58 protein-coding genes (2 of these 58 only partly in view) are annotated in these 55,712 nt (G+C 66.1%); 29 read left to right on the forward strand and 29 right to left on the reverse strand.

Annotation, left to right across the window (positions count from 1 at the left end):
- Positions 1–96, reverse strand: partial view of a hypothetical protein gene (locus MSG_RS24800; protein WP_142404458.1) — the 5' end (the start) only. Its footprint begins 153 nt before the window's first position; 96 of the gene's 249 nt are visible here — the first part of the coding sequence; its start codon is at positions 94–96; its stop codon lies beyond the left edge, outside the window.
- 740 nt (positions 97–836) lie between these two features.
- Here MSG_RS24800 and MSG_RS07120 point away from each other — a divergent pair.
- Entirely contained in the window at positions 837–1,922 is a 1,086-nt protein-coding gene (locus MSG_RS07120) for a methyltransferase (protein WP_096438297.1), read from the forward strand.
- A 7-nt stretch (positions 1,923–1,929) separates the two neighbouring features.
- On the opposite strand, the gene MSG_RS07125 is transcribed toward MSG_RS07120, so the two are convergent.
- On the reverse strand, positions 1,930–2,544 hold the full coding sequence (locus MSG_RS07125; RefSeq protein WP_096438299.1) for a TetR/AcrR family transcriptional regulator: 615 nt from the start codon (positions 2,542–2,544) through the stop codon (positions 1,930–1,932).
- Positions 2,545–2,702: 158 nt separating this feature from the next.
- On the opposite strand from MSG_RS07125, the gene MSG_RS07130 reads away from it, so the two are divergent.
- Positions 2,703–3,920, forward strand: a complete 1,218-nt coding sequence (locus MSG_RS07130; protein ID WP_096438301.1) for a PPE family protein — start codon at positions 2,703–2,705, stop codon at positions 3,918–3,920.
- Between the two features lie 108 nt (positions 3,921–4,028).
- Positions 4,029–4,229 carry a hypothetical protein gene (locus MSG_RS07135; protein WP_096438303.1) on the forward strand — a complete coding sequence of 67 codons (201 nt, stop codon included), beginning with the start codon at positions 4,029–4,031 and terminating at the stop codon, positions 4,227–4,229.
- 8 nt (positions 4,230–4,237) lie between these two features.
- Here the strand turns inward: MSG_RS07135 and MSG_RS07140 are convergent, their stop codons facing one another.
- From MSG_RS07140 to MSG_RS07160, 5 genes are all read right to left on the reverse strand, one after another.
- Positions 4,238–5,761, reverse strand: coding sequence for a molybdopterin-dependent oxidoreductase (locus MSG_RS07140; protein WP_096438305.1), 1,524 nt, complete (start codon positions 5,759–5,761; stop codon positions 4,238–4,240).
- A gap of 19 nt (positions 5,762–5,780) precedes the next feature.
- Positions 5,781–6,635, reverse strand: coding sequence for a PNPOx family protein (locus MSG_RS07145; protein ID WP_232011187.1), 855 nt, complete (start codon positions 6,633–6,635; stop codon positions 5,781–5,783).
- Between the two features lie 34 nt (positions 6,636–6,669).
- Complete coding sequence (locus MSG_RS07150) at positions 6,670–9,444, reverse strand: MMPL/RND family transporter (RefSeq protein ID WP_096444180.1); 2,775 nt, start codon at positions 9,442–9,444, stop codon at positions 6,670–6,672.
- A 47-nt stretch (positions 9,445–9,491) separates the two neighbouring features.
- Positions 9,492–9,890 (reverse strand): MmpS family transport accessory protein, encoded by a 399-nt coding sequence (locus MSG_RS07155; protein WP_181159160.1) that lies wholly within the window; start codon positions 9,888–9,890, stop codon positions 9,492–9,494.
- 175 nt (positions 9,891–10,065) lie between these two features.
- Positions 10,066–10,491: a hypothetical protein gene (locus tag MSG_RS07160; RefSeq protein ID WP_096438309.1), complete on the reverse strand. Its 426-nt coding sequence runs from the start codon at positions 10,489–10,491 to the stop codon at positions 10,066–10,068.
- A 154-nt stretch (positions 10,492–10,645) separates the two neighbouring features.
- Here MSG_RS07160 and MSG_RS07165 point away from each other — a divergent pair, with 154 nt between their 5' ends.
- The 3 genes from MSG_RS07165 to MSG_RS07175 all read left to right on the forward strand — a co-directional run bounded on the left by MSG_RS07165 (position 10,646) and on the right by MSG_RS07175 (position 12,620).
- Positions 10,646–11,020: a limonene-1,2-epoxide hydrolase family protein gene (locus MSG_RS07165; protein WP_096438311.1), complete on the forward strand. Its 375-nt coding sequence runs from the start codon at positions 10,646–10,648 to the stop codon at positions 11,018–11,020.
- Between the two features lie 408 nt (positions 11,021–11,428).
- Positions 11,429–12,190, forward strand: coding sequence for an SDR family NAD(P)-dependent oxidoreductase (locus MSG_RS07170; RefSeq protein ID WP_096438313.1), 762 nt, complete (start codon positions 11,429–11,431; stop codon positions 12,188–12,190).
- Positions 12,191–12,266: 76 nt separating this feature from the next.
- Complete coding sequence (locus tag MSG_RS07175) at positions 12,267–12,620, forward strand: VOC family protein (RefSeq protein ID WP_096438315.1); 354 nt, start codon at positions 12,267–12,269, stop codon at positions 12,618–12,620.
- Between the two features lie 7 nt (positions 12,621–12,627).
- On the opposite strand, the gene MSG_RS07180 is transcribed toward MSG_RS07175, so the two are convergent.
- Complete coding sequence (locus MSG_RS07180) at positions 12,628–13,230, reverse strand: hypothetical protein (RefSeq protein ID WP_142404459.1); 603 nt, start codon at positions 13,228–13,230, stop codon at positions 12,628–12,630.
- 122 nt (positions 13,231–13,352) lie between these two features.
- Between MSG_RS07180 and MSG_RS07185 the strand changes: the two genes are divergently transcribed.
- Entirely contained in the window at positions 13,353–14,159 is an 807-nt protein-coding gene (locus MSG_RS07185; RefSeq protein WP_096438319.1) for an SDR family oxidoreductase, read from the forward strand.
- Between the two features lie 136 nt (positions 14,160–14,295).
- On the forward strand, positions 14,296–14,502 hold the full coding sequence (locus MSG_RS07190) for a long chain fatty acid-CoA synthetase Faa4p (protein WP_096438321.1): 207 nt from the start codon (positions 14,296–14,298) through the stop codon (positions 14,500–14,502).
- 28 nt (positions 14,503–14,530) lie between these two features.
- Here MSG_RS07190 and MSG_RS07195 read toward each other — a convergent pair whose 3' ends face one another.
- The 4 genes from MSG_RS07195 to MSG_RS07210 form a co-directional block, all read right to left on the reverse strand.
- Positions 14,531–16,966, reverse strand: coding sequence for a glycogen/starch/alpha-glucan phosphorylase (locus tag MSG_RS07195; RefSeq protein WP_232011250.1), 2,436 nt, complete (start codon positions 16,964–16,966; stop codon positions 14,531–14,533).
- Between the two features lie 384 nt (positions 16,967–17,350).
- Positions 17,351–18,046, reverse strand: a complete 696-nt coding sequence (locus tag MSG_RS07200; RefSeq protein ID WP_373421139.1) for a cysteine peptidase family C39 domain-containing protein — start codon at positions 18,044–18,046, stop codon at positions 17,351–17,353.
- Positions 18,047–18,229: 183 nt separating this feature from the next.
- The gene (locus tag MSG_RS07205) at positions 18,230–18,553 is read right to left on the reverse strand and encodes a DMT family transporter (RefSeq protein WP_096444182.1); all 324 of its coding nucleotides are present in this window, start codon (positions 18,551–18,553) and stop codon (positions 18,230–18,232) included.
- 52 nt (positions 18,554–18,605) lie between these two features.
- Entirely contained in the window at positions 18,606–18,929 is a 324-nt protein-coding gene (locus tag MSG_RS07210; RefSeq protein WP_142404460.1) for a hypothetical protein, read from the reverse strand.
- A 27-nt stretch (positions 18,930–18,956) separates the two neighbouring features.
- Between MSG_RS07210 and MSG_RS26100 the strand changes: the two genes are divergently transcribed.
- A complete protein-coding gene (locus tag MSG_RS26100) occupies positions 18,957–19,565 on the forward strand; it encodes a protein kinase family protein (RefSeq protein WP_232011188.1) in 609 nt (202 codons plus the stop codon).
- Positions 19,566–19,577: 12 nt separating this feature from the next.
- Here MSG_RS26100 and MSG_RS07220 read toward each other — a convergent pair whose 3' ends face one another.
- A complete protein-coding gene (locus tag MSG_RS07220; protein ID WP_096438329.1) occupies positions 19,578–19,835 on the reverse strand; it encodes a hypothetical protein in 258 nt (85 codons plus the stop codon).
- A 222-nt stretch (positions 19,836–20,057) separates the two neighbouring features.
- On the opposite strand from MSG_RS07220, the gene MSG_RS07225 reads away from it, so the two are divergent.
- A complete protein-coding gene (locus tag MSG_RS07225; RefSeq protein ID WP_373421140.1) occupies positions 20,058–20,702 on the forward strand; it encodes an MspA family porin in 645 nt (214 codons plus the stop codon).
- A 47-nt stretch (positions 20,703–20,749) separates the two neighbouring features.
- Here the strand turns inward: MSG_RS07225 and MSG_RS07230 are convergent, their stop codons facing one another.
- Together MSG_RS07230 and MSG_RS07235 are read right to left on the reverse strand one after the other, a co-directional pair.
- Entirely contained in the window at positions 20,750–21,577 is an 828-nt protein-coding gene (locus tag MSG_RS07230) for an oxidoreductase (RefSeq protein ID WP_096438331.1), read from the reverse strand.
- A gap of 32 nt (positions 21,578–21,609) precedes the next feature.
- Entirely contained in the window at positions 21,610–23,130 is a 1,521-nt protein-coding gene (locus MSG_RS07235; RefSeq protein WP_096438333.1) for an Hsp70 family protein, read from the reverse strand.
- Between the two features lie 188 nt (positions 23,131–23,318).
- Between MSG_RS07235 and MSG_RS07240 the strand changes: the two genes are divergently transcribed.
- Positions 23,319–23,705 (forward strand): SpoIIAA family protein, encoded by a 387-nt coding sequence (locus tag MSG_RS07240; RefSeq protein ID WP_232011251.1) that lies wholly within the window; start codon positions 23,319–23,321, stop codon positions 23,703–23,705.
- Between the two features lie 17 nt (positions 23,706–23,722).
- On the opposite strand, the gene MSG_RS07245 is transcribed toward MSG_RS07240, so the two are convergent.
- Entirely contained in the window at positions 23,723–25,993 is a 2,271-nt protein-coding gene (locus tag MSG_RS07245; RefSeq protein WP_096438337.1) for a carbon starvation CstA family protein, read from the reverse strand.
- Between the two features lie 36 nt (positions 25,994–26,029).
- Positions 26,030–27,568, reverse strand: coding sequence for an ATP-dependent DNA ligase (locus MSG_RS07250; RefSeq protein ID WP_096444186.1), 1,539 nt, complete (start codon positions 27,566–27,568; stop codon positions 26,030–26,032).
- 102 nt (positions 27,569–27,670) lie between these two features.
- Between MSG_RS07250 and MSG_RS07255 the strand changes: the two genes are divergently transcribed.
- Both MSG_RS07255 and MSG_RS07260 read left to right on the forward strand, forming a co-directional pair.
- Entirely contained in the window at positions 27,671–28,438 is a 768-nt protein-coding gene (locus MSG_RS07255) for an SDR family NAD(P)-dependent oxidoreductase (protein WP_096438339.1), read from the forward strand.
- Positions 28,439–28,575: 137 nt separating this feature from the next.
- On the forward strand, positions 28,576–30,753 hold the full coding sequence (locus MSG_RS07260; protein WP_096438341.1) for an acyl-CoA dehydrogenase: 2,178 nt from the start codon (positions 28,576–28,578) through the stop codon (positions 30,751–30,753).
- A gap of 106 nt (positions 30,754–30,859) precedes the next feature.
- Here the strand turns inward: MSG_RS07260 and MSG_RS07265 are convergent, their stop codons facing one another.
- The gene (locus tag MSG_RS07265; protein WP_232011189.1) at positions 30,860–31,207 is read right to left on the reverse strand and encodes a Zn-ribbon domain-containing OB-fold protein; all 348 of its coding nucleotides are present in this window, start codon (positions 31,205–31,207) and stop codon (positions 30,860–30,862) included.
- 64 nt (positions 31,208–31,271) lie between these two features.
- On the opposite strand from MSG_RS07265, the gene MSG_RS07270 reads away from it, so the two are divergent.
- The 3 genes from MSG_RS07270 to MSG_RS07280 all read left to right on the forward strand — a co-directional run bounded on the left by MSG_RS07270 (position 31,272) and on the right by MSG_RS07280 (position 35,085).
- Positions 31,272–32,465, forward strand: a complete 1,194-nt coding sequence (locus MSG_RS07270; RefSeq protein ID WP_096438345.1) for a thiolase family protein — start codon at positions 31,272–31,274, stop codon at positions 32,463–32,465.
- 24 nt (positions 32,466–32,489) lie between these two features.
- Positions 32,490–33,941, forward strand: coding sequence for a FadR/GntR family transcriptional regulator (locus MSG_RS07275; protein WP_096438347.1), 1,452 nt, complete (start codon positions 32,490–32,492; stop codon positions 33,939–33,941).
- Between the two features lie 172 nt (positions 33,942–34,113).
- Positions 34,114–35,085 carry a sensor histidine kinase gene (locus MSG_RS07280; protein ID WP_096438349.1) on the forward strand — a complete coding sequence of 324 codons (972 nt, stop codon included), beginning with the start codon at positions 34,114–34,116 and terminating at the stop codon, positions 35,083–35,085.
- Between the two features lie 43 nt (positions 35,086–35,128).
- On the opposite strand, the gene MSG_RS07285 is transcribed toward MSG_RS07280, so the two are convergent.
- Positions 35,129–35,320: a hypothetical protein gene (locus tag MSG_RS07285; protein WP_096438351.1), complete on the reverse strand. Its 192-nt coding sequence runs from the start codon at positions 35,318–35,320 to the stop codon at positions 35,129–35,131.
- 476 nt (positions 35,321–35,796) lie between these two features.
- On the opposite strand from MSG_RS07285, the gene MSG_RS07290 reads away from it, so the two are divergent.
- Positions 35,797–36,561, forward strand: coding sequence for a prolipoprotein diacylglyceryl transferase family protein (locus tag MSG_RS07290; protein ID WP_096438353.1), 765 nt, complete (start codon positions 35,797–35,799; stop codon positions 36,559–36,561).
- Between the two features lie 59 nt (positions 36,562–36,620).
- On the opposite strand, the gene MSG_RS25115 is transcribed toward MSG_RS07290, so the two are convergent.
- On the reverse strand, positions 36,621–36,869 hold the full coding sequence (locus tag MSG_RS25115; RefSeq protein WP_096438355.1) for a hypothetical protein: 249 nt from the start codon (positions 36,867–36,869) through the stop codon (positions 36,621–36,623).
- A 597-nt stretch (positions 36,870–37,466) separates the two neighbouring features.
- Entirely contained in the window at positions 37,467–37,649 is a 183-nt protein-coding gene (locus MSG_RS07300; RefSeq protein WP_096438357.1) for a hypothetical protein, read from the reverse strand.
- A gap of 320 nt (positions 37,650–37,969) precedes the next feature.
- Between MSG_RS07300 and MSG_RS07305 the strand changes: the two genes are divergently transcribed.
- Positions 37,970–38,518: a 2-isopropylmalate synthase gene (locus tag MSG_RS07305; RefSeq protein ID WP_096438359.1), complete on the forward strand. Its 549-nt coding sequence runs from the start codon at positions 37,970–37,972 to the stop codon at positions 38,516–38,518.
- Between the two features lie 6 nt (positions 38,519–38,524).
- On the opposite strand, the gene MSG_RS07310 is transcribed toward MSG_RS07305, so the two are convergent.
- The gene (locus MSG_RS07310; protein WP_096438361.1) at positions 38,525–40,006 is read right to left on the reverse strand and encodes a cytochrome P450; all 1,482 of its coding nucleotides are present in this window, start codon (positions 40,004–40,006) and stop codon (positions 38,525–38,527) included.
- Between the two features lie 118 nt (positions 40,007–40,124).
- Between MSG_RS07310 and MSG_RS07315 the strand changes: the two genes are divergently transcribed.
- A complete protein-coding gene (locus MSG_RS07315) occupies positions 40,125–40,775 on the forward strand; it encodes a TetR/AcrR family transcriptional regulator (RefSeq protein WP_096438363.1) in 651 nt (216 codons plus the stop codon).
- Positions 40,776–40,816: 41 nt separating this feature from the next.
- Complete coding sequence (locus MSG_RS07320) at positions 40,817–41,722, forward strand: SDR family oxidoreductase (RefSeq protein WP_096438365.1); 906 nt, start codon at positions 40,817–40,819, stop codon at positions 41,720–41,722.
- On the opposite strand, the gene MSG_RS07325 is transcribed toward MSG_RS07320, so the two are convergent.
- On the reverse strand, positions 41,684–42,718 hold the full coding sequence (locus MSG_RS07325; protein WP_096438367.1) for a DNA polymerase IV: 1,035 nt from the start codon (positions 42,716–42,718) through the stop codon (positions 41,684–41,686). The two genes, MSG_RS07320 and MSG_RS07325, sit on opposite strands and share 39 nt — an antisense overlap.
- Positions 42,715–43,326: a TetR/AcrR family transcriptional regulator gene (locus tag MSG_RS07330; RefSeq protein WP_096438368.1), complete on the reverse strand. Its 612-nt coding sequence runs from the start codon at positions 43,324–43,326 to the stop codon at positions 42,715–42,717. Before MSG_RS07330 ends, MSG_RS07325 begins: the two co-directional genes overlap by 4 nt.
- Positions 43,327–43,417: 91 nt before the next feature.
- Here MSG_RS07330 and MSG_RS07335 point away from each other — a divergent pair, with 91 nt between their 5' ends.
- From MSG_RS07335 to nrdE, 4 genes are all read left to right on the forward strand, one after another.
- The gene (locus tag MSG_RS07335; protein ID WP_096438370.1) at positions 43,418–43,975 is read left to right on the forward strand and encodes an NAD(P)H-dependent oxidoreductase; all 558 of its coding nucleotides are present in this window, start codon (positions 43,418–43,420) and stop codon (positions 43,973–43,975) included.
- A gap of 504 nt (positions 43,976–44,479) precedes the next feature.
- The gene (locus MSG_RS07340; RefSeq protein WP_096438372.1) at positions 44,480–44,719 is read left to right on the forward strand and encodes a redoxin NrdH; all 240 of its coding nucleotides are present in this window, start codon (positions 44,480–44,482) and stop codon (positions 44,717–44,719) included.
- 28 nt (positions 44,720–44,747) lie between these two features.
- Positions 44,748–45,197 (forward strand): class Ib ribonucleoside-diphosphate reductase assembly flavoprotein NrdI, encoded by a 450-nt coding sequence (gene nrdI, locus MSG_RS07345; protein WP_096438374.1) that lies wholly within the window; start codon positions 44,748–44,750, stop codon positions 45,195–45,197.
- Positions 45,164–47,332 (forward strand): class 1b ribonucleoside-diphosphate reductase subunit alpha, encoded by a 2,169-nt coding sequence (nrdE, locus tag MSG_RS07350; RefSeq protein WP_096438376.1) that lies wholly within the window; start codon positions 45,164–45,166, stop codon positions 47,330–47,332. Before nrdI ends, nrdE begins: the two co-directional genes overlap by 34 nt.
- Positions 47,333–47,350: 18 nt before the next feature.
- Here nrdE and MSG_RS07355 read toward each other — a convergent pair whose 3' ends face one another.
- Entirely contained in the window at positions 47,351–47,740 is a 390-nt protein-coding gene (locus MSG_RS07355) for a MerR family transcriptional regulator (protein WP_096438378.1), read from the reverse strand.
- Between the two features lie 54 nt (positions 47,741–47,794).
- On the opposite strand from MSG_RS07355, the gene MSG_RS07360 reads away from it, so the two are divergent.
- The 4 genes from MSG_RS07360 to MSG_RS07375 all read left to right on the forward strand — a co-directional run bounded on the left by MSG_RS07360 (position 47,795) and on the right by MSG_RS07375 (position 51,925).
- The gene (locus tag MSG_RS07360) at positions 47,795–48,850 is read left to right on the forward strand and encodes an NAD-dependent epimerase/dehydratase family protein (protein ID WP_197705016.1); all 1,056 of its coding nucleotides are present in this window, start codon (positions 47,795–47,797) and stop codon (positions 48,848–48,850) included.
- Positions 48,851–48,963: 113 nt separating this feature from the next.
- Positions 48,964–49,713, forward strand: coding sequence for a TetR/AcrR family transcriptional regulator (locus MSG_RS07365; protein ID WP_096444189.1), 750 nt, complete (start codon positions 48,964–48,966; stop codon positions 49,711–49,713).
- Positions 49,714–49,871: 158 nt separating this feature from the next.
- Positions 49,872–51,437, forward strand: a complete 1,566-nt coding sequence (locus MSG_RS07370; RefSeq protein ID WP_096438380.1) for a flavin-containing monooxygenase — start codon at positions 49,872–49,874, stop codon at positions 51,435–51,437.
- Positions 51,438–51,466: 29 nt separating this feature from the next.
- Complete coding sequence (locus MSG_RS07375) at positions 51,467–51,925, forward strand: universal stress protein (protein WP_096438382.1); 459 nt, start codon at positions 51,467–51,469, stop codon at positions 51,923–51,925.
- Between the two features lie 2 nt (positions 51,926–51,927).
- Here MSG_RS07375 and MSG_RS07380 read toward each other — a convergent pair whose 3' ends face one another.
- On the reverse strand, positions 51,928–52,857 hold the full coding sequence (locus MSG_RS07380) for an SDR family NAD(P)-dependent oxidoreductase (RefSeq protein ID WP_096438384.1): 930 nt from the start codon (positions 52,855–52,857) through the stop codon (positions 51,928–51,930).
- 103 nt (positions 52,858–52,960) lie between these two features.
- Here MSG_RS07380 and MSG_RS07385 point away from each other — a divergent pair, with 103 nt between their 5' ends.
- Positions 52,961–53,530 carry a TetR/AcrR family transcriptional regulator gene (locus tag MSG_RS07385; RefSeq protein ID WP_096438386.1) on the forward strand — a complete coding sequence of 190 codons (570 nt, stop codon included), beginning with the start codon at positions 52,961–52,963 and terminating at the stop codon, positions 53,528–53,530.
- On the opposite strand, the gene MSG_RS07390 is transcribed toward MSG_RS07385, so the two are convergent.
- The 3 genes in view from MSG_RS07390 to MSG_RS07400 are tightly spaced (at most 40 nt apart) and all read right to left on the reverse strand, a layout consistent with a single transcriptional unit that may run on beyond the window.
- Complete coding sequence (locus MSG_RS07390) at positions 53,505–54,050, reverse strand: TetR/AcrR family transcriptional regulator (protein WP_096438388.1); 546 nt, start codon at positions 54,048–54,050, stop codon at positions 53,505–53,507. The two genes, MSG_RS07385 and MSG_RS07390, sit on opposite strands and share 26 nt — an antisense overlap.
- On the reverse strand, positions 54,034–54,480 hold the full coding sequence (locus MSG_RS07395) for an SRPBCC family protein (RefSeq protein WP_096438390.1): 447 nt from the start codon (positions 54,478–54,480) through the stop codon (positions 54,034–54,036). Before MSG_RS07395 ends, MSG_RS07390 begins: the two co-directional genes overlap by 17 nt.
- 40 nt (positions 54,481–54,520) lie before the next feature.
- Positions 54,521–55,712, reverse strand: the 3' portion of a protein-coding gene (locus MSG_RS07400; RefSeq protein WP_170063144.1) for a phytoene desaturase family protein. 386 nt of this gene lie beyond the right edge of the window; 1,192 of the gene's 1,578 nt are visible here — the last part of the coding sequence; the start codon falls outside the window, past its right edge — the gene reads right to left on this strand; the stop codon is at positions 54,521–54,523.

The raw sequence follows: 55,712 nt of genomic DNA on the forward strand, positions 1-55,712 counted from the left end.
GCTGACGGTGGCTGCCTCGCCGATGGCGGTTAGTTCCGCGTCGAACCCTTGTTGGCCGAACTTCTCGACTGCGGTGTCGCAGATGCGCACCGTCATCGTTGGCTCGTGCTCTGCGACGAGGGATCTGAAGTGTGTATGGCCATCGTGTCCTCCTCAAAATGACAGCGATTTGGCTTATACAGTTTCGAGACTGCCAAACCTAGCGGGCGGCGAGTGCAACCGGCCAGGGCCTTTGGGGATGGAATCCTGGTGACGAAAGGCCCTTTGATCAGGTCCGTGATCGCCTGCTGGCTTGACTTACGTTCACCGACGTTGTGGCTGCGAACATTTCGACGATGATCGTCGCGACCAGGGTGGTCTACAGCATCGTGCGCTTGGTCGCGTCGCGGTTCTTCGACGCAATAACTATCGTTCGCATCCCATGAAATGGGAGACGTTGACCTCCAATGGTTTTCGTTCTTCCATTGACACAAGGTCTGGCGCCACCGCGGATCAGTCACGCCGGACGCGACGCGGTGTTACCCCGCCGCAACCCCGAGGGGTGGATCCACCGAGACCGTCGCCGGACCGCATGCCGTGGCTGTTACGGCGGCAAACGCGAGGACCGTCGCGACGACGACCTTCGTGGCTAGACGTGACATGACAACTCCCTTCATCAGGCTTCTGTCTGGACTGTAGAAGCCGAGGGCAAATAATTCAATGAGTATTGAAATATTGCCTATCGGTAGGCATAGTTCTGATGCGGACGACGCGATCGGTCGCGGGGCGGGAGCGCCTGAGAGGATGCAGGTCGCGGACACGTCCACCAGGGCAAGCATGATCAAGGAGGAAGTCTCTTGGCATCGAAGGTTCCGCCGGCCAAGGTTGCGCGAGCCGTTGAGCGGGCCCGCTACCACCTGTCGCGCCTGCGCCAACGCTCTGCTCCGCCCGCGGCGGTGGTGATGGAATTGATCCTCAACGCATGGGTCGCTCAGGCGATCACGACCGCGGCCGATCTCCGCCTGGCGGAAGCCCTGGCGGACGGTCCGTTGTCCGGCGAGGATCTCGCACGCCGGGTCGGGGCCGACGCCGACGCCCTGAGGCGACTCCTGCGCGCGCTGATCGGCATCGGCATATTCCGCCAGCGCCGTGACGGCCGTTACGCTCTGACCCCACTCGCGGAAACGTTGCGCACCGATGCACCCGTGTCGATGGCCGGGATGGCGCGGTGGGTCGGGTCGCAGCAGCATCGCGAGCACTGGAGCCACCTGACCGATGCGATCCGGACCGGGCATCCGGTGGTCCCCGGTCTGCGCGGCAAACCGATTTTCGAATACCTGGCCGACGAGGGCGAGCTAGGGGAGACCTTCAACTCCGCCATGACCAATCTGTCCGAGTTCGCGATCGTGCCCTTGACCGCGGCCTACGACTTCAGTGCCTTCGGCACGATCGTCGATGTCGGCGGCGGACACGGTCGGCTGTTGGCGGCAATCCTCGAGGCGGCTCCGAATTCGCGCGGCGTGCTGTTCGATCTTCCCGAGGTCGTGGCAGGGGCGCCCGAGTTATTTCGCAAATACGGAGTCGACGACCGCATCCGAATCGAAGAGGGGTCGTTCTTCGATTCCGTGCCGGAGGGCGGCGACGCTTACGTGCTCAAGAGCGTCATCCATGACTGGCCCGGGGAAGACGCGGTTCGCATCCTGACGAACGTACGCACCGCGGCTCGGGCTGGCGCGCGACTGTTGTTGTGCGAGTTCGTCATTCCCGAGCACGACCGCGACTTCCACGGCAAATGGGTGGACCTCGAGATGCTGGTCGTCGCCGGCGCGCGCGAACGCACCTCCGACGAGTACGGCCGTCTGTTCGAACAGGCCGGTTTCCGGTTGACCCGCGTCGTCGACACCGTGTCACCCCTCAGCATCGTCGAGGCGACCGCGGTTTAGCCGAGAGTTAACGCGACGGCGCGTCCAGCGCCAGCTCGTCGGCGGGGGCGGTCAAAAACCGATGCACTGCCGGCCCCAGCAGCCTGACCACGTCATCGACCCCGAGTGACGACAGGGGCGGCACGCGCATGATGTAGCGCAGCATCGCGGTGCCGACGAGGTTGGTGGCGGCCAGCGTCGCGCGCAGTCGCGCTTCCTCGCCACCGCCCAAGGCGTCGGATACCGCGGTGAGGAGGTAGTCGTGCAGGAAACTGCGAAACGCTTCATTGGCGTCGCTGTTCGACGTCGCCGACTGCACCATCGAGGCCATGCTCGCCGCCGTGTCGGGCTGCTCCCAGATAGCGAGGTAGGCCTGCACGACCAGGAACCCTAAGTCGTCGTTCTTCTCGGTGAGCACGGTGGTCAGCAGGTCGGACGGCAGCACCAACTTCATGGACTCGCGAAACAGTGCCGCCTTCGAGCCGAAGAGATAGAGGATCATCGACGGATCCACGCGCGCGTCGTCAGCAATCGCGCGCAGCGTGGTCTTGTCGTAGCCGTGCTTGGCGAACTGCTGCTTCGCCGCGCGGAGGACCGCGTCGCGCGATACCGGCTCGCCTTGGCGCCTGCCCCGGCGCTTCATCGTTTTGCCAGGTGAAGACACGTGCGAACGATAGCATTTCAATGACAGTTGAAAAGCCCAGGCGGCGACTGTACGCTTCGCATTGGGATTTATTCCATAGCTGTTGAAAAAATCTCGGCTCTGGAGCTGGCCACCGCCGACCGCGGAAAGGGCTGACGATGGACTTTGCGTTGCTGCCCCCGGAGGTCAACTCCGGCCTGATGTATGCCGGCCCCGGCTCAGGGCCGATGCTGTCGGCCGCCGCGGGCTGGGACGATCTGGCCGTCCAGCTGGAGTCGACCGCTTGCGGCTACGCAGCCGAACTGACCGGGCTGTGCGCCCAGGCGTGGTCCGGCCCGTCGTCGCTGCTGATGAGGGCCGCGGCGACGCCCTATGTGGCGTGGTTGTCCAGTGCCGCGGGCCAAGCCGCGCAGACGGCAGTGCAGGCGTACGCGGCGGCCGCGGCGTATGAGGCGGCGTTCGCGATGACCGTGCCTCCGCCCGTGATTGCCGCCAACCGCGCGCAGTTGATGGTCTTGATCGCCACCAATTTCTTCGGGCAGAACACCGCCGCGATCGCAGCCTGTGAGGCTCAATATCTGGAGATGTGGGCCCAAGACGCCACCGCCATGTACGGCTATGCCACCGCGAGTGAGGCCGCCGGCACCTTGACCCCGTTCGAGGAGCCGCCCCGGACGACCAGCCCGGGAGCGCAGAATGCTCAGGCCCAGACGGTGGCGCAAGCGACCGGCAACGCCACCAGGCAGCTGGCCTCGACCAACGCCACGGCGCACACCGTCAGCTCCGCCACCGCCGACTCGGTCACTCCAGTCGCTCCCGGCGAAACAGCCGCCGCCCCGCCGGGCAGCACCATCACCATTGGGGCCAGCACCGGTATGTACGTCAACAGCGGCTCCATCACCATCACGGGCAGCGGAACCAATCTCATCAGCTTCGGCTCCGTTATCGTCAACCCGGGCAGCACAATTCACACGATCATCGACTGCACCGCCGACGGTGTCCTGATCCCCAGCGGTGTCGATGTCACCGCCGGCTCTGAGCCCGTCATCCTCACGACCGGCTCGTTCCAGGAGGTTCTGGTCACCCTTGTCAACGGTTCCGCCACACTCCCCGTCGTCGGCACGGAGCAGGTCGCCATCCAAACCTTCGGAAGCGCCGCCACCGCCATCGCGGGTCCCGCCGGCGCCTCCGTCACCAACGTCTTCGGCACCGTCAGCATCGTCACGGCGACACCCATACCCAGCTCGTCGAGCACCGTGGCGGTCCCGTTGGGCGGGCTGGCCGCGCCGGGCCTGGCGGGTACCGCGGGAATTCAGCCTCAGCTCAATGTGGACGGGCTGCTGCAATGGGCTGAAACGGTCTCTGCTGCCGGTTGAGGTGGCGCAGCCGGCGCCGCCGGCGAGGACAAGCCGAAGCGGGGCGCACGGAATCTCCCTAGCCGTCGAACCTGCCGACCTCCGGCATCTGGTGCCTAGGATGCGTATATGGGCAGGGCCTTCGTCGTCACATGCGCGCTCGGACTGCTCGTCGCAGCGTTCGGTCTGATCTGGGCGTTGCAGGGATTCGGGGTGCTTGGCGGCAGCCCGATGAGCAACACCACCACCTGGTCCATCATCGGTCCTATCACGGTGGTGATCGGCGTCGCGATCGCGATCTACAGCTGGCGAAAGCTGTCGTCGAAATAACCCTGAGCCTAGGCGACGGTGAACTCCACCGTGTGCCAGCCGGTGGCGCCGTCGGGCACGCTGCCCACCCGCTCCGGCGTTTGGACGGCCCCGGTGTTGTCGGTGGCGCGGACCGTAATCGTATGTTTCCCGGGTGTTTTCGTTTCCCAGGGGAGGCTCCACAACCGCCACGTCTCATTGGAATAACTCGCGCCCAGTTGCGCCGGCCGCCAGCCCCCGTCGTCGATCAGGACCTCCACGGCCCGCACGCCGCGGTTCTGTGCCCACGCGACGCCGCCGAACACGACGGGCCCGATCGGCACCGTCTGGCCGGTTCTCGGCACGTCGATGCGCGACTCGGTCTTGATTGGCGCACGCTCTGCCCAACCGAACCGCGTCCAGTACGCCTGGGCCCGGTCGAATCGGGTCAGCTCCAGGTCGACGACCCACTTGGTCGCCGACACGTACCCATAGAGCCCGGGCACTACCAGCCGGGCCGGGTAACCGTGCTCGACCGGCAACGGCTGGCCGTTGAGGCCCACCGCCAGCAGCGCTTCGCGGCTGCCGGTGAGTGCCTGCACGGGCGTGCCGGCAGTGAACCCGTCGACCGATGTCGACAGCGCCATGTCGGCGCCTGGGCGCACACCCGCCGCCGCCAGCAGGTCTGCGACCCGATAGCCCGTCCACACACCCGTCGAAATCAAGTTCCCCCCAACGGGATTCGACACGCAGGTCAGGGTCGTCACGGTCTCGACGACGTCGAACTGCGCCAGGTCGTCGAAGCCGTAGGTGGCCTCGCGGTCCACCATGCCGTGGATACGCAGCCGCCAGTCCGCGCGGCTGAGTTGGGGAACACTGAGCGCTGTGTCCACCCGATAGAAGTCGGTGTTCGCGGTGACGAAACGGGGCAGCGCAACGCCCTTCGGTTGGACGTCGGCGGGTATCGGTGGCGCCGGCACCCGCGCTCGGGGGAGTGCGAAGGTGTTGCGGTCGCCGGCCACGGAGTGCAGCAAGCGCGTGACGACCGCCCCGGCGACCCCACTCGCCACGCCGAAACCGAGGACTCCGAACATGAGCAGCGCGCGCCTGCGCCCATCCGAAGGTTGCGCTTCGGCTTCTGTCGGCGGGAACCGGGGAGTGAGCAGACGCAGGGCGGCAATGCCGCAGGCGGCGCCCGCGATCGTCGGGATCGTGTCGAGCAGCGTTGCGCCCTGCCGCGACAGGACGGCGGCGCATCCGACGACACCCGCCGCCGCGATGGTGGCGCTGCCGAGCGGGCGGCGCCGGGTCTCGAGCGTCCCGGCGATCGCCGCGAGCACCGCGATCGCCACGAGCACCGCGAACGACAAGAATGGTTTGTCCAACGAGCCGAGGCTCTGAATCGCCCACTCTTTGAAGGGCCCCGGCGTCAGGTCGACGACCGCCGAGCCGATCGCGCTGCGCGCATTGGCCCGCTCGCCGAAGGGGATACCCACCAGCTCGGCCACCCCGAGCGAGACGGCCGCGGCGGCCACCCCGGCGATCATCCGTTCATTGGACGAGGTAACAGCCATCGAGCAACTGTACCCGTGTTCAGGGGCCCAGCGAATTTCCCAAGGCGACAACGGAATCGAGCCTGAACACAACGCGGCGGCCCACGCCCCCGTCGTCACCGTCGGCCCCGGGCGTGGTCCACTGCACCTGTGCCCTGCCCGACAGGTGCAACGAGGCGCCCGTGTCGAAGTTCACGAACAGCAGGGCAGCCTCGTCGTCGATTGCCAGATTGCCGAAGCTGTTGAACATGTTGTTGCCCGGGAAGTCCGGCCACCACAACTCACCGGGTGAGTCGACCCGAACGAATCCGGGCGGTCCTCCGCGGTGGGAAGCGTCGCTGCCCCGGGTGGGATGGGTGGTCCCGAGGAAGAATGTGTCCGCGGTTGTGATCATGGCTTGATCGGCGTCGCTCAAAGTTGTTGTGCGCGTTGGGGTAGCCGCGGGGGCGCGGGTGATCGGCGAAACGTCGTGGTGGTGGATGTGCTGGGGGCAGTTGCCGTACGCCTGGTCGACGTGCACCGTCATGCCGGCATCGTCGGCGTCGACCAGGACGCCGTTGATCCGCAGCCGGCGCCGCGTGGGGAAGTCGATCGCGATCAGCCCGACCTGCTGGCCGATCGGCAGCCCGTGCAGGGGATCGCCCTCGCGCGGCGTTACCGAGACCCGCAATTGGTCGTCGTCGCCCCGCAGGAACCCTGGCGGCCCGGCCAACGGCGAGATCCAGAGCACCCCGTCACCGTCGCGCCCGGTGATCGCGGCGAACCGCTGTGAGCTCAGGAATTGCGCCGCGCCCGCAGACACTCGGGATCTCTCGAGCATCGCCTCCAGGCGCTTGGCCTCGGCCTCGACGCCGGCCCGTCGCTGCGTCACCAGCTCGCCCTCGTGAAAGGTCACGCCGGCAATAACACCACGAGGGCCCCGAAGCTTCCTAGCGTTGCGGTAGCGGGCGGCTGCGCACCAGGGTCGGCCACCAGAACCACGGCCCGAGGATGCGCAGGATGCACGGCACGACGAACGACCGCACGATCAGCGTGTCGAGCAGCAGGCCGATACAGACGGTCGACCCCACCTGGCCCACGGTGCGTAGATCGCTGGTGAGCATCGCGAGCATGGTGAACGCGAAAACCAACCCCGCAGAAGTCACTACACCACCGGTGCTGCCGAGCGCGCGGATCAGGCCGGTGTGGATTCCGGCGTGCAGCTCCTCTTTGACCCGGAGGATCAACAGCAGGTTGTAGTCCGAACCGACCGCCACCAGGATGATGAACGTCAGCGGCAGTACCAACCAGTGCAGCGGCAGGCCGATGAGGTGTTGCCACACGAGTATGGAAAGCCCGAACGCCCCGGCGTAGGAGAAGGCCACCGTGCCGGGGATGACCGTGGCGGCCATCAGGCTTCTGGTCAGGAACAACATGATCAAGAAGATCAGCACGAACGCGGCGATCGCGACGATGAGCAGATCGGACGCGGCGTATTGCTTGATGTCCTTGTTGGTTGCGCCGGAACCGCCGATATAGACCTTCGAGCCGGCCAGTGAGGTCTCTTTGAGCGCCACCGTTATGGCGTTGGGGAACTGTTCGACGTGTTGCACGCCTTCCGGACCGTTGGCGTCGCCCTCGTGGGTGACGATAATCCGCGCGGCCTTGCCGTCGGGCGACATCAGCAGCTGCATGCCGGTCTTCACGTCGTCGTTGTCGAAACCCTCGTGCGGGATGTAAAAGAAGTCGTCACTTCGGGATTGATCGAAGTCGAGCCCCACATTGATCTGGTCGTCAAATGTCTGGTTGGTCTGTGTGGTCTGCAGCGAAGACTGGCCGTAGGTGCTGACGAGCAGATTGGCCAATGCCTCAGAGTCGTCGGCCGTGAGCTTCAGCTGCGTGATGATTTGCGGGAACGTCTGATCTACGACTTCGAGAGAGATAACGGCGTCCTTGATATCGTCGGCCAGCTTGTCCAAGCCGTCGATCGACTCGAACAAGGACCTGAATGCCCAACATACGGGAATGTCGAAACAGTGCTTCTCCCAATAGAAATAGCTGCGTATCGGCCGGAAGAAGTCTTCGAGGTTGGCCAGATTCGACCGCAACTCATCGCTGACCTGTTGCACGTCCTGCAATGTGAGGACCGTCTTGTGCAACTCGTCCGACACCGTCTGGAAGAAGCCAATCTCCTTGCGCAACACCGCGACTGTGTGCTGGGTGATCTGCGCCTGCTGATCGGTGTTGGCATTCTGCTGCTGGTTGAACGGGAGTTGTTGGCCGCTGCCGCTGCCTTGGGTGGTGAACAGGTAGGGAATCGTGGCGTGTTCCAAGGCTCGGCCCATCGGCCTGGTGATGCTTTGCACCATCGCGACGCCGGGCAGGCGTTCGAGAGCCTTGGCCGCGCGGTCCAACGAGATGAAGTCACCCGAGTTCCGCATGTCGTGATCCGCCTCGATCATCAGCATCTCGGAGAACAGCTTGCTTTTCGGGAAATGTCGATCGGCGGCCTGGAAGCCCAGGTTGGCGGGCGCGTTGTGCGGCTGGTACTGCCGATCGTCGTAGTTCTGCCGGTACGTCGGCACGAAGATCGCCCCGAGCAGGACGGCAGTGGCACTGGCGAAGAGGATCGGCACCGGCCACCGCACCACGCTCGTGCCGATTCGCCGGTACAGGTGCGCCTTGGCCTTGCTCTTCGGGTCGAACAGCCCGAACAGGGTGCCGACGGTCAAGAAGGCCGGGCCGAGCGTCAGCGCCGCGGCGATGGTGAACAGCATGCTGATCGCGACGGCCGGACCCATGGTGTGGAAGTAGTTGAGGCGCGCGAACGTCAGGCAGTAACACGCCCCCGCGATCGTCAGGCCGGAGCCGAGGATGACTGGAGTGACGCTCTTGTATGCGGTGTAGAACGCCTCCTCCCGGCCCTCGCCGTCGTGTCGCGCCTCGTGATAGCGGCCGATCAGGAAAATGCCGTAATCGGTCCCCGCGCCCAGGGTCAACGCGACGACGATGTTGACGGCGAACGACGAGAGCTCGATGTACCCGAGATGCCCGAGGGTCGCGATGACCCCCTTCGCGACCAGCATCTCGAACAGCACCCCGGCCAACGGCACAAACAGCGTGACGATGGAGCGATACACCAGCAGCAGCATCCCGATGATCAGGAAGATCGTCACGATCGTGATGTCGTTCAGGCTCGAATTCGCGATGGCCACCGTGTCGGAGGCGAGCGGCGCCGCGCCGCTGACGTAGACCCTGAGCCCGGCCGGCGGCGGGTCCTTCGCGACGATGTCCCGCACGGCGGCAACGGACTCATTCGCTTGCATTTGGCCGATGTCTCCCGCGAGACGCAGCAGCACGTAGGCGGATTTGCCGTCGAGGCTCTGCGCGCCGGCGGCGGTGATCGGCTTGCCCCACAGATCCATGACGTACTGCACGTGCTTGGGGTCTTGTTTGAACCGGCGCATCAACTCGTCGTAGTACTGGTGATCCGTATCGCCGAGTTGCCGGTTGGCTTCCAGCACGATCATGGCCAAGCTGGTCGAATTCGACTCTTGGAACTTCGCGCCGATGGACAGCAACGCACGCTGCGACGGCGCGTAGTGCGGGACCAACGGGCCCGCGAGTTCCTCTGCGACCCGCTCTACCTGGGGCATGAAGGTGTTCGTAGACACGGCGAGCAGAGCCCAGAAGAAGATGATCGGGATCGCAAAGGCGCGAACCATTCTGGGCACGAAGGGGTGCTTGGCCCCGGGCGCCGCCTGATGCTCGCTCACGCGGACTTCACCAGGCAAAAGACGTGTGCATCCTGACTGGTGTCGGACTGTTCGGCGCGGACGACGCCGTTCACCCGCAGTCGGCAGCCGACTTGACCGCCATGAACCTGCGCCGAGATGCTGCCTGAGACCACGGTGAGTGTGGTGGCCTCCGTGTGCGTCCACGGCAAGGTCGTGAGGTCAACCCGATGCGGATGGCCATCGACGTCTACCCAGACAAGCATCCCGCCCTCCCCGACGGAGCCGAACAACTCGTACGTGAGCCGCTTGATGCTGAATTCCGGCGGTGCCGCCGGCTGATTGACAGTGATGACGGGCGGGGGATCCGAGAATTGGTGCACCTTCCACATGGCCACCCCGCCGACACCGATCGCGATCACGGCGACCAACGGCAACCAGACTCGCGCCAAAACGGTCCTGCCGACTGAACGGGGGCTCACTCGCTCACCTCTGTCGAATCCGGTCCGGACGACGCGTTCTTGCCGCCACCCCTACTCGCGTCAGCCCAGATAGTAGACGGTCATGTATCTAATAGCCAGACGAATACGCCCAACGCCTCCTGACATCCGTTCAATAGTTTTCCCGCAGACGCCTTTTCACCCTGAAGCTGCGGAGGATCTGAGTCGTGAAGTTCACCGAGGCCAGCATCGGGAACACCCCGAGAAATGTTCGCTCGGAAGGCGTCGCCCCCTGCAAGTGGTAGAGACTGCCGAATACGTAAAAGCAGCCCAATGAGAACAAGGTTGCGGGGATGGCGAACGTCCACGGCGAGGTGCGAGCACCGATGAGCTGCTTGGCGAACTCCAATTCGTCTGGCGACATCGCTTCGCCTTTGCGCACTTTGCCCACGACCGCTTTGGCGCTGCCCACTTCTTCGCCCGCAGGGTTACTCGGTCGCCGTTCCAACCGTCGGACGTGCACAGCAGCAACCGCGGCAAAGATCATCGCCAAGGCCAGGGCGATCACCGTCAGCAAAGCATATAGCGCCAAACTCATCGTTCTCGTCCTTCGCTCCGCCGTAGTCGGCTATCGAAGACTACCGCGCCGACCTGGTGCGGGCCAGCCCATAACGCACGCAACCGTGCACTATGCGAACGCGAATCCGCACATGCGTAGATTCATCACAGATAACCGACCAAAGGAGATCGGAATGTCACGTTCGCCGGCTGAACTCGTCACGCAGTTCTGTGCGTTGTGGTCGACAGCCGATGCCGTGAAGATCGCGGAATCTCTGGCCGAAGATGCTGTCTACCACAATATTCCGATGGAAGCCGTGCGGGGCCGCGAGGCAATCCGGGCATTCATCGAAGGCTTCTTCGCGACCCTCGACGGCATCGACTTCGTCGTGCACCGCCAAGTCGCCGACGGAAACGTCGTCTTCAACGAGCGTACCGACATCATGCGCACCAAGGCCGGAAGGACCGTCGAACTCCCGGTCGCCGGAGTGTTCGAGATCGCCGACGACAAGATCGTGGCCTGGCGCGACTACTTCGACATGAACACCCTTACCCAGGCGTTCAACTAGCGGTAGTGAAATGCTCTGTGTCGGAACATAATCTGCACCCGGGACCAGGACTGGACACGCTTGGACCCAGATGCTCAGTCCGTACGACTACTTTCCCATTCATCGCCTCGGCCGAGCCGATCGCCCGCCGGCCAGCGCCGTTCCGAACCATTACGACCGGTATTGGTTCAATGGGCACGGCCGCGGCGGCTACCGGTTCTGATCGGGCCGGGCGCCGGGCGTGTGCGATTCTCATGAGACGCACGTCTGCAATTGCCGGCCCGGGGCGGGCCGGACGGGAAGGTTCACATGACATGGTTTCTGAGGCAGGCCGCGCTGGACTTGGCGTTGTCGATCGACCAGCCGCCGCCCTGGGGGGAAATGCCGCCTCTGGTCGGCACGTCCTAGCGGGGTGCCAGGGAAACCGTCATGGGACTGCTCGAGCACAAGACCGCCGTCGTCACCGGGGGAAACTCCGGCATCGGCCTGGCCACCGCCCGGCGTTTTATCGCCGAGGGCGCCGCGCGGGTCTTCATCACGGGCCGGCGGCAGCCCGAACTGGACGCCGCCGTCCACGATCTGGGTTCGCGGGCCGTCGCGGTGCGCGGCGATGTCGGCGAACCCGGTGATCTCGATCGGCTCTACGACGAAGTGGGGGCGACGGGCGCAGGGTTGGACATCGTGGTGGCCAACGCCGGATTCACCCGGGTGGCGCAACTGGGCGAGATCACCGACGACGACCTCGACGCGCTGCTGACGACCAACGTCAAAGGTGTGGTGTACACGGTGCAAAAGGCGTTGCCGTTGCTCAACGACGGCGCCTCGGTCATCTTGATCGGTTCGACCACCGCGGACCGCGGTCGCCCCGGCATGAGCATTTACGCAGCCACCAAGGCCGCGGTCCGTTCGTTGGCCCGGGCCTGGGCCAACGAACTGGCAGACCGCAACATCAGGGCTAACGTGATCGTCGCCGGATCTACCGCCACCCCGGGCAGCAACGCCCTGGCGGCCCAGACCGACCCCGACGCGTCTGTCGAGCAGTTTCGCGCGGAGCGTATCTCGGCCATCCCGCTGCGACGCTTCGCCGATCCCGTTGAAATCGCCAATGCCGCAGTGTTTTTGGCCAGCGATCTGTCCAGTTTCGTCACCGGATCGACCGTAACCGCCGACGGCGGATTCAACCAAGTGTGATATCGGTGCCTTTTTGCCCTACTTGCCGTACAGCGACGTGGGGCAGACTTCCGATACTCAAACCGAGGAGGCGTCCATGAGCGATCATGAAGTCAAGATGATCATTTTGTCGACAGACGATTTGGAGGAATCAATCCGCTTTTACAGCGAGACGTTGGGGATGGCGGTGAAGTTTCGCGACGGGGCGCACTTCGCCGCACTCGACGGCGGGCCGATCACCGTTGCGCTGGCGACGGCGGTGGACCATCCGATACCTGGGCAGGTCGTCGTCGGTATCAAGACCGCCGACGTCGACGCCGCGGCCAAGGCGGTCGAGGCCAGCGGCGGGGGCATCGTGAAGGGCCCGTACGACGACGCGCACGAACGTCGCGCCGTGGTCTACGACAACAAGGGCAACGGCCTGGTCTTCTACAAGCCGCTGGCCCGGTGAACCGGTTTTACGCGATATACCCCCGGGGCAACACCGAGAAGTCGACGCACGCCGCCGCCAATACGTCGCCTAATTCTGGGTCGACGGGCGCGTCGAGCTGAAGTAATGCTCCGGCCGACGGCGCCTTGAGGCTGGCGACGTTGTGGTTGGTGAGCAATTGAATGGCCTCGGATTCCAGATCGCTCCAGCCCGTGTGAACCGTCATCAGCGTAAGGACGCCGAGTTCCTGACCGGTCGGCGAGAGGATCCGGTGCCGCCAGGCGTTGTCGGCCTTGGCTCCGGTGTGGGGCCGGACGGCCGCCAGGACCGTGCCGCCGCCGCTTTCGAATTGCGCGGCGCCGTCGGCAGGCACGATCTTGCCGATCGGCGTTTTCTGCCTGGTGATCGTCGTGGTTCCCGCGACGGCAATGCGCAGTTCGTCACCGTTGGCCGACAGCGTGTAGTCGCCCTTCCCCCCATTTTTGAACCCGAGCAATACCGCGGCGCCGCCCTTTTGTTGCGCTCGCCCCAATTCGGTTCCGTCGGGAGCGGTCAGTTGCACCCGCAATGCGTTCCCCGTGGACCGGGTCACCCTCGCAGCGACGGTTGTCGCGTTCCCAATAATTGGCATGGCGCGATCGTAGGCTTTGTGCGTGCCATTCGGGGACTGGTTGAGTAATGGGTTCGGCGTGCGAAATTGACCTTCTTGCCAATATTAATTAGGCCGTGTTCTCGTGAGCCCGTGAGGTCAATGTGACCGCCCGGCAAAGCCCGTTTCGGGACGATCTGCTGCGCGGAAAGGTGGCATTGGTCACCGGCGGCGCCACCGGGCTGGGCTTCGAGGTCGCGCGACTGTTCGGCGGTCACGGCGCGCGCGTCGCGATCTGCAGCCGGAAGGAGCCCAACCTCGAGGCGGCCGTCGCGGCACTGCGCGAGGCGGGGACCGAGGCCATTTACGGCGTTTGCGACGTCCGCCGTCCCGACGAGGTGACGGCAGTGCTCGAGCAGGTGTTGGGAACGTTCGGTCAGCTCGACATCGTCGTCAACAATGCCGCCGGTAACTTTCCGATACCGATCAGTGAACTGAGCGCTAACGGTTTCAAGGCCGTCGTCGACATCGACCTGCTGGGCACGTTCAACGTATCCAAGGCGGCGTACGACCTCTGGTTGCGTGATCACGGGGGCGCCATCGTGAACATCAGTGCCGCGATCCAATACCGCGGCATGGCCCTGCAAGCGCACGTCGTCTCCGCCAAGGCCGGCATCGACGCGTTCAGCCGCGCCTGCGCGATCGAGTGGGGGCCGGCGGGGGTCCGGGTGAATGTTGTTGCCCCCGGGGCGATGTCGGCCACCGAGGGGGTCCGCAGAATTGCCGGCGACGACCAGCACCGCGCCATCCAGAACCCGCTGCGGCGACCGGGCTCGACCACCGAGATCGCCGAAGCGGTGCTGTTTCTGGCCGGCGATGCGGCGTCCTACGTCACCGGGGCGGTGCTGGTGGTCGACGGCGGCGGCTGGCTGACGGCCAGCGGCATCCCGGATCTGCCTGGCTACCAGTGACGCCCGACTCGCTCGATTAGGTGTTTGGCACCCATTCGCATTATTCTTTCCCGCGGTCCATTGTCGACTCAGGAAAAGCGGAATGCCTCTTCAGCCCACTCTGCGACGGGCGCAATCGCCACGCGGCGCAGCGCGTGTGACCTTCCCGAAGGTCGGTCAGTGCTTCGACATCGAAATCACCCGCGACACCGACGGGTGGCTCATTCGGGTTCCCGAGATCGGCGCGACCACGCGCGCCGGCCGCCGGGCATCCGTCGACGTGGTGGCCCGCGAATGCATCGCGGCGCATACCGGCATCCCCGTCGGCTACATCATCGTTTTCGTCGCCAAAGAAACTCGCTAGCGCCTTAGCGGCGCTGAGGTGCCTGGCTTCAGATCTTCACCGTCAGCGGCCAGACCTTCCAGATGTCGTCGCAGTACTCCGCGATGGCGCGGTCTGACGAGAACTTCCCGCTGCGCGCGGTGTTCAGGATCGACATCTTCGTCCAGGACTCTCCGTCCAGCCACGCGGCGCTGACCCGGCTCTGGCACTCCACGTAGGAGGCGTAGTCGGCGCACACCAGGAACGGGTCGTCGTGACGCAGGTTGTCCACCAGCGGCTTGAACACCTCGGTGTCGCCGTGCGAGAACGTCCCGTCGGCAATCAGATTCAGCACCGCGGCCAGCTCGTCATTGCTGTCGATGTACTCCGCCGGACGGTAACCCCGCGCCTTGAGCGCCTGAACCTCCTCGACGGTCAGGCCGAACAGGAAGAAGTTCTCCGCGCCGGCCTCCTCGCGAATCTCGACGTTGGCCCCGTCGAGCGTGCCGATCGTCAGGGCGCCGTTGATCATGAACTTCATGTTGCCGGTGCCCGAGGCCTCCTTGCCGGCGGTCGAAATCTGCTCGGACACATTGGCGGCCGGGTATATCAGGTGTGCGTTCTGCACGTTGAAGTTGGGGATGAACGCGATCTTCAGGAACTTGTTGACTTGTGGGTCGTTGTTGATCGTCTCGCCGACGGCGTTGATCAACTTGATGATTCGCTTGGCCAGGAAGTAGCCGGGTGCTGCCTTGCCGCCGAAGATGAAGGCGCGCGGCGGAATTGAAAGCTCCGGGTTCTGCTTGAGCCGGTAGTACAGCGCGATGATGTGCAGCACGTTGAGGTGCTGGCGCTTGTATTCGTGAATCCGCTTGACCTGTATGTCGAAGATCCACTGCGGGTTCAGCTCGACACCGGTCGTGTCGCGGATGAAGTTGGCCAGCCGCGCCTTGTTGTTGCGCTTGATATCGCGCCACTGCTCCCGGAAGGACGAGTCGTCGACGAACCTCTCCAGGCCGCGCAGTTTGCCCAGGTCCTTGAGCCAGCCGTCGCCGACGGTGCGGTCCAGCAGCTCGCGCAGGCCCGGGTTGGACAACGCCAGGAACCGCCGCGGCGTCACCCCGTTCGTCTTGTTGCTGAACCGCTCCGGCCACATCTCGTAGAAGTCTTTGAGGACACTGTCTTTGAGCAGCTCCGAGTGCAGCGCTGCCACGCCGTTGATGGCGTGGCTTCCGACGGTGGCCAGGTGCGCCATCCGGACGTTCTTGCCGCCGTCCTCGCCGATGAGCGACATCCGGCGAACGCGGTCCGCGTCGCCGAGGAACCGGGTGCGTACCTCGTTGAGGAAGCGCCGGTTGATCTCGTAGATGATCTCCAGGTGCCGCGGCAGCGAGTCGCCGAACAGCTCCAGCGGCCAGGTCTCGAGCGCTTCGGGCAGCAGGGTGTGGTTGGTGTAGGCGAAGGTCGCGACGGTGATGTCCCACGCCTCTTCCCACTCCAGCAGCCGCTCGTCGATCAGCAGGCGCATCAGCTCGGCGACTCCGATGGACGGGTGAGTGTCGTTGAGCTGCAAGGCGAATCTCTGGGGCAGCTCCCGCACGCCCGCGTCGGCGAGATCGTCCATGATGTGCAGCACGTGCTGCAGCGAGCAGGACACAAAGAAATGTTGCTGCAGCAGCCGCAGCCGCTTGCCGGCCTCGGGCTCGTCGTTGGGGTAGAGCACCTTGGTGACCGTCTCGGAGGTCACCTCGTCTTCGACCGCCTTGTAGTAATCGCCGGTGTTGAACGCGTCCAGCGCGAATGACTTGACCGCCCGCGCGCTCCACAGCGTCAGCACGTTGCAGGTGTTGACGCCGTAGCCCTGGATGGGCGTGTCGTAGGCAACGCCTTTCAGCAACAACCCGGGCAGCCAGCGGGAGCGTTCGCGCCCGGCATCGTCGGTGTAATGCTCGACGTAGCCGCCCCATTTGACGAGGTAATTGACGTCGGGTTTGGCGATTTCCCAAGGGTTTCCGCGATCCAGCCAGTTGTCGGTCTGCTCGACCTGCCAGCCGTCGTGGATCTCCTGGTCGAAAATGCCGAACTCGTAGCGGATACCGTAGCCGATGGCCGGGCGCTCGAGCGTGGCCAGCGAGTCCAGGTAACAGGCCGCGAGCCGGCCCAAGCCGCCGTTGCCCAGCCCGGGTTCCTCCTCGCAGGCCAGCACCTCGTCGAGCCGCTGTCCCATCGCGGCCAGCGCGGACTTCGCCACGCCCTCCAAGCCGAGGTTCAGCAGGTTGTTGCCCAGCTGCGGACCCATCAGGAACTCGGCCGACAGATAGCAGACCACCTTGCGCCCAAGGTCGAGCGACGTCTGCGTCGACACGACCCGGCGGTCCTGCATGCGGTCCCGCACCGCCAGTGCCAGTGCCCGATAGTAGTGCTCGGGCCGCAGGGCCGCGGCCGGGCGGCCGATCGAGTAGCGCAGGTGATCGGTGATCGCGCGCTGCAGCGCGGGGGCGCCCATCCCGGTGCGCGAGTGCTCGGTCAGGTCAGCCGGCCGGGAACTCGAGGCGGATAGGCCGTCGGAAGGTGTCTGATCGAGATCGGTCATCGTGAGTCCTACTCCCTAGAGGTGATGGCAGTATCGCACCGATGTTCCGGCGGCGCGCAGGTGTCGAGTCTGGCAGCGATGACTGCACACCAGGCGCGCAATTGACGTCCGCCAGGTGAACGCGAGCCCACGTGCTCGCGACGGGATGCCGACGGGGACGCGGACCCTGGCGGGTCGCGAGCGCTCGACACGGGCGCGAGGCTACTTCAAGGCGGAGCGGCCGCGAGAGGTCACCGAGCCGCTGTCGAATCTTCTTGGCCGCCAGGCGCGGTCGGAAACTTTTGGCGGACAACCGCGCTAATTGGTGACCGTCATCTGGTCGTCGCTGGTGTTCCACGACTTGCTGAAGACGTTGATGGGCACCTGCTCGTCCCTGCCGTCCTCGCTACCGGGGTCGTTGAGGTGCACAATGCCGTTGTTGGTGTCGACACCGGTCACCACGACGGCGTGGTTGGACTGGGGAGCACCGTCGGAGTCCTTGTCCTCGACCGGATCGCCCCAGATGAGTTCCGCGTTGACCGCGGCGATCACCTTGCGGCCGTGGGCCAGGTCTTGCTCGAGTGCCTTCATGCCGGTGGAGACACCGGTCTGGGCGGCGCTGTCCTTGTCGGTGCTGACCGATTGGATGCTGTAGAGCTTCAGCAACGTCGGCCCGTCGTCGAACGAGGTGCCCTCGCCGTGATGGCGCTTGCCCGGCTTGGCATAGATCGGGCCGGGGTGCACGGCGCTGGGAGTCGACTGGGCCAGCTTGACGATTGCGCGCTCGGACGGTTGGTTGCCGGTGATTTCACCGACCACGTCGGCGACGGACATTTCCACGCAGTCGTCGTCGTAGCTCTGGTAGCGCCAGAACGGTGCCGCCGCGGCGGGATCGCCGTAGAGGGTGCCCTCGCTGCTTGGCGGGTCGGGGGTGCCGGGTGCGGCGACCGCAGTGCCGCCCGACAGGCCCAGCGCGGCCACGCAGCCGAGCACTGCGACACCCGCGGTCGCGATCCTGGTCCGATGCATCGGCGGTCCTTTTCCAGCATGGGGGTGTCTGTCCGAGAACAGGGTCTCGTCACAGCCTCTACGAATTCTTGGAGGGTTCTCTGATGTCAGGACCGTTCACGGACGATCGGGAGGTGCCCACTGCCACAACATGGCGTCAAGCCGGCCGTCGGAGAGTGACCCGCCGAACTAGTGAGCGCCGGAAATGTTCAACGTGAGCACGCCGGCGATGATCAGCCCGCAACCGACCACCTTGGCCGCCGACAGCGGGGAACCGAGGAACAGCACCGCGATCAGCACGATGGCCGCGGTTCCGATCGCCGACCACAAGGTGTACGCGACGTCGGTGTGCATCCCGCGGGAGATCGACATCGACAACAGCGCGAACGAGGCGGCGTAGCCGACCAGGCAGATCAACGTCGGCCAGAGTCGAGTGAAGCCCTCCGTGCTCTTCAGCAGGCTCGTCGAGACGACCTCCGCGAAGATCGCGCCGAACAGCAGCAAGTACGCCAAGATGCCTCCTTGAATGCGGACGGACATCTACGTGTGTACTCGATCGGATCGATCACTCCCCCCACCGGCCATGCGAAGCCATCAGTTCGAGCAGGCTGGCACCGCCGGTTTGCTGTTCGCGCAGCAACTCGCCGGGCATCGAATAGGGCGGCGCCGCCTCGGGATTGCGCCGAGCATGCGCGACGATCGCGGCCACCAACGTGCTCGCCATCGCCAGGCGCGGGTATCGGCGGTGGATCGCCGTGGCGATCTGCTCGTCGATGAAGTCGGCGTTGCGGCCGAAGTCGGCGCCCACGCCGCTGCGCACGAGGTAGCACAGCGCCCCGCGCCGCTCCGCAATGCCGCCGGAGGTGTGCAGGGCGATGGCCTCCCACACGCCGTCCACCGTGGCGCGGTCGCAGCCATGTTCGGTCAGCAGCGCGGCCGCGAGATCGGCGCCCTCGACCTCGAAGCGGGCCTTCTCTGGTTTGGAGAAGCCGTTGCCGCCCTGAGCGGGGGTGCGTCCAGCCTGACCTTTGGCGGCACGCGACAGGGTGACCCGGTGGGGATCAAGGTCGCCCCGCCCGGCGTCGAGCCGGTCGCAGCACCCGACGTGCTGCGCCAGGCCCGCATCCTCAAAGCGCTTGGTGCGAGCCGTGTTCCGGTTCCGGCGGTGGTATGGCAAGACCGCGGAGATCCGTCGGATACGCCGCCGCTGTTCGTGATGTCGCACACCGACTCTGAGGCCCACGCGCTGGACGGCGCGTTGACCGAGGTTCCCGCGCCGTTCTTGCTGCACGCCGTCGGTGCGGCTGACGATCACGACGCCACACGCCGGGTCGCCGAGGCGCTTGGTGCGGTGGAAACCGCTGCCCAGGTCACCGACGCCGGCCGCGCCGCCCCGTCATTGCGCGACGGGCAATCTGAGGCCGGCGCCGCATGGTCGTCCCCGGAGTTGGTGGGGCTGCGAAACATCAGGGCCGCATTGGATCCGGACCGCGTTTTGAAATGTCAGCGGCATCCCGCGTTTTGAACGCTGCGGCTTTCAGTACCCGCAACGAATAAAGATGTTCTGGCAATAGTTTCCGACGCCGTCCCAGTTTTTCTGCAGTGGGCGGCCCCGGTCGGCGGGGTTGGTGAAGAACGAGGGACCGTCGATCGTGTTGAATTGACCGAGTTCCGGGAGCATCGGCGGCTCGGGCTCGGTATCGGGATCCGCCGATGCCAGGCCGGTGGCGCCGCACAGGGCCAGGACGCTGATCGCGCCGGCTACCAGTCCGCGAGCGTACGAACGAGCCTTCATCGCCGCCCTCCTCTGGCCGATTGCCGTCTGCGCGCAATTCTAGGGGACCTGCGGTGACGCGCGGCAATGCCAGCGTGCCGGAGCGAGATCGCGCATCAGTCACGAACGCACAACGACTCTGCCGGAGCGGTCGGCAAATGCCATCGTGCGCACAACGCGGTCCTTACGGTTTGGCGCGTGGGGACAATAGCCGGGGTCGTCCGCAATGCTGCGGTGGTCACGATGTGCTTGGTGATGGCGGTGATCACGGCGTCACCGACGGCTGCCGATCCCGACGCTGCCACTGCGGTACCTAGCGACGCGGGTGTGCCCTCGAATCCTCCCGCAATCGTCAATACTCCCGACGGCTGGCGCTTGGGCCTTGGCGCCAAGGACGAGGCCCAGGTTCCCGTGGCGCCGTTGACGACCGCGGTCTCGTCCCGCGAGTACATCGCGACCGGAACGTTCGTCGGCGACCTGAGCGGGCCGGGACAGCCGCAGGGCGTTCTCGAGGCGGGTTACGAGATCGGTTGTGGCATCGACATGAGCACCTCCAACGGAGTCGACCTCGGCGGCAACATGGGCATCGCCCCGGGTATCAGCCCGACGTTCGACGCCACCGGCGTATTGCCGCCGCTGCTGCCGTTCATCACCGTTCCGGTGAACGGGTCGATCAACGTCGGACTCAAGCCCGGCTTCGTGGTCGTGGTGCCCGTAGCGAAGAAGCAGTTCAAGGGACCGCATCCGTGGATCATGATCGCCAACTTCCACGTCAGGATCGATGGTTGCGTGGGCCAATCGTTCATCCGCTCCTACGCCACCCTGACCCGGGTGACCGATCAATCCGATGTGGTGCTGTCCTACGTCGGCGTGACGAAAGCCGTTTAACCGCCGCACTATCCGCGGGCAATACCCGCCAGCTGCATGGCTGAGGCTCAGTCGAGGTCAGTGCCGCTCGTCAGCTGTTCCCAGTTCGCGATCTCGGCGACACGCGCGTCCGCAACGTAGCGGTAGAGGGCCAGGGCGTCGGGGCCGAGCAGCAGGAATCCCGGGGGCTCGCTGGATTCGACGGCTTCGATGATGGCGCGGGCCGCCTTGGCCGGGTCGCCGGCCTGGTTGCCGTGCATGGTGTCGTTTTCCTTGCGGCGCTTGCCGGCGGTGTCGGCGTAGTCGTCGATCCGCGTCGCCGACTCGACGAGGGAGCGTCCGGCGAAGTCGGTGCGGAAAGCGCCCGGCTCCACGACCGTCACCGAAATGCCCAACGGCGCAAGCTCGCCGCGCAGCGCCCCGCTGATGCCCTCGACGGCCGCCTTGGCCGCGGCGTAATAGCCGGACCCCACTGGGGTCACCGTCGCGCCGATCGAGGAGATGTTAACGATCGCGCCGCGGCGCCGGGCGCGCATCCCGGGCAGGACGGCCTTGATCATGGTCACCGTGCCGAAGAAGTGCGTGTCGAACAGGGCGCGCACCTCGGCATCGTCGCCCTCCTCGACCGCGGAGCGATAGCCATAGCCGGCGTTGTTGACCAGGACGTCGACGCCGCCGAACCGCTCGTCGGCCTGCCGCACGGCCGCGGCGACCTCACCGGGATCGGTGACATCGAGCGCCGCGGGCAGCGCGCGCCCGGGTGCCGCGTCGGCCAGGTCGGCGACCTTGGCGACGTCGCGCGCGGTGACGACGACGTTGTGGCCGGCCGCGACAACCGCCTCGGCGAGGGCACGTCCCAGTCCCGTCGAGCAGCCGGTGATCAGCCAGGTAGACATACGCGTCTTCTTTCTGCAGCGCAGCTACCGCGTCACGACGAGGCGCACCGCTCGAGCCGGAAGGTGCGCATGAACCCGCCCGGCTCCGTCGTGAGCGTCACCTCGACGGCGCCGCTGGGCGCGACGACGTAGCACTCCTCGACGTCCGGCCCGTCCCTCCACCGGCCGACCGGCTGACGACCGAGGTCGTTGCGGTCGTGGAGGGCCGGATCGAACGGGAACAGGACCGGGTCGTAGGGCGTCACGTCGCCGTCGGGGCGGCCGTTGACGAGCCGGCTGCACTCCACGAAGCGGAAGTGCCCGATGTTGTGCGCGGCGCGGTATCGCCGCCGCACGACCAGCGGGCTGCGGCCGTCGGCCGGCAGCGCGGCGCCCTTGCATACGATCGGATCGAAGACGACACCGGCGCCGGCCTCGGCCTCGCGGAACACCCCGAAGTGCCGTGAAAAGCGTTCGGAAAGTTCGAAACTCGACTCCGAGTCGAGGAAGACGGCCAGGCCGATCGCGGTGGCGGCGAAGGGGTGCGGCGACCGTTTCACCCGCTTGTCGCCGAATGTGGTGCGCAGCATCCGGGACACCAGCGGGAAGCCGCCCGTCCCGCCGACCACGTAGATTCCCGCGACTTCCGACCACGCGACGTCCCGGCCGTCCCGGGCCGGGTCGCGCAGGATGCGATCGAGCAGCGCGATGGTCGGGTCGACCAGCGGGGCACACACCGCATATACGTCGTCGATGCCGCACGCGAAGGGCGGGCGGTCGACTCCGTCATCGATCCCCGCCATGTCGACCAGGAAGCGGCGGGTCTGCGGCCCGACGGACTCCTTGCGTGCCGCGCACTCCTCCTTCAGCAGCTCGCGCGCGGCGGGGTCGACGTCGGATGCCCCGGCGAGGACCAGCTGCAGGATCGCCTCGTCGAAATCGTCGCCGCCGAGGCGCTGGATGCCCTCGCTGAGGACCACGTCGTTGGCGTGCCCGGTCATCTTGAGCAGCGAGGCGTCGAAGGTGCCGCCGCCCAGGTCGTAGATCAGCACGTACTCGCGCTTGGCGGTGATCGTGGAGCGGTACCGGTGGGCGTATTCGAGGCTGGCGGCCGACGGCTCGTTCAACAATGCGACGACGTGAAAGCCCGCCGCCACAAAGGCATCCAGCGTCAGCAGCCGTTGCGCGCTGGACGCGTTCGCCGGCACGCTGATCGCCGCCTCGACCGGTTCGTCCGGCGCGAGGCAGCCGTTGGAGCGATGGTGTAGGTCGTGTCTGAGCTGAGCCAGGAACCCGGTGAGCAGTTGGGTCAGCCGGTAGCGGCGCCCGGCCAGCTCCACCTCGGTCTGCGGCCCGGCCTCGTTGAGGAGACGTTTGATCGACCGCAGCACCGACCACCCCGGCTCGTGGCGGACGGCGGAGGCATCGACGCCGAATCGCAACTCCCCGGCGGCGTTCGCGGCGATGAGCGAGGGCCACGCGTCGACGCCGTCGAAGGAGACGACCGGATAGTTGCCCCGGTCGACCAGTGCGACGACAGTGTGGGTGGTGCCGAAGTCGATGCCGACTCTCATTGCACGAAATCTTAGGACGGTGCAGGCGACTTCGGCACGACCGATTTGACCGGCGCGCCGTCGAGGACCAATGGCCAGCGGACACCGGTCGCATTTTCCGATGACTTTGGCCCCTAGGCCGCTGCCTTAGGCGCCAAGAACGATGACTTCACCGGCAGTTTGCATGGTGAGGAGGCGCAGTGATCGAGATGCTCGAGGACTTCCCCGACGACGTCGCCGCGTTCGCTTTCCATGGGCACGTGAGCAAGGCTGATTACGACACGGTGCTGGTACCTGCGTTCGAGGACAAGCTGAGCCGGCATCACAAGGTCGGGATCTATTTCGAGATCGCTCCAGACTTCGGCAGTTTCGGCGCCGGCGCGATTTGGGCGGACTCCAAGTTCGATATCGGCCACTATTTCGACTGGGATCGCTGCGCGATCGTCAGCGACGTCGATTGGGTGAAAAAGGTAGCCAATTTCAGCGAACTCTTCGGCTTCCTGTGGCCGGGGAGGTATCGGACATTTTCTGGGTCGCAAGCCGACGAAGCGCGCAAGTGGATCGTGAATTACCACTCTAAGCGCGAGGCCGGATGAAACCGCACAACGCCGGTCTAAAGATGCTGACTGCCTGAGGCTTTGGGCGCGGCAACCGGTCTGCCGACCCACAGGCGGTGCACATCTCGTTCCGCCGCGGTGGGAATCAGGCCCGACGGCGCGAACCGCTTCGACGGCACCGGTTCTTCCTCGGTCAGCGGCGGTTTGCCAATACCGCGAATTGCCCTGAGCGCGACCACGATTCCGGCAAGGAACACGATGACGACGACCAGCGCGAACAGAGTGGACAGCGTGCCCTGGATGAAGGTGTTCCTGATGACCTGATCAAGCTGGTGGGCGTTCTTGGCCGACCCGAATGCAGTCTTGCCCGCATGCTTGGCCGCCAGATACCGCGCGTGCTGGGTCCAGTAGCCGACCGCGGGATCCGCGGAAAAGATCTTCTGCCACGACGCGGTGAGCGTGACGACCAGATCCCACAGCAACGGAAGCCCCGGAATCCACGCCCACTTTCCCCGGCCCTTCTTGACGACCACGACCGTGACCACCGTCAGCGCGATCGCCGCGAGCAGCTGGTTGGCGATACCGAACAGCGGGAAGAGCGTGTTGATGCCGCCCAGCGGATCGGTCACGCCCATCAGCAGCACGCCACCCCACCCGGCGACCACGGCCAGGCTGCAGGCCCAGGCCCCGATCCGCCAGCTCGGATCCCTCAGCCTCGCCAGCGGGCCACCCACATTGCCCAATGTGTCGGAAAGCATGAAACGCGCGACCCGGGTGCCCGCATCGACTGTGGTCAGGATGAAGAGCGCCTCGAACATGATCGCGAAGTGATACCAAAACGCCTTGAGACCGTCGCCACCGAAGACGCGGTGCAGTACGTCGGACATACCCAGCGCCAGCGTGGGTGCCCCGCCGGTGCGCGAGACGATCGAGCGCTCGCCGACACCGCTTGCCGCGTCGTTGATTTGCGCGGCGGTTGCCCGTGGGCCCGACAGCCCGAGTTTGTTGACGTAATCGGCGGCCGCGGCCGCGGTGCCCCCGGTCTGTGACGCCGGTGCATTGATGGCGAAATAGAGGTGCTGGTCAAGGATGGCCGCGGTGATCAGCGCCATGACCGCGACGAACGACTCGGTGAGCATGCCGCCGTAGCCGATCACTCGCATCTGGCCTTCCTTCTCCAGCAGTTTGGGCGTGGTGCCCGAGGAGATCAGCGAGTGGAATCCGGACAGCGCGCCGCACGCGATGGTGATGAACAGGAACGGGAACAGCGAGCCGGCGAACACCGGTCCGTCGCCCCGGGTCGCGAAATGCGAAACGGCGGGAGCTTGCAGGATCGGACGGGCAATGCAGATACCGAGCGCGAGTAGGGCGATCGTGCCGACCTTCATGAACGTCGAGAGGTAGTCCCGCGGCGCCAGCAGCAGCCACACGGGCAGCGCCGAGGCGGCGAATCCGTAAACGATGATCAACCACGACAAGGTGACGGGCGACAGGTTCAACCATGATGCGCCCCAAGAGGTTTGGGCGACCCAGCTGCCGGAGGCGACGGAGCCGAGCAGCAGCCCCGCGCCGATCACCGAAACCTCTCCGATCCGGCCGGGGCGCAGGAATCGCAAATAGCAGCCCATGAAGAGGGCGATGGGGATCGTCATGGCGATGGAGAACACGCCCCAGGGGCTTTCGGCCAACGCCTTCACCACGATCATCGCCAGCACCGCGATCAGGATCACCATGATGACGAGGACTCCGAGCAGGGCCGCCGCCCCGGCGGTGGCGCCGAGTTCGTCGCGGACCATCTGCCCCAGGGAACGGCCCCGGCGCCGCGTGGAGATCCATAGCACCAGGTAGTCCTGCACACACCCGCCGAGCACCGCTCCGATCACGATCCAGATGCTGCAGGGCAGGTAGCCCATCTGGGTGGCCAGTACCGGGCCGACGAGTGGACCGGCCCCGGCGATCGCGGCGAAATGATGACCGAACAACACGCGCCGGTCGGTCGGCACGTAGTCGGTGCCGTCGTCGAGGATCTCGGCGGGCGTGGCGTGGTCGTCGCGCGGACAGACAATCTTCGACTCGATCAGCCGCGCATAGAAGCGGAAGCCGACGATGTAGGTGCAGATCGCCGCGACCACGAGCCAGACCGCGTTGACCGCCTCGCCGCGAACGAACGCGATGATCGCCCAGGCCACGGCGCCGAGGACGGCGACGGCGCCGAAGAAGACCTTGTGCCGGACGGTGATGGGGGAGCGGTCGATGATCGCGACTGGCGGCAAGTCATCGTGCGTGCGGATGTAGCTGACGTCTTTGTCGTGCACAGTCACGGTCAAACCCTACGACGACGTGCGCGTGATCGCTCGGGTGAATCAGTACAGTGCACGCACGTTGTCGATGGTGTCGGCCTCGGCCGGGCTCTTGTCGTCGCGATAGCGCAGCACCCGGGCGAACCGCAACGCCACCCCGCCCGGGTAGCGCGTCGAGCTCTGCACGCCGTCGAGCGCGACCTCGACGACCTGCTCAGGGCGCAACCGCACGACATGGCCGTCCAGCCGGCCCGCGGCGAGCTCGGTGAAGCGGGCCGTTTGCCACTCCAGCATGGCATCTGTCATTCCCTTGAAAGTCTTTCCCACCATGACGAATTCGCCGCTGGATGGGTCGCGGGCGCCCAGATGAATGTTGGACAGCTTGCCGCGGCGGCGCCCCGAACCCCACTCCGCGGCAAGCACCACCAGATCGAGCGTGTGCACCGGCTTCACTTTGAGCCAGCTCGCGCCGCGGCGGCCGGCGAGGTAGGGCGCGCCGGGCGCCTTGGCCATGACGCCCTCGTGGCCGGCGGCCAGCGTGGTATCCAGAAAGGCGGCGGCCGCCGCGGCGTCCGACGTGACCAAGCGGTCGACGCGCTGGGAGCTCGGCGCCAGTTCGTCCAGGGCCGCCAGCCGGTCGCTGGTGGGCGCGTCGAGCAGGTCGGCGCCGTCGCGGTGCAGGATGTCGAAGAAGAACACCGAAAGTGGCTCGGCCTTCTGGGCCGAAAGAGCCTGAGCCACGTTGACCGATCGGCCGAACCGCGAGGCGGTGACCTGGAAGCGGTGCGGCCGGTTGTCGGGGCGCAGGGCGATCGCCTCGCCGTCGGCGATGAGGGTGCGCACCGGCAGGGCCAGCGTCGCCTCCACCACCTCGGGCAACCGCGCGGTGACATCGTCGAGGCTGCGGGTGTAGACCGTGATGTCGTCGCCGGCCCGATGGATCTGCACCCGCGCGCCGTCCAGCTTCGCTTCGAAAATGGCTGTGCCGCCGTGGCGTTCGAGTGCGTCGGCGACCGTGGTCGCGGTCTGCGCCAGCATCGGGCCGACCGGCCGGCCCACCTGCAGGGTGAACGCGTGCAGCGCCGCCGCCCCACCCGACAGCCCGGCGGCCGCGACCGCCGGCAGGTCGCCGCCCAGCATCGCCGCGCGCTGGACCGCGGCGGCCGGAACGCCCGCCGCCTTGGCGACGGCGTCGGCCATGATCCCGGCCAGCGCCCCCTGCCGCAGCTCCCCGCCGAGCAGCCCCAGCAGAAAGGCCTGCTCGGTGTCGGTGGCCCGGGTGAACAGCCCGGAGACCAGTTCCGCGCGGCGCGCCTGGGATCCCTTGCCCGCGACGGCGCCGATCTCGGAGAAGGTCGCGTCGACGCCGGCGACGGTCAGCGTGGGCTGCGTTGCGGGCGGCGGCCGCGATCGCAACGACGCCCAGCCGACCCCGATCTGGCGTTGCCGCAGCTCACCAGAGAGCCAGGACACGATGGTGGCAGCCGATTCCGGGTCGGCCGCGGCCCGGCCCAGCAACCCGGCGATCTGGGCGACCTTCGCCAGGCGCGACGAGGTGTCGCGGACGGCAAGCGACGTGCTTGCCACGTCGAGAAGGAGCACGGTGTCGAGCTTGGCATGGCTCGGTGACAAGATGGCCGGGCGCACACGCTAGCGTGCCTACGTAACGTTACAGATCGCAGGGATTCTGACAAGGAGATCCGGATGGAAGTCAACGGGAAGAAGGTCGTCGTCATCGGCGGCGCGTCGGGGATGGGTAGGGCCAGCGCCGAGCTGCTGCACGAACGCGGCGCCGACGTCGCGATACTCGACCGCGAGGGCTCCGACGGAAAGACGGTGGCCGAGGGCATCGGCGGCACCTTCTACCCGGTCGATGTCACCGACTTCGCCGGCACCGAGGAGACGCTGCAGGCTGCGGTCGACAAGCTCGGCGGTTTGGACGTCATCATCACGACCGCCGGTGGCGGGATCGCGCAGCGCACGCTGACCAAGACGGGTCCGCACGACCTGGCGGCGTTCCAGTCCGTGATCGACCTCAACCTGATCGCCACCTTCAACATCAGCAGGCTGGCGGCCGCGCACATGGCCAAGAACGAGCCGGAAGACCCCGACACCGGGGAGCGTGGCGTCATCATCAACACCGCGTCGATCGCGGCCTTCGAAGGCCAGATCGGGCAGGTCGCCTACACCGCCGCCAAGGCGGGGATCGCCGGTATGTGCCTGACGATGGCCCGCGACCTGGGCTCGGTCGGGATCCGGGTGCTGGCCATCGCCCCGAGCCTGTTCGCGACGGGACTGACCAAGGGCATTCCGGACGAATTCGCGACGCAGCTGACCAAGGACGCGGCCTTCCCGAAGCGCCTCGGGCGCCCCGAGGAATACGCGAAGCTGGCGGCCGCTATCGTGGACAACCCGATGCTCAACGGCCAGTGCCTGCGGCTGGATGCGGGCCAGCGGTTCGCGCCCAAGTAGCCGCCTCGAAAGCGCGCTCCCGGCATTAAGTACACTCTTTAGGCAGCCGCCCCGTTCCCCTCGGAGCGGGGCACGCCAACCACCCCGGGATCCCGTTTCTTCGCGAAGCGGGGGCAACGCGCCGCGAGGAGGCCGCCATGGGTATCGCACTGACCGACGATCACCGCGAGCTCGCTGAAGTAGCCCGCGCCTTCCTGACTTCCCAGAAAGCTCGCTGGGCGGCGCGTTCGCTGCTGGACGCCACCGACGAGAGCCGGCCCGGGTTCTGGCAGCAACTGGTCGAGCTGGGCTGGCTCGGCCTGCACATCGACGAGGAGCACGGCGGCTCCGGCTTCGGGCTGCCCGAGCTCGTCGTGGTGGTCGAGGAACTTGGCCGCGCGGTGGCGCCGGGGCCGTTCGTCCCGACGGTGATCGCGTCGGCCGTCATTGCCAAAGATGCTGCGGGCGAGCAAAAGTCGCGACTGCTGCCCGGGCTCATCGACGGAACCGTCACGGCCGGCATCGGGCTGGACGGTCAGGTGCGGGTCAGCGATGGCCGGGATGGTCTGACCGCCAGCGGTGACGCGGGAATTGTATTGGGCGCGGGCCTGGCCGAGCTGCTGGTGATCGCGGCGGGCGAGGATCTGCTGCTGCTGGAGCCTGACCGCGCCGGGGTGTCGGTCGACGTCCCCGAGAACCTGGATCCGACTCGTCGTTCGGGGCGCGTGCGCCTCGAGGACGTCAGCGTCAGCGCCGACGACATCGTGGTGGGTGCGCGACTCTCGGCGCTGGCCCGGGCGCGCACCCTGTTGGCCGCCGAGGCCGTGGGCGGGGCGACCGACTGCGTCGAGGCCGCCGTCGACTACGCGAAGGTGCGTCAGCAATTCGGCCGCACCATCGCCACATTCCAGGCCGTCAAACATCATTGCGCCAATATGCTGGTGGCCTCGGAGTCGGCGACCGCCGTGGTATGGGACGCCTCACGGGCGGCAGCGGAGGACGAAGAGCAGTTCCGCCTCATCGCCGCAGTTGCTGCGGCACTGGCCTTCCCGGCGTATGCGCGCAATTCCGAACTCAACATCCAGGTGCACGGCGGCATCGGCTTCACCTGGGAGCACGACGCCCATCTGCATCTGCGCCGGGCGCTGGTGACCTCGGCGCTGTTCGGCGGCGACGCACCGGCGGCCGATGTCTTCGACCGCACGGCGGCGGGTGCGGTCCGGGAAAACAGCCTGGACCTGCCGCCCGAGGCCGAAGAACTGCGCACCAGGATTCACGCCGACGCCGCCGAGATCGCCGCCCTGGACAAGCAGGCACAGCGCGACAAGCTGATCGAGACCGGCTACGGGATGCCGCACTGGCCCAAGCCGTGGGGGCGCGGCGCGGACGCGGTGGAACAGCTCGTGATCGAGGAGGAGTTCCGCGCGGCCGGGATCAAACGCCCCGACTACGGGATCACCGGCTGGGTGATCCTGACCCTCATCCAGCACGGAACCGACTGGCAGATCGAACGATTCGTGGAGAAGGCGTTGCGCAAGGACGAGATCTGGTGCCAGCTGTTCTCCGAGCCGGACGCGGGATCGGACGCGGCGTCCATCAAGACCAAGGCCACCCGGGTCGACGGCGGCTGGAAGATCAACGGCCAGAAGGTGTGGACCAGCGGCGCGCACTACTGTGCGCGCGGGCTGGCCACGGTGCGCACCGACCCGGATGCGCCCAAGCATGCCGGCATCACCACGGTGATTGTCGACATGAAGGCGCCCGAGGTCGAGGTGCGGCCGCTGCGGCAGATCACCGGCGGCTCGGATTTCAACGAGGTGTTCTTCAACGACTTGTTCGTTCCCGACGAGGACGTCGTCGGTGAGCCCAACACCGGGTGGACGGTGGCTCGTGCCACGCTCGGCAACGAACGGGTGAGCATCGGCGGCAGCGGATCCTTCTACGAGGGCCTGGCCGACACCCTGATCGAGCTCGCCAAGCAGCGGCCAGACCGGTTGGCGGGGGCCAATATTCGGGTGGGGAATTACCTCGCCGACGATCACGCGCTGCGGCTGCTGAACCTGCGCCGCGTCGCCCGCAGCGTGGAAGGCGCCGGCCCGGGTCCCGAAGGCAACGTCACCAAGCTCAAGCTGGCCGAACACATGGTGGACGGCGCGGCCATCTCGGCGGCACTGCTGGGATCCGACGTCGCGCTGGCGGACGGGCCCGGCGCCCTGGCGGGTCGCATGATCATGGGCGCCCGCGGCATGTCGATTGCCGGCGGCACCTCGGAGGTCACCCGCAACCAGATCGCCGAGCGGATTCTGGGTATGCCGCGCGACCCGCTGATCAACTAGCTCGTTCGTCACGCGGGCCGCGGAACGGCCGCCGATCGCGACTGGCCTATCCAGTTCATCGTTGGTGGACTGGGAGTACCTGCTAGTGACGGCGCGCAGGCGCTGATCAGTTCGCGGCCGGCCCGAACAACGGTGCGCCGCCAGCGCCCGTCTCGGGCCGGAGCTCGACGGGCATTCCGCACTGCACGGAATCCGGTTCGCAGTCAACGATATTGGCGGCCACGCGCAGTCCGCTTTGTTCGGCGAGTTCGACGATCGCGATCACGTACGGAACCGGGATCTCCGGGTTGTACGGATGGTGGTTGACCGTAAAGGTGAAGACGGTGCCCTGTCCGGAAACCGGCCGAGCGGCCAGTCGGCCGCCGCAGACGCGACATTCGCCGGCCGCCGGGTGAACCCATCGATCGCAATCAGCGCAGTGCTCGATAAGGAGCGGCGGCGACTCTGCTGACACGTCCAATACAGTACACTCTATTGGTCTTGGTGCGGGCGACGGATTCGGTTCACGGGCGGTGCAAATGACGTATTTCGAAAAAGACGCGATCTTGTCCGGCGTCGGCATCTCGCGGATCGGCCGGCGCACCGGGATCCTGGGCCGGGAGCTGACCATGGAAGCGGTGCGCGCCGCGATCGCGGACGCCGGACTGACCGCCGCCGACATCGACGGCATCGCGACCCTGGGGGACACGCCCGCCGCCGAGGTCAACGCCGAACTGCAGATCGAAGCGGCGGATTGCGGCGCCGGATTCGGCACCGGGGGACTGCTCAGCCCGGTGATGTCGGCGTGCCGCGCGGTCGCCGAGCGACGCGCCCGGCACGTGGTGATCTATCGGACCATCCAGATGCTCGGCGGCACGGTGCCGGTCAAGCAGGAATCCAACGCGCCGGCCCCCCCGCTTGCCTGGATGTTCGAGACGCCCGAGGGAGAGCCCAAGCCGGCCGTTGGCGCCATGGACGACATCAACGATCTGGTTGCGGCGCAAGCCTATTCGGCGGCCAACTGGCTGGCGCTGAATTGTCGTCGGCACATGGAGCTGTACGGAACCACCAAACAGCAGCTGGGTTGGCTAGCGCTCAACGGGCGCCGCAATGCCGCGTTGAATCCCCTTGCGGTGTACCGGGAACCGATGACGATGGCCGACTACCTCGGCGCGCGGCTGGTGTCGACGCCGTTCGGGCTGCTGGACTGCGACGTGCCCATCGACGGCTCGATCGCGGTCGTGGTGTCGAATGCCGAGTACGGCCCCGACTGCCCGCACCGCCCGGTCCGGGTCGAGGCGATCGGCGGATCCGACGGGGCCGGCGGCTGGTTCCACCGCGAGGATTACCCGAAGATGGCGATGTCGGACGCGGCCGCACAGATGTGGTCGCGCACGGAATACAAGCCCGCCGATCTCGATGTCGCCCAGCTCTACGACGGCTTCACGTATCTGACATTGGCGTGGTTGGAGGCCCTCGCGGTCTGCGGCGACGGCGAGGCCGGCCCGTTCGTGGAGGGCGGCACGCGGATCGCCCGCGACGGTGTGCTGCCGCTGAACACCTACGGCGGCCAACTCTCGGCCGGGCGCATGCACGGCTACTGGGCGCTGCACGAGGGATGTCTACAGCTGCGTGGCGAGGCAGGGGAGCGGCAGGTGGTGCAGCGTCCCGAGGTCGGCGTGGTTTCCGTGGGCGGCGGGCCGGTCGCGGGATGCATGCTGCTCACGTGTTGAGACGCCGGCCCGGTTGAGTCCGCGATGGGCACCCATCCGGACGGCGGGCCGGCGACGAAATTAGCTTCGACGATCGCGCGCGACATCGAGGCGGAGATCATTCGCCGCGGCTGGCCCATCGGGGAGTCATTGGGATCCGAACGTGCTCTGCAGGAACATTTTTCGGTGAGTCGGTCGGTGCTGCGGGAAGCAGTTCGGCTCGTCGAGCACCATCGGGTGGCCCGCATGCGCCGCGGTCCCAACGGGGGACTGCTCGTCTGTGAGCCCGACGCGGGACCCGCGACTCGTGCCGTCGTCATCTATCTCGAGCACCTGGGCATCACGCTCGGCGACTTGCTCAATGCGCGCCTGGTGCTCGAGCCCCTCGCGGCATCGCTGGCGGCGGAACGGATCGACGAAGCCGGGATCGACCGGCTGCGGGCAGTGCTGCGGGAACAGGAGCAATGGCGACCCGGCATGCCGCTGCCGCGCGACGAGTTCCACATCGCGCTTGCCGAGCAATCGAAAAACCCGGTACTGCAGCTGTTCATCGATGTGTTGATGAGGCTCACCACTCGCTACGCGCTGCAGTCGCAGACCGGCTCGGCCAGCGAGGCCGTCGAGGCGCTCGACCACATGCACCTGCACCACGCCGACATCGTCGCCGCCGTCACCGCGGGCGACTCCGCGCGGGCCAAGACCCTGTCGGAGCGACACGTCGAGGCGGTGACGGGCTGGCTGCAGCAGCATCACGCGGGTCGCGGCGGCCGGTCTCGCAGGTCGCGCCGGCCGCTCGATGTCGAGGCGCCCCGCGCCAAACTGGCCGAGATGCTTGCCGCCACCATCGTCGACGAAATCCGTGCCGGCGGCTGGCAACTCGGCGCGGTCTTCGGAACCGAGACGGCTTTGCTGGAGCGATACCGGGTGAGCCGCGCCGTGCTACGCGAAGCGGTGCGGCTGCTGGAACACCACTCGGTCGCCCAGATGCGCCGCGGGCCCGGCGGCGGCCTGGTCGTCACCGAGCCGCACGCGCAGGCGAGCATCGACACGATCGCGCTCTACCTTCAGTACCGCCAGCCCACCCGCGAGGACTTGCGCTGCGTCCGCGACGCCATCGAGATCGACAACGTCGCCAAGGTCGTCAAGCGCCGCGCCGAATCCGAAGTGGCGAGGTTCTTGGAAACCCATCGGCCCGGCCGTGACGAGGTGCCCACCGCGGCCGATGTGCGCAAGGCCACAGCCGAGGAATTCCGCTTCCACGTCGGGCTGGCACAACTGGCCGGCAACGCGCTGCTGGACCTGTTCTTGCGCATCATCGTCGAGTTGTTCCGGCGGCACTGGTCCAGCACCGGGCAGGCTTTACCCAGCTGGGACGATGTGGTCGCCGTCGAGCATGCCCACCTTCGGATCGTCGAGGCGATAGCGGCCGGCGACGACAGCCTGGCGCGTTACCGGGTGCGGCGCCACCTTGATGCCGCCGCCTCCTGGTGGCTATAGCTTTCTCGCGGCTCGAGCGAGTCTGGGTTGTGATCCGTCGCCCCGCGTAGCGAACGCTGTTCCGGGGTATGGGGATGAGTAATTTGGGGAAGCAAGGTTAGGCAACGCGGAGCGGGTCCGGCAGGGGGCTGGCAGGGAGTTGACATCGGTGACGCAGAGCAGGGGCGCTGAAATGACCATGAGCACGGAAGGCGAGCATCAAGGCTTCGTCCATTCCGCGCTCCTCTACCACTCGCAACGCGAATACCTCGACTCCGTCGTCGACTTCGTCGGCGCCGGGCTGTCGATGGATGAGGCGGTGCTGGTTGCCGTGCCGGGCGAGAATCTGGCGTTGCTGCGCGACGCGCTGGAAAGTTCGGGCGGCGCGTTACCGGCCGGCTTGCAGATGGCTGACATCACCGAAATCGCTCGCAACCCGAGCCGTTTTCTGGCGCTGGAAGGCTCGTTCGCCGAAGAACACGCCCACCAACGGGTGCGCATCGTCAGCCAGGTGGTCTGGCCCGGTCGCACCCCGACCGAGTTGCCGGCGTGCCTGCAGCACGAAGCGCTCGTCAACGGGGCTTTCGAAGCCCGTCAGCTGTCGGCGTTGTGTCTTTACGACGCCGGTCGGCTGGCGGACGACGTGCTGGCGGGTGCCCGCGCGACCCATCCGCTGGTGTGGAAATCCGGTGCGCTGCGACGCAGTTCGGAGTACGCACCGGACGGGATCCTGGCCACTTGCAATCAGCCGCTCCCCGCCAACCCCGGCGCGGTGACGTACATGGTGCGGAAGTCGACGGACCTGCGCCCGGCGCGGTCGTTCGCCGTCAACTACGGCGACTGGGTCGGGCTGTCCCCGGACGGCATCGATGATCTGCAGTTGGTCGCCACCGAGTTGGCTACCAACAGCCTGATGTACACCGAGGGCGCGTGCCAGTTGGCGTTCTGGCGCCACGACGAGCATCTGGTGTGCGAGGCGCGCGACAGCGGATGTCTGGACGATCCGCTGGTAGGACTGCTGGACCCGGGGCCCACCGGTCCGGCCAGCCGCGGGCTGTTCTTAGTCCACGCCATCTCGGATCTGGTCCGGACGCACACCACCTCCAGCGGGACGACGATTCAGGCGTACCTGCGTCTCAAGACGTCGCCGGGATCGACGGGGTGAGGTGGGCTCGGCGCCGCTGACGATGTGCCGTGTTCGTACGGCGCTACGGCACCATGGCCGGCGGAATGACGCCGCCGGCACCGCCACCGGCGGCACCACCGGTGGCGCCACCGGTAGTGACGGTACCGCCACCGACTAGGCCGGGGAGGGCCTCGAGTGCGCAGCCTGTCGGTAGCAACACCGCGATCAGCGCTGCGCCCGCTGTCATCAGAACCTTCTTGCTGCGAGCGTTCATCGACAAACCTTTCATCGCCCGTACCTGTTTGACAGGTGTGCAACTATTAGGGTTGCGCAGGGTGAATCCCGCAATAAGAAAAATTGAATCAGTCCGAAAACGGGGGCGAATTGTTTGGTGTCCGGCACCGCTGCTGAAGCAGCCCGGGGCGCGGAGTTTTCCCTCGTGGCGCGGCTCCCGTGACGTCGCGGCCGAAATGCAGTTAGTGGTCCGAGCAGGCCCGAAACGACCAAATCTGTTTTAAATCATGGCGATTCGGGATGGGCCGAGATGGCGCCCGACATCGCGGCGCGGCGTCAGAAATAAGCACAACCGCCGAGCCGCCTTTCGCGCGGCCACCCGGCCGCTGCGCTACTGTGAGCTTCGGTTCATAGACGCATTCCTGCTCGCGCTACGGCGGGAGGATCTGGCACGGCGATCGGCGGGCTGATTTACATGGTTGACCCGCGCTGCCTTCGCTTGGACATCGCATTGACATGATCACCGAAGAGCCGTTGCGGTCGTCGCGCTGGCTGGGACGACGGTACCTGTTTCACATTGGGCGGCTTCGTATTCCGAGCTTCGCTGCCTTGCTGTACGTGGGGTTTGCGGTCGGGGTGGTCTGGGGTGGCTACGTATGTGGACTCGGCTATTTGCCTTTTGCGATATCCGCTCTGGCCCTCCTGGTATTCGCGCTTGTCGGAGCTCGGATCTGGTTTCTCGTCGGCCATCCGGAATTTGTCGCCGACCGAACTGGTGTGGCGGTGATGACGAATGCCGGTGCCGGACTCTACGGCGGATTGGCGCTGAGCTTCGCGGCCTCCTGGCCGGTGTTAGGCCTCACCGGTCTGGAATTCTGGCGGTTCTGGGATGGCGGGGCCGTCGTTTTGCTCGTCGGTATGGTCGTCACCCGCATGGGTTGCCTGATGAATGGATGTTGTTCAGGAAGAGCAACCAGTGGGCCCCTCGGGATTTGGCTGCCGGATGATCGCGGCGAATGGAAACGGCGTTATCCGGCGCCCCTGTTCGAAGCCGCATGGTCGGCGCTGATCCTGGCTGTCGGAGTGGCATTGCACCGGCCATCCGATCCTGCCGGCTTGCTGTTTCTCGGCTCCGCCGCGGCTTACGGGTTGGGCCGGCTGGGCCTGGAGTTGTTGCGCGCGGACGCCACGCGCACCGGGCGGCCGACGCGTATGAATCTGGCTTTTTCAGCGGTGCTCGCGCTGGTTTCGATCGCCGCCTTCGGACTGAGACTGCACTGACCTTTCGGTGACGAACGCCCATCGGCCCGGCCGATCCGCGGCCGGGACCAACGGGATCACTACGGCAGCTGCGGAAGGACGCCGCCGGCGCCGGCGGGCGCGCCAGCGGGGACGTTGCCTCGGACGAGGCCGCCGTTGGTGCCAAAGGCGCCGCCGGCAGCGCCGGCGCCTCCGGCGCCGCCCACTGGGCCGACGACAGTGCCGCCGATGACGCCGGGGATCGCTTCGTAACCACACCCGGTGGGCAGTGTCAGCGCGACGAGCGCCGCGAACGCCGTCGCCAGGACCTTCTTGCTCGGTGCGTTCATCGGGCATGCCCTTCGTCCGCGAGCCTAATGAACTCAGTGTGCATCTATTTCGCGCAACCGGGAAGAAGCCCAGGCGAAGTAAATCTGACTATCGCCGAAAATTGGCGTTGACGGCATGCACAGTCGCTTGCTCGATCGAGTCGCGCGGGTTAAGTGACGCGGTCGTGTGATCGCCGCGTTACTTCGCCGCGGGGGCCGGCTGGGGCCGTTCCGGCACCTGTGCCGATGACGCCGGGTACGGCTTCAAAAGCACATCCCGTCAGCAGCGACGCCACGACAAATGCTGAACCTGCTATCGCGAACACCTGCTTGCTCCGTGCGTTCATGGTGCTGCCTTCCGCCGGCCGTCCTATTCGACTCGTGTACGACTATTACGGTCAGGCCATGAACTGGATCGGAAGCGGGATTGAATGCGGCCAAAAAATTGGCCGAACGTGGGTCGTCGTGGATAGAGCGCCGCGAAGGAGAAGTTTGCCAGTGGCGGAGTCATTGGGAACGCATCGGGGCGAATCGTCGATTGCGCGAATCCCCCCAACACAGCGGGCAGCCCGCCGGGAACCCGAGACTCCCGGCGGGCTGCCTGCTCTTTATCGGTTGTCAGAGTATGCCCGAGACGGCTCCCAAGACACCGCCGAGGCCGCCGCCGCTGCTGCCGCCGATTACACCGCCGCCGCCGGCGCCCCCCGCAGCTGTTGCACATCCGGTCGGCAACAGCACCATGGCTGCCACACCGACTGCGGCTGCGGCGGTCTTCAGGGTCTTCTTCGTGTGCCCGATCATGAGTTCCCCTTTCGTCGACGGTTACTAGGCGCATGTGCAACTAGCAATGGGCCGGTTAGCCGCTATTGCGCTCATGTAAACGACAGATAACGAACTTTCCCTTGAACTTTCCTGGGAGGTTTACTGGGTCTTTCCTGTCAGGCTTTTACCTCGGGATTTGCCCCATCGGGGGTCCGGGGTCTAAGGTCGCGCTCGTGCGTCTTCTCACGAGTGCCGTAGTAGCCAGTACCCGCAGCGGGGTCTGATCCAGACCGACCCCCCGCTGTGGGTCGGAAGCTACTACCGTCGGTCGCTCCTTCAGACCAGAGAAGACCGACACCGTGCCTGTTACGCAATCTCTTACCACGCCTCTTGCCGAGTGTGCGCCCGCGAGGCGGCCTCACGTTCCTGCTCCGCACTCCCGGGCCAACGCCTGGTTCCGGCGGCACTTCGGTATCGCCCTGCCCCGCGGCCTGCGTGAGCAGGCGGACGCGATGTCCTGGGAATGCTTCGTCGCGACGTATGGCCACGCCGCCGGCCCGCTGCGGCTCGGGCACTGGCAATGCACGGACGGCGAACAGCCAGCCGGACGTCTCGGCCCGCAGGCACGTAACTTCCGGGCGATGATCGCCGTCGGCGATCAGCTCAGCACCTCGACCGCGGCGGCCAGCGGCCCGATCGCCGCCCTGACAACGATGCTGCACGAGCGCGGGATCGCCATCGAGACGGTGAAATTTCACCAGCTGCGCTCCGGCGACGACACCGCGACCTTCATCTACGGCACGGACGGCGTGCGCGCCGAATGGGCCATGGGCTGGGCCGCCGACCCGACGCAGTCGGCCCTGCGCGCGCTGATCGTGTGCGCTAACCGGCTTGGCGCCGGGGACTGACCGCCGTCAGAGCGGGCGCAGCAGAATCGGCATGCCGTCCTTCGGCACCGGCATGCCGCCGTAGTCCCACTCGCACTTGTAGCCCGGGCGCGGCGGCTCCAGCCGGTAGCGTCGTAGCAGCCGGTGCAGGATGGTCTTGATCTCGAGCGTTCCGAACACCGACCCGATGCACTTGTGGACGCCGCCGCCAAACGGCGCGAACGCGTAGCGGTGTCGCTTGTGCTCGTTGCGCGGCTCGGTGAACCGCTCCGGGTCGAATTTCATTGGCTCCGTCCACAATTCGGGCAGCCGGTGATTCATCCCCGGGTAGGCGATGACGTTGGTGCCCTTCGGGATGTAGTAGCCCAGCAGGTCGGTGTCGCGCACCGTCTGCCGCATGGCCCACTGCACCGGGGTCACCAGCCGGATCGACTCGTTCATCACCAGGTCGAGGGATTCCAGCTTCTCCAGGGACTCGATGTCGACCGGTCCGTCGCCGAGCCGGTCGGATTCCTCGCGGCAGCGTTGCTGCCATTCCGGGTGGGTGGCCAGGTTGTAAGCCATGGTCGTTACCGTCGACGTCGACGTGTCGTGAGCGGCCATCATCAGGAAGATCATGTGATTGACGATGTCCTCGTCGGAGAACCTGTTGCCGTCCTCGTCTTCGGTGCGGCACAGCACCGACAGCAGGTCGTCGCCCCGGGTGACCCGCTGCTCCTTCACCCGCTCACGGAAGTAGTTCTCCAGCAGCTCGCGCGCCTTGAGGCCGCGCCACCAGGTGAAGGGGGGCACCGGGGTGCGGATGATCGCGTTGCCGGCCCGGGTGGTGATCGCGAAGGCGTTGTTGACCTTGGTCACCAGCTCGTGGTCGGTGCCCGGCTCGTGGCCCATGAACACCATCGACGCGATGTTGAGCGTGAGATCCTTCATTGCCGGGTAGAGCAGGAAGCGCGCGTCGTTGGTCACCCAGTCGTTGGCAATCGTCTGCGAGATCACCTGGTCCATCTGCTCGACGTAGCCGACCAGTCGGGAGCGGACGAAGGCCTCCTGCATGATCCGCCGGTGGAATAGGTGCTCTTCGAAATCGAGCAGCATCAGGCCGCGGTGGAAGAACGGTCCGATCACCGGAACCCAGCCCTGCTGCGAGTAGTCCTTGTTGCGGTTGGAGTAGATGACCTGCGCTGCGTCGGGTCCCAGCGCGGCGACGCCCGGGAGTACCGGCGAGTCCCCGAAGATCACGGGGCCCTTCGTGTTGTAGAGGTGCAGCAGGTAGTCGGGTCCGCCCCGCAGCATCTCGATGATGTGGCCGATGACCGGGAGCCCCGCGTCGCCGATGGCCGCCTTGAGGCCGCTGCCCGGCGGCGGGTCGGCAAGTTTGCGCTCCGGGAACTGCGTGCTGAGCAGTCTGCGCTCGACTATCCCCATGCCAGGAAAGTTGTTGATCGACGGCGTGAACCGGCGCCGAGCCCGGTCGAGCAGGTAGTGCGGGGTGCTGATGGTCGCAGCCATGGACGCTCCTTTGCTGACCCGGGGCAGGGTGACAGGTGTCACTATTTTGTCCATACTTCGTGACGAAGTTGACGGCTGTCAAGTTTGCTTTTCGCGTGGCGTGGTGCAAGGTCGGGGGATGAGCAGCGGCGCCGCAAATCTCGAGCCGGACGAGCCGGCCACGCGTCGACGCGGGGACAAGCACCGGCAGGCGATCATGACGGCGGTTCGCGAACTGCTGGAGGAAAAGCCGTTCGGAGAGCTCTCGGTCAGCTCGATCAGCCAGCGCGCCGGGGTCGCTCGGTCCGGCTTCTACTTCTACTTCGATTCCAAGTATTCGGTACTGGCCCAGATCCTCGGCGAGGCCACCGAAGAACTCGAAGAACTCACCCAGTATTTCGCCGCCCGGCAGCCGGGCGAGTCGCCCGAGCAGTTCGCCAAGCGGATGGTGGGCAGCGCCGCCGCCGTCTACGCGCACAACGACCCGGTGATGACGGCGTGTAACGCCGCGCGCCACACCGACGCCGAGATCCGCGACATCCTCGACCAGCAATTCGAGGTGGTGCTGGGTCAGATCACCGACATCATCGAGGCGGAGATGAAGGCCGGGACCGCCAACCCGATCAGCGACGATATCCCGACGTTGGTCCGGACGCTGACGGGCACCACCTCCTTGATGCTGGCGGGCGATCCGGTCTTCGCGGGCCACGACGAGGACGATCTCGACCGTCGCGTCCGCCTCCTCGAGCAGTTGTGGCTGAACTCGCTGTGGGGTGGCAGCGCGCGCTGACGGGCTGCCGCCGCCGTCGTTACCGGCGGTATCGTCACCGCATGGGGAGCACGGGATCTCGGCACTACTTCGCGGGGAAGCGGTGCCTGGTCACCGGGGCGGCCAGCGGGATCGGCAGGGCCACCGCGTTGAGCCTGGCGGCCCAGGGTGCCGAGTTGTTCCTGACCGATCGCGACGCCGACGGCCTAGAGCTGACGGTCGCCGATGTGCGGGCCCTCGGCGCCCGGGTCCCGCAGCACCGCGTGCTGGATATCGCCGATTACGACCAGGTTGTCGGGTTTGCCGCGGACATCCACACGGCGCATCCGAGCATGGACGTCGTGATGAACATCGCCGGGGTGTCGGCGTGGGGCACCGTCGACCGGCTGAGCCACGAGCAGTGGAACAGGATGATCGCGATCAACCTGATGGGTCCCATCCACGTCATCGAGACGTTCGTCCCGGCGATGGTGGCCGCCCGACGCGGCGGGCACGTGGTCAACGTGTCATCGGCGGCCGGACTGGTCGCGCTGCCGTGGCACGCTGCGTACAGCGCGAGCAAGTACGGACTGCGCGGGCTTTCGGAGGTGTTGCGGTTCGACCTGGCCCGGCACCGCATCGGCGTGTCGGTGGTGGTGCCGGGTGCGGTGAAGACGCCGCTGGTCGACTCCGTCGAGATCGCCGGCGTCGACCGCTCGGATCCCAAGGTCGGCCGGTGGGTCGACCGGTTCAGCGGCCACGCCGTCTCGCCGGAAAGGGCGGCCGACAAGATCCTGGCGGGGGTGCGCAAGAACCGGTACCTGATCTACACGTCGCAGGACATCCGGGCGCTGTATGCGTTCAAGCGGCTGGCGTGGTGGCCATACAGCCTGGCGATGCGTCAGGTGAACCTGATCTTCACCCGCGCGCTGCGACCCGGCCCGGCTCCGCTACCCCGGCATCACCAGCTCGAGTCGTACCCCGAGTAGCCGGACTGGTCGGTCCAATTCGAACAGATCGAGTACGCGCAGGGCCGCGGTAACGATGACGTCCGGATCGGTGGTGGGCGCGTCCAGCTTGCGGATCTTGGTGCGGGTGTAGAACTTCGCGGTGCGCACAGTCACCGCCACCCGGACCACGATGCGCGCCGAGGCCACGACGTCATCGAGTGCATGACGCGCCAAAGTCGTTACAGCCGAGTTCATTTCGGCGCGCTCGGTGAGATCGTGCGGGAAAGTGACGACGTGGCTGCGCGAGCGTGGAATCCAGGGTTCGGCGCTGACCTGGTCATCGCCACCGCCCTTGGCGAGCAACAGCAGCCATAGGCCGGCGCGGGCGCCGAATGCAGACGTGAGCAGTTCGGCGTCGGTGGAGGCCAGCTCGCGTACGGTGATTATCCCAAGGGCAGCAAGCTTTTTCGCAGTCTTGGGCCCCACGCTCCACAACGCGTCGACGGGATGGTCACCCACCAATTCCGGCCAGTTGGCGTCGGTGAGCACAAAGATGCCGGCCGGTTTCGCGAAGCCGGTGGCCACCTTGGCGCGCTGCTTGTTGTCGCTGATGCCGACTGAGCAGGACAGCCCGGTTTCGGACAGGACGACCGCGCGGATCTGCTCGGCGACTTCCAGCGGGTCGGCCGCGGACACCGCGACATAGGCTTCGTCCCAGCCCCGGACTTCGACCGGGTATCCCAGATCGCGCAACAAGCCCATCACCTGATCGGACGCCGCGTCGTAGGCGGCCGGATCCGACGGCAAGAAGGTGGCGTCCGGGCAGCGCCGCGCGGCGACACGCAACGGCATGCCCGCCCGCACCCCGGACGCGCGGGCCTCGTAGGAGGCGCACGTGACGACTTTGCGCGCTTCGGTGGGATCGCCGCTGCCGCCGACGATGACCGACAGCCCGGCCAGCTCCGGGCGGCGCTGCAGTTCGACCGAGGCCAGGAACTGGTCGAGGTCGACGTGGAGAACCCAGCGGGGTGTCACTGCCCACAGAGCTTGCGCGCCAGGCTTTCCCACGCGTCGCCCAGGGTCTGCAGCGTGTGGCCGCCGTGATGGAGCTGATGCTCGACGTAATCGACGTCGAGCAGGGCCAGCAGCGCATCGGTCTGGACGTCCAGATCGCCGCTGGCGTTCGCCGCCTGCAACAGCACCCGCACATGCGTGTGCTGCACGGCGGCCGCCCCGACGTGGCGGGTTCGTGGCTCACCCTTGGCCGCCGACAGCAGCGCATGGTGGGTATGGACGAAGCTCAGGCGCGCGCGGCCGAATGCCACCAGGCGCTCCATCGGCGGCGCGGCCGGGCCCAGCGGCGGCGGTCCGAAGAGAAATGCCTGCTGGCTGGCCCGTTCGTCTTCGTCGAGCAGCACCATCATTAGGCCGGCCCGGCTGCCGAACCGGCGGAACAGCGTGCCCTTGCCGACGCCGGCCTCGGCGGCGATGTCGTCCATGGTGACCGCGTCCGGGCCGCGCTTGCCGACCAGGTTGCGGGCGGCCTGCAACAGCAGCGCCCGATTGCGGGCGGCGTCGCCGCGCTCGTGCGGCGGATCGGCAGCAGACACGGGCAACTCGCCCAGCCGTTCGACACCGCTCATCCCTAGCACTTTAACGCTGCCGGAATAAATCGGACTGTGGTCCGGTTTGGTCGTGCGAAGATTTAGACCAATAACTGAAGGGAGTCGAACGATGGCGGAGATCAAGATCTTGGCGTTGGTGGGCAGCCTGCGTGCGGCATCGGTCAACCGCAAGATCGCCGAGCTAGCAGTCGACGTGGCGCCCGATGGCGTCGTCGTCACCGTGTTCGAGGGGCTCGGCGAATTGCCGTTCTACAACGAGGAAATCGACGACGCGACCACGCCGGACGCTCCGGCGCTGGCCCCGGTGGCCGCCCTGCGTGCCGCGGCGGCCGACGCCGATGCCGCCTTGGTCGTCACACCCGAGTACAACGGCAGCTACCCGGCGGTCGTCAAGAACGCGATCGACTGGCTGTCCCGCCCGTTCGGCAACGGCGCGCTGAAGGGCAAGCCGCTGGCGGTCATCGGCGGGGCCTTTGGCCAGTACGGCGGGGTGTGGGCGCACGACGACACGCGCAAGTCCTTCGGCATCGCCGGCGCCCGGGTCGTCGAGTCGATCAAGCTCTCGGTCCCGTTCACAACCCTGGAAGGCAAGGCTCCGGCGGAACACGCCGAGGTCTCGGCAAGCGTCCGCGACGTCGTCGGCAAGCTCGCCGCCGAAGTGGGCTGATTCAGCGGCATCGGACCAGCCGTGCGCCCGGCGACCAGCGCAGATCGGAAAACCGCCTAGCAAAGCCGCCAGCGTCCGCTGGCGGCTTTGCTAGCAGGCCTGCGGCGACGAGTTGTCGCTGTGACGGCAGCGGCCGTGTCGGTGGGCGGTGATACAACGGTGCGCATGACCGGACGCGACGCCGTTTGTGATGTGCGACACGCCGGTGTGTGGTGCGCGCCAAGCCTTACGACCAGGGAATTTCAAAATTGTTATTCAGAACATCTTGTATCTCGACAACTTGTGACCCACTAGGTGTAGTGTTTCGAACACCGACAGATCCCTGCATCGCCAAGCGGACCGGGCTTGGCGAAGCTCCCCGGAGACAGCTCGAACGTGCCGAAGTCCGCACTTCGCACCGACAGCGGCGCAACGGGAATCCCGGGGCTTGGCGGGACGCTGAACGTATTACTCCAAAGCAGTTGCCAGTCCGTCGTATCGACCTTCCGCAAAGGAGCGGCTCATATGAGCATCACCGTGTACACCAAGCCGGCATGCGTGCAGTGCAGCGCGACCTACAAAGCCTTGGACAAACAGGGCCTGGACTACAACACGGTCGACATCAGCCTGGACTCCGAGGCGCGTGACTACGTGATGGCCCTGGGCTATCTGCAGGCACCCGTCGTGGTGGCAGGAAACGACCACTGGTCCGGCTTCCGGCCCGACCGCATCAAGGCCCTCGCGTCGGCGGCGCTCAGCGCCTAGCGGGCGTACGACAAGTAAGGAGGTTGCGGTGCACTCGCGCAACCTGGTCTATTTCTCCAGCGTGTCGGAGAACACCCACCGGTTTGTCCAAAAGCTGGGTGTTCCCGCCACGCGGATCCCGCTGCACGGCCGCATCGAGGTCGACGAACCGTACGTGCTGATACTGCCGACCTATGGCGGCGGCCGCGCCACCCCGAACATCAACAACGGTGGTTACGTCCCCAAACAGGTCATCGCCTTTTTGAACAACGAGCACAACCGTTCGTTGATCCGCGGCGTCATCGCCGCGGGCAACAACAACTTCGGCGCGGAATTCGCCTACGCGGGCAATGTGGTGTCCCGTAAGTGCGGCGTTCCGTTCCTCTACCGCTTCGAACTGATGGGAACCCCGGACGACGTCGACGCCGTCCGCGTGGGCCTGGAAGAATTCTGGAAGGACCAGACGTGCCACCAACCGCCACAGCTGCAGAGCCTGTAATCGCCGGAGCCCACGCGCTGCCGGGGGAGACGGATTACCACGCGCTCAACGCGATGCTGAATCTGTACGACGTCGACGGCAAGATTCAGTTCGACAAGGACCGCGAGGCTGCACACGAGTACTTCCTGCAGCACGTCAACCAGAACACGGTGTTCTTCCACAATCAGGACGAGAAGCTCGACTACCTGATCAAGGAGAACTACTACGAGCGTGAGGTGCTCGACCAGTACTCGCGCAACTTCGTCAAGACGCTGCTCGACCGGGCCTACGCCAAGAAGTTCCGGTTCCCGACGTTCCTCGGCGCGTTCAAGTACTACACCTCGTACACGCTGAAGACGTTCGACGGGAAGCGCTACCTGGAGCGGTTCGAGGACCGCGTCGTGATGGTCGCGCTCACGCTCGCCTCCGGGGACACCGCGCTGGCCGAAAAGCTCGTCGACGAGATCATCGACGGCCGGTTCCAGCCGGCCACCCCGACCTTCCTGAATTCGGGCAAGAAGCAGCGCGGCGAGCCGGTGTCGTGCTTCCTGCTGCGTATCGAGGACAACATGGAGTCGATCGGGCGATCGATCAACTCGGCGCTGCAACTGTCCAAGCGCGGGGGTGGAGTTGCTTTGCTGCTGAGCAACATTCGCGAGCACGGTGCCCCGATCAAGAACATCGAGAACCAGAGCTCGGGCGTCATCCCGATCATGAAGCTGCTCGAGGATTCGTTCTCCTATGCCAACCAGCTCGGGGCCCGTCAGGGCGCCGGCGCGGTGTACCTGCACGCACACCACCCGGACATCTACCGATTCCTAGACACCAAGCGCGAGAACGCCGACGAGAAGATCCGGATCAAGACGCTGAGCCTGGGCGTGGTGATCCCGGACATCACCTTCGAGCTGGCCAAGAAGAACGAGGACATGTACCTGTTCTCGCCGTACGACGTCGAGCGGGTCTACGGCGTGCCGTTCGCCGACATCTCGGTCACCGAGAAGTACTACGAAATGGTCGACGACGCGCGCATCCGCAAGACGAAGATCAAGGCGCGCGAGTTCTTCCAGACGCTGGCCGAGCTGCAGTTCGAGTCCGGCTACCCGTACATCATGTACGAGGACACGGTGAACCGCGCCAACCCGATCGAGGGCAAGATCACCCACTCGAACCTGTGCTCGGAGATCCTGCAGGTGTCCACGCCGTCGCTGTTCAACGAGGACCTGTCGTATGCCAAAGTGGGCAAGGACATTTCGTGCAACCTGGGCTCGCTGAACATCGCCAAGACTATGGACTCGCCGGACTTCGCTCAGACCATCGAGGTGGCTATCCGCGCGTTGACGGCGGTGAGCGACCAGACGCACATCTGGTCGGTGCCCTCGATCGAGCAGGGCAACAACGAATCTCACGCGATCGGACTCGGCCAGATGAACCTGCACGGCTACCTGGCTCGCGAGCGCATCCTGTACGGCTCCGAAGAGGGCATCGACTTCACCAACATCTACTTCTACACCGTGCTTTACCACGCGCTGCGCGCGTCGAATCGCATTGCGATCGAGCGCGGTAGCAGGTTCGGCGGGTTCGAGAAGTCGAAGTACGCGTCGGGTGAGTTCTTCGACAAGTACACCGACCAAGTCTGGGAGCCGGCGACCGCGCGGGTACGGGAGTTGTTCGCCGAGGCGGACATTCGCATCCCGACGCAGGACGACTGGAAGCGGCTGAAGGAATCGGTGCGGCAGCACGGCATCTACAACCAGAACCTGCAAGCCGTGCCGCCGACGGGGTCGATCAGCTACATCAACCACTCGACCAGCTCGATCCACCCGGTGGCGAGCAAGATCGAGATCCGCAAGGAAGGCAAGATCGGCCGCGTCTACTACCCTGCGCCGTATCTGACCAACGACAACCTGGAGTACTACCAGGACGCCTACGAGATCGGCTACGAGAAGATCATCGACACCTACGCGGCGGCCACCCAGCACGTCGACCAGGGGCTGAGCCTGACGTTGTTCTTCAAGGACACCGCGACCACCCGTGACGTCAACAAGGCGCAGATCTACGCGTGGCGCAAGGGGATCAAGACGCTCTACTACATCCGGCTGCGGCAGATGGCGCTGGAGGGCACCGAGGTCGAGGGCTGCGTCTCCTGCATGCTGTAGTGGCGTCAGACCGCGACATCAGCCGCTGACCCGAGTTGCGCTAGTCGGTTCAAGCCCGCGCGGCGCATCGGGCCCGGCAAGATAGGCCTCAAGGGTCTGCCGTCGTTCGGCGATGCGCCGCTCCTTCGAAGCTAGCTCGTCGCGTACCTGCCGGATGCGTTCCAGTAGCGCCGAGCATTCGGTCGCGGGCCCCGGCGTTTGGGTGCACGGCAGGATGTCGCGGATCACCTTCGACGGTAGACCGGCGCGATAGAGATCCTGAATAAACGCGACGATCCGCACGGCCTCGGGGCTGTATTCGCGGTATCCATTGGATCGTCGCTGACTGCCCAAGAGGCCCTGATCCTCGTAATAGCGCAGGGCGCGGGTGCTAACGCCGGTTGCCCTGCTCAACTCGCCAATCCGCATAACCGAAGTCAACCTTGACGTTAACGCTAACGTCAAGGTTTACGGTCGGCGACTGTGATCACCACACCACGGGGTCGCGAGCACCCCGATGCGCAGGCTGGGCATCAGATGGTCCTCGTGACTGGCGGTTCCGGCTACCTAGGCAGCTGGACCATCGTCGAATTGCTCCGGCGCGGTTACCACGTCCGCACGACGATCCGCGACATCGCGCGGGAAGACCTGGTGCGATCGATGATCGCGACCCAAACGACCGCTCCCGACCGACTCGCCTTTGTGCAGGCAAACCTGCTCGAGGATGCCGGCTGGGATCAGGCGGCCGCGGGGGCGGACTTCGTCTTGCACGTCGCGTCGCCAATGCCCGTCGGAGAATATCGCGGAACTGACCTCGTGAGTCCTGCTGTGGAGGGCACCCGGCGAGTTCTGCACGCCGCGCGCGCCGCCGGTGTGCGTCGCGTCGTCCCGACATCTTCAGCCGAAGCTGCGGTGCCGCAGAAGAATTCGGGCCGGATCGCTGAAGAGACGATTTGGCGGGACGTGTCGGTCACATCTTCAGATGAATATGCCCGCGCCAAAACCGTTGCCGAACGAGAAGCATGGTCGTTTGCTGAGTCTGTCGGAGATCTCGAACTGAGCACGGTATTGCCATGTTTCATGCAGGGGCCGGTCCTCGGCGTCGATTACTCCGGTTCGGTCGACGCGGTCGCCATGATGCTCGGCGGCAAGCTGCCGGCGATTCCCCGCATCGGATGGAACATCGTCGACGTCCGCGACATCGTCGAACTTCACCTTCTTGCAATGACATCCCCGAAGGCCCTTGGGGAGCGTTTCATCGGCTCGGGCGAGTTTTTCTGGCTCAAAGACATCGCCGCGATACTGCGTGACAACCTGGGCGCCAGGGCGAAGAAGGTGCCGCGCCGCACACTGCCGAACACCTTCGTCAAAGCCGGCGCGCTGGTGAGCGGATTGATGCAGGACTTGGTGCCGCGGCTGGATAACGAGCAACCAGTGAGCTCGGCCAAGGCGCGGCGAATTCTCGGCTGGACGACGCGGCCAGCGGCCATCTCGCTACTGCAGACAGCGCAAAGTCTGATCGAACTCGAACTCGTCTAGCGCGTCGCCGGAAGCGCTGCGCTTGGGCTGCCAGGGATGACCGGTGCATACCGCGAGCAGTCGCCTAGCAAGTCTGCCCAGGTCAGCGCCCGCAGCGCGGTATGGTGCTTGATGTGGTGAGAGTGCCCCGACCATCTCGACCCCACCCCAGCGTCAAGCCCGGGGCCAAGGTCGACGCGCGCAGCGAGCGCTGGCGTGAACACCGCAAGAAGGTGCGCTGCGAAATCGTCGAAGCCGCGTTCCGCGCGATCGACCGCCTCGGGCCCGAGCTGTCCGTGCGGGAGATCGCCGAGGAGGCCGGCACCGCCAAGCCCAAGATCTACCGGCACTTCCACGACAAGTCCGATCTGTTCGAGGCGATCGGCGAGCGGCTGCGCGACATGCTGTGGGCCGCGATCTTCCCGTCGATCAACCTGGCCGACGACTCGGCCCGCGAGATCGTCCGACGCAGCGTCGAGGAATACGTCACCCTGGTCGACCAGCACCCCAACGTGCTGCGGGTCTTCATTCAGTCGCGGTCAGGGTCGCCCACCGAGGCGACCCTGCGCACGCTGAACGAGGGCCGCGAGATCACGCTGGCCATGGCCGACATGTTCGACAACGAACTGAAGGATTTCAAGCTCGACCATGCGGCTTTCGAGTTGGCCGCCCACGCGGCATTCGGCTCGGCCGCGTCGTCCACCGAGTGGTGGTTGGGCCCCGATCCGGACAGCCCGCGACGCATGCCGCGCGAGCAGTTCGTCGCCCACCTGACCACCATCATGATGGGCGTCATCGTCGGCACCGCCGAGGCCCTGGGCATCGCGGTGGACCCTGACCGGCCTGTGCACAGCGCCGTGCGCAGCAGCCCCGCGGCCAGCTGAGGACCAAAGTCCCGTTGACATCGCCCGGGCTTTCGTCAACACTCGTCGTATCCGATACCCTTGGTACTGGGTATTTACGTCGGCCGGTTGCGGGTAACCGAAGGGCCGCTGGCCGACACCCGACCTGAGCCGGGCCCCACGAGGAAGACCGATCCACTGTGACCGATGCACTGACACAAGCCGAGTCGACGTCCGCGGCGCACCAGCCGGTGCATACGCGCGCCATCATCATCGGGACCGGGTTCTCCGGCCTGGGCATGGCGATCAAGCTGCAGCAGCAGGGCGTCGACTTCGTGATCCTGGAAAAGGCCGCCGATGTCGGCGGCACCTGGCGCGACAACAGCTATCCCGGGTGCGCTTGTGATATTCCGTCGCATCTGTATTCGTTCTCGTTCGAACCCAAGCCGGACTGGAAGAACCCGTTCTCCTATCAGCCCGAGATCTGGGATTACCTCAAGGGCGTCACCGAGAAGTACGGGCTGCGCCGCTACATCGAGTTCAACTCGCTGGTCGATCGGGGCCATTGGGACGACGACGAGCACCGCTGGCACGTGTTCACCGCCGACGGGCGCGAGTTCGTCGGGCAGTTCCTGATTTCGGGTGCCGGTGCGCTGCACATCCCGTCGATCCCCAACATTGAGGGCCGCGACGAATTCCAGGGCGCCGCTTTTCATTCCGCGCAGTGGGATCACAGCGTCGATCTCACCGGCAAGCGGGTCGCGATGATCGGTACCGGTGCCAGCGCGATCCAGATCGTGCCCGAGATCGTCAAGGACGTCGCCGAACTCCAGCTCTACCAACGCACTCCGCCGTGGGTGGTGCCGCGGTCCAACCCCGAGCTGCCCGTCGCGGTGCGCTCGGCCATGCAGAACGTCCCCGGCCTGCGCGCGCTGGTGCGAGCAGCGATCTATTGGGGTCAGGAGGCGCTGGCCGTCGGCATGACCAAGCGGCCGAACCTGCTGAAATTCATTGAGGCGTACTGCAAATACAACATCCGCCGTTCGGTGAAGGATCGCGAGTTGCGGCGCAAGCTGATTCCGAACTATCGGATCGGCTGCAAGCGAATCCTGAACTCGTCCACCTATTACGGCGCGGTCGCCGATCCGAAGACCGACCTGATCACCGACGGCATCACCCGGATCACCCGCGACGGCATCGTCACCACCGACGGCACAGGCCGCGAGACCCTACGGGAAGCAGACGTGATCGTCTACGGCACCGGCTTCCACGTCACCGACTCCTACACCTACGTCCAGATCAAGGGGCGCGACGGGGAGGACCTGGTCGATCGCTGGAATCGGGAAGGCATCGGCGCGCATCGCGGCATCACCGTCGCCGGTATGCCCAACCTGTTCTTCCTGCTGGGTCCGAACACCGGGCTGGGGCACAACTCAGTGGTGTTCATGATCGAATCCCAGATCCGCTACGTCGCGGACGCGATCAAGACCTGCGACAAGCTGGGCGCCCAGGCGCTGGCCCCGACCCGCGCCGCACAGGACCGGTTCAACGACGAGCTGCAGGAAAGGCTCGGCCCGTCCGTGTGGAACAGCGGCGGCTGCAGCAGCTGGTATCTCGACGAGCACGGCAAGAACACCGTGCTGTGGGGCGGTTACACCTGGGAGTATTGGCGAGACACCCGCGCGATAAGGCGGGCCGAGTACGAGTTCTTCGGCGTGGGCAGCGCCGCACGGGCCAACGGCCGCGCGGTTGCCGCTACCATTTGACCCGCCGTCGGGCTTAGCCTAGGGGGGAAATGGGCGCTTATCAGACCGTCGTCGTCGGCACCGATGGCTCGGACTCGTCGCTGCGTGCGGTGGACCGCGCGGCGGCGGTCGCCGCGGAACACGGCGCGAAGTTGATCGTCGTGACGGCGCATCTGCCCGTCCCCGAGGAACGCGGCCGCTACGCCATCCCGCCGGGCAGCGACCACGGTCGGGACTACCGGACAGTGGGCGAGGCCCCCTATTACGCGATCCTGCAGACCGCCAAGGAGCGGGCGCATCAAGCCGGGGCCAGGAACGTGGAGGGGAAGTCGGTCGTCGGCGCCCCCATCACCGCGCTGGTGCAGCTTGCCGAGGAAGTCCTTGCCGACCTGCTGGTCGTCGGCAACATCGGGCTCAACAGCGTCGCCGGGCGGCTGCTGGGATCAGTCCCCTCCGAGGTCTCCCGCAAAGCCAAGACCGACGTCCTCATCGTCCACACCTCCGAGTGAGGCTAGCCGTCGGCTGAAGCCGTTGCGGCGCTTAGTTGTTCGCCCGACTTCGGGCCTTTCGCAAACGACCGGAGGCTCAGCCGCACGATGCGGTCCAGCACCCGGTCGGACACTATGCGGTTGACCCGCAGCAGAATCGCGGCGTCGCGACCGATGGTGTAGCGCGTCCGGGGGCGAGATGTGGTGGCGGCCTTGGCGATGATCTTTGCCGCGTGCTCGGCCGAGACGCCGTCCTGGCCGAACGATCGGGCCTGAGCCGTGACGGCGGCGGCGAGATCGTCGTAGCGCGCCAGCTGGGCTGTGGTCATGTTCGTCATCAGTCCCTCCGCGGTGGCGATTCCGCGCTCGGCCATCTCGGTCTTGACCGCTCCGGGTTCGATGACGACGACCTTGATCCCGGTACCGCCGAGTTCGCGGCGCAGGGCGTCGCTGACGGCCTCCAGCGCGAACTTCGAACCGGCGTATGCGCCATACGTCGGCAAGACCACCTTGCCGCCGACGGAACTGATGTTCACGACGGTGCCCGAGCTGTGTAACAGGGCCGGCAGCAGCGCCTGAGTCATCGCGATATGACCGAACAGGTTGACCTCGAACTGTTTGCGCCACTGGTCAATTGGCAGTGTCTCGACCGGCGCGTTGACAGCGATGCCGGCGTTGTTGATCAGCGCGCGAAGCGGGCGGCGCTGGGGATCTCGTGCGACCCGGTCGGCGATCGCGGCCACGTCCGATTCGACGGTGATGTCAAGGATGCGCGGTTCGAGCCCGTCTGGCCCGTTGGCCGCCAGTGCCTCGCCGTCGGCCTCGCGGCGGACGCCGGCTAGCACGTGAAAACCCCTGCGGGCCAGTTCCTTAGCCGTGGCGGCGCCCATGCCGGTCGAGGCGCCGGTGACGACGATCAGCTCGTGACGGGGGGAGTGATTCGCGGAAGTCATGAGGTCTCCAAAGAAATCGGCGGTGGTTGAGTTGACGTTGTCAACTGAAGCTAGACGTCTGAGTTGACGTTGTCAACTCAGAAGGGGGGCTTATGCTCGGCGCGTGACGACACGAGCCGAAAGTGCCGCGGCGACGCGCCGTTCGCTGCTGGAGGCGGCGGGGACGCTGCTCGATCTGGGTGGCGTCGAGGCGGTGACGCTGCGCGAGGTCGGAGCGCGTGCCGGTGTCTCGCGCTCCGCCGCCTATCGCCACTTCGCCGACAAGGACTCGCTGCTCGCGGTCCTGGCCACCAATGCCCTGAGCGAACTGGGTGACGCGCTCGAGGCATTGGTCAACAGTGGTGACTCGCCGACGGCGTCTCTGCGGTCAGGTCTGCTGTCGCTGATCGCCATCGGCCGCGCGCGGCCACACCTGTACCGACTGATGTTCGTCCCGCCCGCGGGCGATCCGACCGAGGCGAGGCAGGCGGCCGAACGTGCGCAAGGCCTGTTCCTCGACATCGTGGGCCGCATCACCGGTCCGGCCCAGGCGAGCCGTTATGGCGCACTGCTTTTGACCAGCGCCCACGGCATCACCGGATTGGACCTGAGCGGCCACATGGATCTGGACAAGTGGCAGACCAACGCCGAGGAACTCGTCGACACGCTCATCTCGGTATTGCCAAGAGCGTGACGAAGGCACGCGCCGCCGCGTCCACGCCGGCCTCGTCGTCGGTGGCCACCAGGTCCAGCACCAGGCCCCGGATCACGGCCAGCCCGAGCCGGGCGAAGGCGGGGTCGAACGTGGCGCCGGTGACCCGCTCGACCTCGGCGAGCCAGCCGTCGACCGCGCCGGGAACCATGCGGGCGAACGGCTCCTCGCCCTGGGCCGCGCGGGCGTAGCACTCGAAGAAGAGCCGCTCCAGCCGGCGCAGTTCGGGCCGCCGGACGTCGGCCCACATCGCGGCGAAGCTCTCGGCCGGGGTGCTCGGCAATTCCGGCAGCAGGGCCTGCTGGCGGCGCTCGACCTCCGCGACGATCGCCATCAGCAGATCATCGCGAGAGCCGAAGTGGTGCAACAGCATTCGATGACTGGTGCCGACGGCCTCGGCCACCTCGCGCAGCGAGCGGCCGCCGACGCCGCCGGACGCGAACTCCTCGACGAGCGCATCGAGCAGTTGCCGCCGCCGTTGCAGGTCAGGCGTGCGAACCATTGGTCCGGCTGAGCTGCTCAGAGCGGGCCTTGAGACCGTGGGCCTCCAGTTCGAGGAAGCGCCTGGTCTTCTTCGCCATCAGCCGTCCGGCCAGTGCGCCGAGGAGGCCCCGCTGGTCGAGTTGCTGGTGTACCAGGGTGGGTCCACCGGGTCGGGCAGTGACGTAGTGCTGGGCGGTGACCAGGACGCCAGGGGAGCGCGTCACCCAGGTCCAGGACGCCCCCGGTTCGATCTCGGTCACCTCCCAGACCAGCTTCTTCATGCCGGGCTGGTTGATCGCAAACCGCCTCCCGACGGCCAGGACGGGCCCGTCCAGCCCAGTCAGCGACGTCACCGAGGTGGTCCACTCGGGCCAGTGCTCGACGTCGCTGAAGACATCCCAGACCAGTTGCGCCGCCGCGGCGATCTCGATGCTGTCTTCGGTAAACATGTACCAAATGGTACATAGAAGCGTGCTCCGTTGAACAGGCCTACGCCTGCACGCGGGCGTCGAGGTGTTGGAGCGCCGCCTCGGCGCCGTTCCAGCCGGGGATGCCGGTCACGCCCGGGCCGGGGTGGGTGCATTGGCCACACAGGTAGAGCCCGTCGACCGGCGTGGCGAACTTGTCGGCCCCCTCCACGACACGGCCGGTCCACAGCTGGTTGGGCTGCAGCAGCCCATGCGAGTAGTCGCCGGCGTGCGCGCTGAAGGTGCTGCCGAAGTAGCGGTTGGAGAACACCACCCGGTTGGTGACGGAGTCGGCGAAGCCCGGCGCATACGTGTCGAAGATCTGCACGCAGGTGTCGGCGTACTGCTCCTTCCAGCTCCGGTTTTCGTCGGCATCGAGTCCGGTGGGGAAGTAGGGCGTGAAAATCGTTGCGCTGTGCTTGCCTTCGGGCGCCAGCGACGAGTCAACCATGCTGGGGATGTACAGATACGTGGGCGGGGCGTCGGGCAGCTGGCCTTTGCGGTATTGCTCCCAGGCGTCGCTGATGTATTCCGGCGACGGCGCATACGCGACCGTCGGACACCAGTGGCCGTTGTCGTGCATGTAGGGCTGCAGCCGCTCGATCCATTGCGGTGCTTGGTCGATGGTGAGATGGGCCTGGATGTAGCCGAGGTTGAAGTTGATCTCTTTGATCTTGCGGATGTAGTCGGGCGGAAAGTGCTGCGCGCCGGCCAGATTGACGAACGTGGTGTACGGGTCGAGTGAGGACAGCACCGCGTCGGCGGAAATCGTTGTGCCGTAGCGCAATTGGACTCCGGTGGCGCGCCCGCCCTCGACCAGGATCTCCTTCACATGCTGCTTTAGCTGCACCTGCGCGCCGAGCGACTCGGCACGCCGGCACAGCGCAGTGCTTAGCGAGCCGATTCCGCCGCGCGGCATGATGTATTCGACATTGCCGCCGCCGATCAGGTAGTGGTACAGCGTGGACGCATTCGAGCCCGGCGTCCAGGGGCCCCCGTCGAACGCGTCGATCGACATCGCGGCCAGTGAGCCCTGGATGCAGCGGCCCTGGTCCGGCGCCAGGAAACGCCGGACCGTGTCCATCGTGCTGCCGTACCACATCTGGGCGAAGTCGTGGCGATCCTCGGGCGTGGGCTGCGAGGCGATCACCTCGATGATGTCCAGCGGGGGCCCGAACGCCGAGTCGACGAAATAGGGTGCGAACCGGCCGATG

The organism is Mycobacterium shigaense, from assembly GCF_002356315.1.
Lineage (GTDB): Bacteria > Actinomycetota > Actinomycetes > Mycobacteriales > Mycobacteriaceae > Mycobacterium > Mycobacterium shigaense.

Bases quoted from the DNA above. Each gene is read 5' to 3' on its own strand.
- MSG_RS07125 (WP_096438299.1), bottom strand. From the start codon at position 2,544: ATGAAGCGCCGGGGCAGGCGCCAAGGCGAGCCGGTATCGCGCGACGCG.
- MSG_RS07130 (WP_096438301.1), top strand. From the start codon at position 2,703: ATGGACTTTGCGTTGCTGCCCCCGGAGGTCAACTCCGGCCTGATGTAT.
- MSG_RS07135 (WP_096438303.1), top strand. From the start codon at position 4,029: ATGGGCAGGGCCTTCGTCGTCACATGCGCGCTCGGACTGCTCGTCGCA.
- MSG_RS07140 (WP_096438305.1), bottom strand. From the start codon at position 5,761: ATGGCTGTTACCTCGTCCAATGAACGGATGATCGCCGGGGTGGCCGCC.
- MSG_RS07150 (WP_096444180.1), bottom strand. From the start codon at position 9,444: ATGGTTCGCGCCTTTGCGATCCCGATCATCTTCTTCTGGGCTCTGCTC.
- MSG_RS07160 (WP_096438309.1), bottom strand. From the start codon at position 10,491: ATGAGTTTGGCGCTATATGCTTTGCTGACGGTGATCGCCCTGGCCTTG.
- MSG_RS07165 (WP_096438311.1), top strand. From the start codon at position 10,646: ATGTCACGTTCGCCGGCTGAACTCGTCACGCAGTTCTGTGCGTTGTGG.
- MSG_RS07170 (WP_096438313.1), top strand. From the start codon at position 11,429: ATGGGACTGCTCGAGCACAAGACCGCCGTCGTCACCGGGGGAAACTCC.
- MSG_RS07175 (WP_096438315.1), top strand. From the start codon at position 12,267: ATGAGCGATCATGAAGTCAAGATGATCATTTTGTCGACAGACGATTTG.
- MSG_RS07180 (WP_142404459.1), bottom strand. From the start codon at position 13,230: ATGCCAATTATTGGGAACGCGACAACCGTCGCTGCGAGGGTGACCCGG.
- MSG_RS07195 (WP_232011250.1), bottom strand. From the start codon at position 16,966: ATGGGCGCCCCCGCGCTGCAGCGCGCGATCACCGATCACCTGCGCTAC.
- MSG_RS26100 (WP_232011188.1), top strand. From the start codon at position 18,957: ATGTTCGGTCAGCAGCGCGGCCGCGAGATCGGCGCCCTCGACCTCGAA.
- MSG_RS07220 (WP_096438329.1), bottom strand. From the start codon at position 19,835: ATGAAGGCTCGTTCGTACGCTCGCGGACTGGTAGCCGGCGCGATCAGC.
- MSG_RS07225 (WP_373421140.1), top strand. From the start codon at position 20,058: ATGTGCTTGGTGATGGCGGTGATCACGGCGTCACCGACGGCTGCCGAT.
- MSG_RS07230 (WP_096438331.1), bottom strand. From the start codon at position 21,577: ATGTCTACCTGGCTGATCACCGGCTGCTCGACGGGACTGGGACGTGCC.
- MSG_RS07235 (WP_096438333.1), bottom strand. From the start codon at position 23,130: ATGAGAGTCGGCATCGACTTCGGCACCACCCACACTGTCGTCGCACTG.
- MSG_RS07240 (WP_232011251.1), top strand. From the start codon at position 23,319: ATGCTCGAGGACTTCCCCGACGACGTCGCCGCGTTCGCTTTCCATGGG.
- MSG_RS07255 (WP_096438339.1), top strand. From the start codon at position 27,671: ATGGAAGTCAACGGGAAGAAGGTCGTCGTCATCGGCGGCGCGTCGGGG.
- MSG_RS07260 (WP_096438341.1), top strand. From the start codon at position 28,576: ATGGGTATCGCACTGACCGACGATCACCGCGAGCTCGCTGAAGTAGCC.
- MSG_RS07270 (WP_096438345.1), top strand. From the start codon at position 31,272: ATGACGTATTTCGAAAAAGACGCGATCTTGTCCGGCGTCGGCATCTCG.
- MSG_RS07275 (WP_096438347.1), top strand. From the start codon at position 32,490: ATGGGCACCCATCCGGACGGCGGGCCGGCGACGAAATTAGCTTCGACG.
- MSG_RS07280 (WP_096438349.1), top strand. From the start codon at position 34,114: ATGACCATGAGCACGGAAGGCGAGCATCAAGGCTTCGTCCATTCCGCG.
- MSG_RS07285 (WP_096438351.1), bottom strand. From the start codon at position 35,320: ATGAACGCTCGCAGCAAGAAGGTTCTGATGACAGCGGGCGCAGCGCTG.
- MSG_RS07290 (WP_096438353.1), top strand. From the start codon at position 35,797: ATGATCACCGAAGAGCCGTTGCGGTCGTCGCGCTGGCTGGGACGACGG.
- MSG_RS25115 (WP_096438355.1), bottom strand. From the start codon at position 36,869: ATGAACGCACCGAGCAAGAAGGTCCTGGCGACGGCGTTCGCGGCGCTC.
- MSG_RS07300 (WP_096438357.1), bottom strand. From the start codon at position 37,649: ATGATCGGGCACACGAAGAAGACCCTGAAGACCGCCGCAGCCGCAGTC.
- MSG_RS07310 (WP_096438361.1), bottom strand. From the start codon at position 40,006: ATGGCTGCGACCATCAGCACCCCGCACTACCTGCTCGACCGGGCTCGG.
- MSG_RS07315 (WP_096438363.1), top strand. From the start codon at position 40,125: ATGAGCAGCGGCGCCGCAAATCTCGAGCCGGACGAGCCGGCCACGCGT.
- MSG_RS07320 (WP_096438365.1), top strand. From the start codon at position 40,817: ATGGGGAGCACGGGATCTCGGCACTACTTCGCGGGGAAGCGGTGCCTG.
- MSG_RS07330 (WP_096438368.1), bottom strand. From the start codon at position 43,326: ATGAGCGGTGTCGAACGGCTGGGCGAGTTGCCCGTGTCTGCTGCCGAT.
- MSG_RS07335 (WP_096438370.1), top strand. From the start codon at position 43,418: ATGGCGGAGATCAAGATCTTGGCGTTGGTGGGCAGCCTGCGTGCGGCA.
- MSG_RS07340 (WP_096438372.1), top strand. From the start codon at position 44,480: ATGAGCATCACCGTGTACACCAAGCCGGCATGCGTGCAGTGCAGCGCG.
- MSG_RS07355 (WP_096438378.1), bottom strand. From the start codon at position 47,740: ATGCGGATTGGCGAGTTGAGCAGGGCAACCGGCGTTAGCACCCGCGCC.
- MSG_RS07375 (WP_096438382.1), top strand. From the start codon at position 51,467: ATGGGCGCTTATCAGACCGTCGTCGTCGGCACCGATGGCTCGGACTCG.
- MSG_RS07380 (WP_096438384.1), bottom strand. From the start codon at position 52,857: ATGACTTCCGCGAATCACTCCCCCCGTCACGAGCTGATCGTCGTCACC.
- MSG_RS07390 (WP_096438388.1), bottom strand. From the start codon at position 54,050: ATGGTTCGCACGCCTGACCTGCAACGGCGGCGGCAACTGCTCGATGCG.
- MSG_RS07395 (WP_096438390.1), bottom strand. From the start codon at position 54,480: ATGTTTACCGAAGACAGCATCGAGATCGCCGCGGCGGCGCAACTGGTC.